This window comes from Microlunatus sp. YIM B11417 (assembly GCF_059617205.1).
In genome coordinates, this window is record NZ_JCAMPJ010000003.1 from 905,110 (window position 1) to 953,561 (window position 48,452).

General features: G+C 71.5%; 38 protein-coding genes (1 of these 38 running past the window's edge). 14 read left to right on the forward strand and 24 right to left on the reverse strand.

Annotation, left to right across the window (positions count from 1 at the left end; translation table 11 throughout):
• On the reverse strand, window positions 1-296 hold the start of the coding sequence (gene lpdA, locus AC6CCG_RS19390) for a dihydrolipoyl dehydrogenase (protein ID WP_496656231.1). 1,105 nt of this gene lie to the left of the window's left edge; only the first 296 of its 1,401 coding nucleotides appear in the window; its start codon is at window positions 294-296; its stop codon lies beyond the left edge, outside the window.
• 122 nt (window positions 297-418) lie between these two features.
• Here lpdA and AC6CCG_RS19395 point away from each other — a divergent pair, with 122 nt between their 5' ends.
• Window positions 419-1,948, forward strand: a complete 1,530-nt coding sequence (locus tag AC6CCG_RS19395) for a helix-turn-helix domain-containing protein (RefSeq protein ID WP_496656232.1) — start codon at window positions 419-421, stop codon at window positions 1,946-1,948.
• Window positions 1,949-2,038: 90 nt separating this feature from the next.
• Here the strand turns inward: AC6CCG_RS19395 and AC6CCG_RS19400 are convergent, their stop codons facing one another.
• From AC6CCG_RS19400 to pdxY, 3 genes are read right to left on the reverse strand one after another with little or no spacing between them, the layout of a single operon-like run.
• Window positions 2,039-2,632 (reverse strand): gamma carbonic anhydrase family protein, encoded by a 594-nt coding sequence (locus AC6CCG_RS19400; RefSeq protein WP_496656233.1) that lies wholly within the window; start codon window positions 2,630-2,632, stop codon window positions 2,039-2,041.
• Between the two features lie 2 nt (window positions 2,633-2,634).
• Window positions 2,635-3,111, reverse strand: coding sequence for a VOC family protein (locus tag AC6CCG_RS19405; protein WP_496656234.1), 477 nt, complete (start codon window positions 3,109-3,111; stop codon window positions 2,635-2,637).
• Between the two features lie 31 nt (window positions 3,112-3,142).
• Window positions 3,143-3,994 (reverse strand): pyridoxal kinase PdxY, encoded by an 852-nt coding sequence (gene pdxY / locus AC6CCG_RS19410; RefSeq protein WP_496656235.1) that lies wholly within the window; start codon window positions 3,992-3,994, stop codon window positions 3,143-3,145.
• Window positions 3,995-4,036: 42 nt separating this feature from the next.
• On the opposite strand from pdxY, the gene AC6CCG_RS19415 reads away from it, so the two are divergent.
• From AC6CCG_RS19415 to AC6CCG_RS19425, 3 genes are all read left to right on the forward strand, one after another.
• Window positions 4,037-4,879 carry a serine hydrolase gene (locus AC6CCG_RS19415; protein WP_496656236.1) on the forward strand — a complete coding sequence of 281 codons (843 nt, stop codon included), beginning with the start codon at window positions 4,037-4,039 and terminating at the stop codon, window positions 4,877-4,879.
• A 187-nt stretch (window positions 4,880-5,066) separates the two neighbouring features.
• On the forward strand, window positions 5,067-6,518 hold the full coding sequence (locus AC6CCG_RS19420) for an FAD-dependent monooxygenase (protein ID WP_496656237.1): 1,452 nt from the start codon (window positions 5,067-5,069) through the stop codon (window positions 6,516-6,518).
• 207 nt (window positions 6,519-6,725) lie between these two features.
• On the forward strand, window positions 6,726-9,287 hold the full coding sequence (locus AC6CCG_RS19425; protein ID WP_496656238.1) for an NHL repeat-containing protein: 2,562 nt from the start codon (window positions 6,726-6,728) through the stop codon (window positions 9,285-9,287).
• A gap of 75 nt (window positions 9,288-9,362) precedes the next feature.
• Here the strand turns inward: AC6CCG_RS19425 and AC6CCG_RS19430 are convergent, their stop codons facing one another.
• A complete protein-coding gene (locus AC6CCG_RS19430) occupies window positions 9,363-10,001 on the reverse strand; it encodes a carbonic anhydrase (RefSeq protein ID WP_496656239.1) in 639 nt (212 codons plus the stop codon).
• Between the two features lie 104 nt (window positions 10,002-10,105).
• Window positions 10,106-10,516 carry a fasciclin domain-containing protein gene (locus tag AC6CCG_RS19435; RefSeq protein ID WP_496656240.1) on the reverse strand — a complete coding sequence of 137 codons (411 nt, stop codon included), beginning with the start codon at window positions 10,514-10,516 and terminating at the stop codon, window positions 10,106-10,108.
• Here AC6CCG_RS19435 and AC6CCG_RS19440 point away from each other — a divergent pair.
• Window positions 10,509-10,766, forward strand: a complete 258-nt coding sequence (locus AC6CCG_RS19440; RefSeq protein WP_496656241.1) for a hypothetical protein — start codon at window positions 10,509-10,511, stop codon at window positions 10,764-10,766. The two genes, AC6CCG_RS19435 and AC6CCG_RS19440, sit on opposite strands and share 8 nt — an antisense overlap.
• A 130-nt stretch (window positions 10,767-10,896) precedes the next feature.
• Here the strand turns inward: AC6CCG_RS19440 and AC6CCG_RS19445 are convergent, their stop codons facing one another.
• Entirely contained in the window at window positions 10,897-12,444 is a 1,548-nt protein-coding gene (locus AC6CCG_RS19445; protein ID WP_496656242.1) for a molybdopterin-dependent oxidoreductase, read from the reverse strand.
• A gap of 123 nt (window positions 12,445-12,567) precedes the next feature.
• Between AC6CCG_RS19445 and AC6CCG_RS19450 the strand changes: the two genes are divergently transcribed.
• The 4 genes from AC6CCG_RS19450 (at window position 12,568) to AC6CCG_RS19465 (ending at window position 15,655) form a co-directional block, all read left to right on the forward strand.
• Window positions 12,568-13,071: a PGPGW domain-containing protein gene (locus tag AC6CCG_RS19450; RefSeq protein WP_496656243.1), complete on the forward strand. Its 504-nt coding sequence runs from the start codon at window positions 12,568-12,570 to the stop codon at window positions 13,069-13,071.
• Window positions 13,072-13,078: 7 nt separating this feature from the next.
• Window positions 13,079-13,861 carry a glycerophosphodiester phosphodiesterase family protein gene (locus tag AC6CCG_RS19455; protein ID WP_496656244.1) on the forward strand — a complete coding sequence of 261 codons (783 nt, stop codon included), beginning with the start codon at window positions 13,079-13,081 and terminating at the stop codon, window positions 13,859-13,861.
• 10 nt (window positions 13,862-13,871) lie between these two features.
• Window positions 13,872-15,188, forward strand: a complete 1,317-nt coding sequence (locus AC6CCG_RS19460) for an MFS transporter (RefSeq protein ID WP_496656245.1) — start codon at window positions 13,872-13,874, stop codon at window positions 15,186-15,188.
• A 92-nt stretch (window positions 15,189-15,280) separates the two neighbouring features.
• Window positions 15,281-15,655: an RNA polymerase-binding protein RbpA gene (locus AC6CCG_RS19465; RefSeq protein WP_179758106.1), complete on the forward strand. Its 375-nt coding sequence runs from the start codon at window positions 15,281-15,283 to the stop codon at window positions 15,653-15,655.
• A 106-nt stretch (window positions 15,656-15,761) separates the two neighbouring features.
• Here AC6CCG_RS19465 and AC6CCG_RS19470 read toward each other — a convergent pair whose 3' ends face one another.
• Window positions 15,762-16,538 (reverse strand): phytanoyl-CoA dioxygenase family protein, encoded by a 777-nt coding sequence (locus AC6CCG_RS19470; RefSeq protein WP_496656246.1) that lies wholly within the window; start codon window positions 16,536-16,538, stop codon window positions 15,762-15,764.
• 102 nt (window positions 16,539-16,640) lie between these two features.
• On the opposite strand from AC6CCG_RS19470, the gene AC6CCG_RS19475 reads away from it, so the two are divergent.
• Window positions 16,641-17,531: a helix-turn-helix domain-containing protein gene (locus AC6CCG_RS19475; protein WP_496656247.1), complete on the forward strand. Its 891-nt coding sequence runs from the start codon at window positions 16,641-16,643 to the stop codon at window positions 17,529-17,531.
• A gap of 3 nt (window positions 17,532-17,534) precedes the next feature.
• Here AC6CCG_RS19475 and AC6CCG_RS19480 read toward each other — a convergent pair whose 3' ends face one another.
• Window positions 17,535-17,918: a hypothetical protein gene (locus AC6CCG_RS19480; RefSeq protein WP_496656248.1), complete on the reverse strand. Its 384-nt coding sequence runs from the start codon at window positions 17,916-17,918 to the stop codon at window positions 17,535-17,537.
• 496 nt (window positions 17,919-18,414) lie between these two features.
• On the opposite strand from AC6CCG_RS19480, the gene AC6CCG_RS19485 reads away from it, so the two are divergent.
• Window positions 18,415-19,323 (forward strand): GNAT family N-acetyltransferase, encoded by a 909-nt coding sequence (locus AC6CCG_RS19485; RefSeq protein WP_496656249.1) that lies wholly within the window; start codon window positions 18,415-18,417, stop codon window positions 19,321-19,323.
• Window positions 19,324-19,330: 7 nt separating this feature from the next.
• Here AC6CCG_RS19485 and AC6CCG_RS19490 read toward each other — a convergent pair whose 3' ends face one another.
• From AC6CCG_RS19490 to AC6CCG_RS19510, 5 genes are read right to left on the reverse strand one after another with little or no spacing between them, the layout of a single operon-like run.
• Complete coding sequence (locus tag AC6CCG_RS19490; protein ID WP_496656250.1) at window positions 19,331-20,095, reverse strand: aminoglycoside phosphotransferase family protein; 765 nt, start codon at window positions 20,093-20,095, stop codon at window positions 19,331-19,333.
• Between the two features lie 3 nt (window positions 20,096-20,098).
• Entirely contained in the window at window positions 20,099-20,614 is a 516-nt protein-coding gene (locus tag AC6CCG_RS19495) for an FxsA family protein (protein ID WP_496656251.1), read from the reverse strand.
• A 2-nt stretch (window positions 20,615-20,616) separates the two neighbouring features.
• Entirely contained in the window at window positions 20,617-21,396 is a 780-nt protein-coding gene (locus AC6CCG_RS19500) for a polyprenol monophosphomannose synthase (RefSeq protein ID WP_496656252.1), read from the reverse strand.
• A 40-nt stretch (window positions 21,397-21,436) separates the two neighbouring features.
• On the reverse strand, window positions 21,437-23,062 hold the full coding sequence (gene lnt / locus AC6CCG_RS19505; RefSeq protein ID WP_496656253.1) for an apolipoprotein N-acyltransferase: 1,626 nt from the start codon (window positions 23,060-23,062) through the stop codon (window positions 21,437-21,439).
• Window positions 23,059-23,496 (reverse strand): Lrp/AsnC family transcriptional regulator, encoded by a 438-nt coding sequence (locus AC6CCG_RS19510; protein WP_179758095.1) that lies wholly within the window; start codon window positions 23,494-23,496, stop codon window positions 23,059-23,061. The genes lnt and AC6CCG_RS19510 overlap by 4 nt, the downstream gene beginning before the upstream one ends.
• A 26-nt stretch (window positions 23,497-23,522) precedes the next feature.
• Between AC6CCG_RS19510 and AC6CCG_RS19515 the strand changes: the two genes are divergently transcribed.
• Entirely contained in the window at window positions 23,523-24,482 is a 960-nt protein-coding gene (locus AC6CCG_RS19515; protein WP_496656254.1) for a 5'-3' exonuclease, read from the forward strand.
• Here AC6CCG_RS19515 and AC6CCG_RS19520 read toward each other — a convergent pair.
• The 7 genes from AC6CCG_RS19520 to AC6CCG_RS19550 all read right to left on the reverse strand — a co-directional run bounded on the left by AC6CCG_RS19520 (window position 24,457) and on the right by AC6CCG_RS19550 (window position 39,941).
• Window positions 24,457-25,206 (reverse strand): DUF6223 family protein, encoded by a 750-nt coding sequence (locus AC6CCG_RS19520; RefSeq protein WP_496656255.1) that lies wholly within the window; start codon window positions 25,204-25,206, stop codon window positions 24,457-24,459. The genes AC6CCG_RS19515 and AC6CCG_RS19520 overlap by 26 nt on opposite strands.
• A gap of 29 nt (window positions 25,207-25,235) precedes the next feature.
• Window positions 25,236-26,438, reverse strand: a complete 1,203-nt coding sequence (locus tag AC6CCG_RS19525) for an ATP-grasp domain-containing protein (RefSeq protein WP_496656256.1) — start codon at window positions 26,436-26,438, stop codon at window positions 25,236-25,238.
• A 191-nt stretch (window positions 26,439-26,629) separates the two neighbouring features.
• A complete protein-coding gene (locus AC6CCG_RS19530) occupies window positions 26,630-28,138 on the reverse strand; it encodes a CDP-glycerol glycerophosphotransferase family protein (protein WP_496656257.1) in 1,509 nt (502 codons plus the stop codon).
• Window positions 28,131-31,727 (reverse strand): CDP-glycerol glycerophosphotransferase family protein, encoded by a 3,597-nt coding sequence (locus AC6CCG_RS19535; protein WP_496656258.1) that lies wholly within the window; start codon window positions 31,725-31,727, stop codon window positions 28,131-28,133. The genes AC6CCG_RS19530 and AC6CCG_RS19535 overlap by 8 nt, the downstream gene beginning before the upstream one ends.
• A 29-nt stretch (window positions 31,728-31,756) precedes the next feature.
• Window positions 31,757-35,362, reverse strand: coding sequence for a bifunctional glycosyltransferase/CDP-glycerol:glycerophosphate glycerophosphotransferase (locus AC6CCG_RS19540; RefSeq protein ID WP_496656259.1), 3,606 nt, complete (start codon window positions 35,360-35,362; stop codon window positions 31,757-31,759).
• Between the two features lie 87 nt (window positions 35,363-35,449).
• Entirely contained in the window at window positions 35,450-38,104 is a 2,655-nt protein-coding gene (locus AC6CCG_RS19545; RefSeq protein WP_496656260.1) for a glycosyltransferase family 2 protein, read from the reverse strand.
• Between the two features lie 4 nt (window positions 38,105-38,108).
• A complete protein-coding gene (locus AC6CCG_RS19550; RefSeq protein WP_496656261.1) occupies window positions 38,109-39,941 on the reverse strand; it encodes a glycosyltransferase family 61 protein in 1,833 nt (610 codons plus the stop codon).
• A 134-nt stretch (window positions 39,942-40,075) separates the two neighbouring features.
• Between AC6CCG_RS19550 and AC6CCG_RS19555 the strand changes: the two genes are divergently transcribed.
• Complete coding sequence (locus tag AC6CCG_RS19555; RefSeq protein WP_496656262.1) at window positions 40,076-41,605, forward strand: glycosyltransferase family 2 protein; 1,530 nt, start codon at window positions 40,076-40,078, stop codon at window positions 41,603-41,605.
• Here the strand turns inward: AC6CCG_RS19555 and AC6CCG_RS19560 are convergent, their stop codons facing one another.
• From AC6CCG_RS19560 to AC6CCG_RS19570, 3 genes are all read right to left on the reverse strand, one after another.
• Complete coding sequence (locus AC6CCG_RS19560) at window positions 41,606-43,462, reverse strand: glycosyltransferase family 2 protein (RefSeq protein WP_496656263.1); 1,857 nt, start codon at window positions 43,460-43,462, stop codon at window positions 41,606-41,608.
• Window positions 43,463-43,610: 148 nt separating this feature from the next.
• Window positions 43,611-44,357 (reverse strand): class I SAM-dependent methyltransferase, encoded by a 747-nt coding sequence (locus tag AC6CCG_RS19565; RefSeq protein WP_496656264.1) that lies wholly within the window; start codon window positions 44,355-44,357, stop codon window positions 43,611-43,613.
• Window positions 44,358-44,442: 85 nt separating this feature from the next.
• Window positions 44,443-46,677 (reverse strand): CDP-glycerol glycerophosphotransferase family protein, encoded by a 2,235-nt coding sequence (locus tag AC6CCG_RS19570; RefSeq protein WP_496656265.1) that lies wholly within the window; start codon window positions 46,675-46,677, stop codon window positions 44,443-44,445.
• Window positions 46,678-46,779: 102 nt separating this feature from the next.
• On the opposite strand from AC6CCG_RS19570, the gene AC6CCG_RS19575 reads away from it, so the two are divergent.
• Window positions 46,780-48,312: a glycosyltransferase family 2 protein gene (locus AC6CCG_RS19575; RefSeq protein WP_496656266.1), complete on the forward strand. Its 1,533-nt coding sequence runs from the start codon at window positions 46,780-46,782 to the stop codon at window positions 48,310-48,312.
• The last annotated feature ends 140 nt before the right edge of the window (window positions 48,313-48,452 follow it).

Below are 48,452 nucleotides of genomic sequence, written 5' to 3' on the forward strand. Positions count from 1 at the left end.
TGGACGCCCTTGCTCATCCGGTCCGCGACGGCCCGGCTGCGCTTGAAGGCGGCCCCGAAGTCCATGCTGACCTCGCCGTTGATGCCGTACGTCGACGCTTCCTTGGTCAGGATGTGCGACAGCTCGGCGTTCCGCAGCAGCGCCTTGCTCGGGATGCAGCCGACGTTGAGACAGACCCCGCCCCAGTACTTCTTCTCGACGATGGCGGTGTTCAGTCCGAGCTGCGCCGCGCGGATCGCGGCCACGTATCCTCCGGGCCCCGCGCCGAGGACAACGACATCAAAGTGTGCGGTCATGAGGCAACTCTAGAAGGACGGCCGCGGGCCCGGCGCCGGGGTCAGGCGGTGTGCGACACGCGACACGACGTGCCGACACGCCGTAACTCGACTTAACTCACATATGAGATATGGTGCTCGACGTGACTGATACCTCTCTGGACCGAATCGGCACCCTGATCCGTGACGCGCGCAAGCACCGCGGGCTGACGCAGACCCAGCTGGCCACTGTGCTGGGCACCAGTCAGAGCGCGATCCACCGGATCGAAGCCGGCAACCAGAACCTGAGTCTGGACATGGTGAGCCGGATTGCGGACGCGCTCGATTCTCCCCTCATCTCCGTCGGCGCCGGCCCGATGCACCTGCGGGTGACCGGCGGCGCGACGCTCAGCGGCAGCATCGACGTGCGCTCGTCCAAGAACGCCGCCGTCGCCCTGCTCTGCGCCAGCCTGCTGAACCAGGGCAAGACCACGATCCGCGGGATCGCCAAGATCGAGGAGGTCAACCGGATCCTCGAGGTCCTGACCAGCATCGGCGTCGAGGCCACCTGGTCGCCGGACCGGCAGGACCTGACCCTGGTCCGGCCGGCCGAGCTCGACCTCGAGTCGATGGACGTGGAGGCGGCCCGGCGCACCCGGAGCGTGCTGATGTTCCTCGGCCCGCTGCTGCACCTGATGACCGAGTTCAGGCTGCCGTACGCCGGCGGCTGCGACCTCGGCGCCCGGACCATCGAGCCGCACCTGCAGGTCTTCCGCCGGTTCGGCCTTTCGGTGGTGCCGACCGACGGCTACTACCACTGCACGGTCGACCCGGACGTCGAGCCGAACCGGCCGATCATCCTGACCGAGCGCAGCGACACCGGCACCGAGAACGCGCTGCTGGCGGCGGCACTGTTCCCGGGCGAGACCGTCCTGCGCAACGCCAGCCCGAACTACATGGTGCAGGACCTGTGCGTCTTCCTGACCCACCTCGGCGTCGAGATCGACGGCATCGGCACGACGACGCTGCGGATCCGTGGTGTGGAGAGCATCAACCGCGACGTCGAGTACGCGCCGTCGGAGGACCCGATCGAGGCGATGAGCCTGCTCACCGCGGCGATCGTCACCGAGTCCGAGCTGACCATCCGGCGCACCCCGATCGAGTTCCTCGAGATCGAGCTGTCGATCCTGACCGAGATGGGCCTCAAGTACGACCTCTCGCACGAGTACGTCGCCGAGAACGGGCACACCCGGCTGGTCGACCTGACCGTTCACCCGTCCGAGCTGAAGGCGCCGATCGACAGCATCCACCCGATGCCGTTCCCGGGCCTCAACATCGACAACCTGCCGTTCTTCGCCGTGATCGCGGCGACGGCGCAGGGTTCGACGATCATCCACGACTGGGTGTACGACAACCGCGCGATCTACCTGACCGACCTGAACAAGCTCGGTGCCCAGGTGAAGCTGCTCGACCCGCACCGGGTCGAGGTGACCGGTCCGACCCGCTGGCGCGGCGCCGAGGTGATCTGCCCGCCCGCCCTCCGGCCGGCCATGTGCGTGCTGCTGACCATGCTCGCGGCGCGCGGCGAGTCCCTGCTGCGCAACGTGTACGTGATCAACCGCGGCTACGAGGATCTGGCCAACCGGCTCAATGCGGTCGGCGCGAACATCCAGATCTACTACGACACGCACTGATCGACTTCTCCCCGGAGCCTGTCGAAGGGCAGCCAAGATCAACGCGCTCGGACCTTCGACAGGCTCAGGGACCGATGCTGCGACGAGCTCTCAGGGAAGGATGTCGTCGTCGCGGTGGGCGGCGTAGAAGTCCGCCTGCCGGCGCATGATCTCGCGCATCGAGGTGCCACGGTCGACGCCGTACACGGTGCGCGGGAAATCGAGACCCTCCTGCACGGCCCAGAGTTCGTCGTGCCGGTCGGGTGAGAACAGTTCGGCCGGGTCGCCCGCGGCGATCCAGCCGATCGGCACCGTGGCCCCCGGCACCAGTCGCGAGTTGACGTGCAGCACGCTGTTGATCCGTAGCTCGGATCCCTGCTCTGCCAGCGATCCCGGGAACAGTGACGCCCCGGTCGCGACGAACACCTCGTCCTCGATCACTGCGCCGTTCACGTGTGCGTGCGGCCCGATCAACACCGCGTCGCCGATCCGTACGTCATGATCACGACGGCCGCGGACCAGTGCGTTCTCCATGATCACCACGTCGTCGCCGGTCGTGATCATGCCGTCCTCGGCGGTCAGCACCGCGCCGTGCAGCACCCGCACCCGCTCCCCCAGGATCACGTTCCCGCAGACCACGGCGGTCGGCGCGACGTAGGCCGACGCCGGGATCGCTGGACAGTGTCCTCGATGTTCCAGCAGCATGATCAGCTTTCCAGCCGCGGGCCGGGATGGAGCGCGATCGTGCCGTCGCTGTGGAAGTCGAAGCCGTGGAACGTGCCCGGCTCCAGCACGTTGCCGGCGAGGAAGCGCAGCACGGTGTCGTCCGGGTCGGTGACGTCGAGATTGGCACCCCACTCCCCACGGTCCTGTACGCCGCCGTGCCCGACCCCGAGCTCGTCGCAGCGCGCCGCCAGTGCGTGCAGCGTCGCGAGCGATTCGACCTCGAGGGCGAACGGGTCGAAGCCGGCCAGGTCCGGCCGGCTCGCACTGTGCGCACGCTCGCGCAGGGCGATGCCGAAGGCCCCGTCCGGGTCGACCAGCTGGACACCGCGCAGCTCACCGTCCTCGGCGAACTCCGCGACCAGTTCGAGTTCGAGCAGTGATCGGTACCAGGCGACACTGCGCGCGAGGTCGGTCACCGGCAGCTTGACGTGGCGGATCCTCCGCAATCCCAGGCCCATGGATCGATCCTGCCACTCCCGGGCCGCAAGGTCAGCGGATCCGGGTCGCCTCGAAATGCTGCGACGGGTTGGCGATCTCGTCCTGCGCGGCGACCAGCTGCAGTTCGGACTGGCCGGACTCGACGGTCTTGCTGAGCACGCCGTGCACGATCGCCGCGGTCTGGCTCAGCGCCGTGGGCAGGTCGGTGGTCAGCACGTGGGCCAGGAACGTCGCCGCGGTCAGGTCGCCGCTGCCGGTGAAGGTCTGGTTCAGCAGCGGCAGGGTGACCGACCAGGCCTCGCCCTCGGTGACCGTGATCATCTGCAGCCGGTCCTCGGCCACCAGGTCGTGCACGACGCTGGTCACCAGCACCGTGTCCGGACCCATCGCGCGGACCTCGTCGGCGGCGGTGATCACGTCGTCCAGCGTCTTCGCCGGCCGGCCGGTGAGGAACTCCAGCTCGAAATGGTTGGGCGTCAGGATCTGCGCGGCCGGCACCACCCGGTCCCGCATGAACTCCGGAATCCCTTCCCTGACGTACATTCCGCGGTCCACGTCGCCCATCACCGGGTCGCAGCAGTAGATGGCGTCGGGGTTGCGTTCCTTGACCAGCGCGACCGCGTCCAAGATCACCGCGCCGACGTCGGCCCCGCCCTGATAGCCGGACAGGACGGCGTCGCAGCGGGCCAGCACACCGCGTTCGTCCAGGCCCTTGATCACGTCGGCGACATCGGATGCGGCGAGCAGCGGGCCGCGCCAGCTCTCGTACCCGGTGTGGTTGGAGAAGTGCACGGTGAGCACCGGCCAGACCTCGACGCCGAGCCGCATCAGCGGGAAGGTCGCGGCACTGTTGCCGACGTGTCCGTACGCGACGGAGGACTGGATGGAGAGAATCGCGGTCACGGCACGATTCTGACACCCGCCACGATCCGGTTAGATATCCAGGTGAACACCGCATCCCCCGTCGCGGCGGAGCTCGACCGGCTGGTCGCCGAACGCCCCGAGCCCGGACCGGCCACCGTCTCGGTCACCCTGCTCAATGATCATGGCGATACGGTCGCCGAGGTGAACCCGGACGCCCAGCATTACGCGGCCTCGACGATGAAGCTGCCGCTGGTGCTGGCCGCCTATCGGCTCGCCGCGGCCGGCCGGCTCGACCTGGATGCCGAGCTTCCGGTGCACAACGAGTTCACCTCCCAGGTCGGCGGCACGTTCGGCGTCGTCCAGGAGGACGACTCCGATCCGGAACCGTGGGCCCGGGTCGGCGGTACGGCGACGCTGCGCTGGCTGTGCCGGCGCGCTGTCGTACGGTCCTCGAACTTGGCCACCAACCTCGTCCTGGACCAGGTCGGCCTGGCCGCGGTCGGCGAGGCGATCGCCGCCTGCGGCGCGACCGGGATCAGCGTCGCGCGCGGTATCAACGACTACGCGGCCCGGGACAAGCTGGGTGACGGCAACCTGATCACCACGCGCGGGTTGGCCGCGATCCTGTTCGCTCTGCACCGCGGCACGGCGGCCGACCGCGCCTCCTGCGAGGCCGTCCTCGAGGTGCTGGCGGCGAACGAGATGGGGATGGACCTGCGGGCCGGCCTGCCGGCGGGCACCTGGGTCGCGCACAAGAACGGCTGGGTCACCGACATCACCCACGACGCCGGCCTGGTCCGCCCACCCGACGCCCGCCCGTTCGTGCTCGCCGTCGCCACCACCGCCCCGTGGCCGAGCGAGGTGGCGCACGGCTTCATCGCGTCTCTCACGGCCGCCGTCTGGGAGCACCGGTCGACGCTCTGACGCCCGAAATGCAGTTGGTCGGTGACCGGCACGGGCGGTAGGTTGCTCTGGCCCGTGACACCGCCCGAGGAGGTGAGACCCATGAACGCTGTACCGATGTGGGTGCTCCCCCTTCGCGTCACGGTCGGGCGACCGAGCTAGGGGTCGCCGGGAGTGCCACAGTCCAGGCACTTCCGAAAGGCACCTCATGAACCCTTCCGCCACCCCCGATGCGCCGAACGCCTTCGACGTGATCATCGCCGGCTGCGGGCCGACCGGCGCCATGCTCGCGGCCGAACTCCGGCTGCACGACGTCCGGGTCCTCCTGCTGGAGCAGGAGACCGAGCCCGCCTCGTACGTCCGCATCGTCGCCCTGCACAGCCGCAGCCTGGAGCTGATGGCGATGCGCGGCCTGCTGGACCGGCTCCTCGCACAGGGCCGCCGGCGACCGACCGGCGCCTACGTCGCCGGCATCGACCGGCCCGCCCCGACAGACCTCGACACCGCCCATGCGTACCTGCTCGGCATCCCGCAGCCGATCATCGTCCGACAGCTCGAAGATCACGCGATCGCCCTCGGGGCCGAGGTCCGCCACGGTGCCGCAGTGGCCGGCTTCGAGCAGGACGACGAGGGCGTGACCGTCGAGCTCGCCGACGGCGCCAGCCTGCGATCGCGCTACCTGGTCGGCTGTGACGGCGCCCGCAGCACGGTCCGGCAGCAACTCGGCGTCGGCTTCCCGGGCGAACCGTCGCGGGCCGAGACCCTGATGGGCGAACTGCGGGCTGAGGCGGCGCCGGAGGAGATCGCCGCCAGAGTGGCCGAGGTCGGCGCGGACCACCAGCCGTTCTGGGTGCGACCGTCCGGCGGTGGCGGCTACAGCGTCGTCGTGCCGGCCGGCGAGGTGACCGACCGTACGGTGCCGCCCACGCTGGACGACTTCAAGCTCCGGCTGCGGGCCGTCGCCGGCGCCGACTTCGGCGTGCACTCGCCGCGTTGGCTGTCCCGTTTCGGCGACGCCACCCGGCTGGCCGAGCACTACCGGATCGGGCGGGTGCTGCTGGCCGGCGACGCGGCCCACATCCATCCGCCGGTCGGCGGGCAGGGCCTCAACCTCGGGATCCAGGACGCGGTCAACCTCGGCTGGAAGCTGGCCGCGCAGGTCCACGGCTGGGCCCCGGCGGGCCTTCTCGACACGTACCAGTCGGAACGGCGGCCGGTCGCCGCGGACGTCCTGGCCAATACCCGCGCCCAGCGGGAACTGCAGTCACCCGAACCGGGGCCGCGGGCCGTGCGCGACCTGATCACCGAGCTGATGCAGTTCGATGCGGTGAACCGCTACCTGGTCGAGAAGATCACCGCCATCGGCATCCGGTACGACCTCGGCGACGGACCCGACCTGCTCGGCCGCCGGCTGCCCGATCTCGACCTGACCCGGGGCCACCTCTACGAGCGAATGCGCAGCGGCCGCGGCCTGCTGCTCGACCGCACCGGACACCTGACCGTCGGCGCCTGGTCGGACCGGGTCGACGAGCTCCAGGATTCCGCAGCCGCCCTGGACGTGCCGGCGGTCCTGGTCCGCCCGGACGGCCATGTCGCCTGGATCGGCGAGGACCAGCCCGGCCTCGACGCACAGCTACGGCGCTGGTTCGGTCGCGGCTGAGCCGTTCCCCTGAGCTTGTCGAAGGGTCATGGCTCGATCCGGCCTGGCACTTCGACAAGCTCAGTGCGCGTCACCCGTCGGATCCGGCCCGGCACTTCGACAAGCTCAGTGCGCGTTCCACCTCTCGTCCCATTTCGGACGGCAACTATTCCGGTTGATGGCACCACTAAATAGGCTGACCGGGTTCCCGATCCCAAGGTGGTGACCATGCGGAACCGGCCGACAGCCTGGCTCGCGGTGGCTTGCGCGACGCTCTGTCTGACCCTTTCCCTTCCGACGGCGGCGGTCGCCGAGACCGCCCCTCCCCCGATCCGCACCGGCGATCTGCTGGTGCCGAACCACAGCTTCGAGGACGGCCTCGACGGCTGGACCCCGACCGACGGGCGCGGCGGCGCAGCGCCCTGCCCGGACGGACTCGAACTCGATCGCGACGGTGCCACCGACGGCACGCAGGCGCTGGCCCTGGGCGGTCGCGGCTGCGCGTCGATCGGTGCCCGCAGCGACGCGGTCCCGGTGACGGCCGGCGCGGTCCTGCAGGCCCGCGCGCACGCGACCGGCACCGACACGGCGTCCATCGGCCTGGTCTGGCTCGACGCCGCCGGCGCGGCCCTCGACGCCGTCTACGCCACGCACCCGCGAGGCACCGAGATCGTCACGGTCGCCGGCACCGCTCCGGCCGGTGCCGCCGCGGTCGCCGTGGAGCTCGGCGTGCGCCGCTCCGGTACCTACGACGAGGTGCTGATCACCGCCCCCGCCACCAGCGTCGGGCCGCAGATCACCAAGCCCGCAACGTATCTGGCGATGGGCGCGGGCGAGGACGAGACCGGCCGCAAGGTCGCCTTCTCGGTCGCGACCGGCTCGACCGGCAGCCCGGCCAAGCTGGTGATCAGCGACATCCTGAAGACCGAAGTGATCAAGACCGTCGACCTGCCCGGTGCGACCGGCTCCTGGACGGTCAGGCAGAACCCGGTGAACAAGATCGTCTACATCGGCACCTACGGCGCCGCAGCCCTCTGGTCCTGGACCCCCGGCGCCGCCGAAGCGGTCCGGATCGGCGCCCCGCCGATTGATCATTTCGGCTTCACCTACGGGCTCAGCTTCGGCACCGACGGCACCGTGTACGGCGGCGCCTGGGGCGAGCCGACCCAGGGCTACGCCGGCGCGGCGATCTGGAAGTACGACGAGCAGGACGGCTTCGCCGTCGTCGGGCCGAACCAGCTCACCACGGACGCCAACTACACCCGCTGGACCGCGTACGACGACGTGACCGACGCGGTGTTCACCGGCACCGGCACCAAGCCGCACCTCTACGGCTGCCCGGTCGACGCCGACGCGACCGGCGAGTGCAGCGACCTGACCTCGCTGCTCAGCCCGGAACAGCTGGCGCTGCCCTGGCTCTACGGCGGTTCGGCCGGCGACGGCTATGTCACCGTCTGGGGCGGCGACAGCAACAGCCGCGGCAACGACTACCTGACCGTGATCAAGGTCGGCAGGGACGCCGCCGGCAAGATCACCGGCGAGGTGATCACCGAGATCAAGGGCGTCGTCTACAACGGCGCCACCCGGCCGGTCGACGGCAAGATCTACTTCAACAAGGCCGGCGAGACGAACCTCCCGCTGCACTCCTACGACCTGGCCACCGGCCAGGAGACCGTGCTGAACGCGCCGGTCAACATCTACTCCCGGGCCTGGGAACTGATCGACCTCGGCGACCCCGCCTGGCCGGGCCTGTCGATCGTCGGCTGGAACTCGGGCGGCATCCTCACCGCGTACAACCTGCAGACCGGCAACTTCCAGCGCGGCCAGGTGCCGAACAACCCCGCGATGCCGATCGCAGCCAACTCGGTCGCGCTCGGCGCCGACGGCCGGCTCTGGACCGCCGGCTACCTGACCGGCGGCCTCGGCGCGTACACGCCGCTGCGGGACGACCGGCAGCGCACGTACCTGTTCGGCGGCCAGGCCGAACAGATGATCAGCTACCGGGGCCGGATCTATCAGGGCATCTATCCGTACGGACGGATCGACTCCTTCACGCCGGCCGAGATCGAGGCCGGCACCGCCCCGCGGCAGGAATGCACGATCGGTGATCATCAGAACCGGCCGTACGGACTGACCGGGCACGGCGACCGGATCTACTTCGGCAGCCAGGCCGACTACGGTCATGATCAAGGAGGCTTCGGCTACCTCGACCTGACCACCGGGACCTGCACCACCTTCCCCGGCGCCATCGGCCACCAGTCGATCAACGCCCTGGCCGCGAGCGGATCCAAGATCTTCGCCGGTGGCAACATCTTCTACAGCTACGACGGCGAACCGGTCGACGACCAGGCGAAGTTGTTGATCTTCGACGAGAGCACCGGCCAGGCCCGGACCGTCCCGTGGCCGATCGCCGGCACCCGCTCCGTGGACGCCGCCGTCACCGACACGACCGGCGTGGTCTGGTTCTACGCCAACGGCTGGCTGGCCGCGCTCGACCCCGCCACCGAGAAGTTGATCTTCTCCCAGGAGATCTTCCCGGACTGGAAGCCGGGTGAGCGGATCGCCGGCAACTACGCCCGGCTGGTCCAGCACCCGAACGGGTCGATCTACGGCGTCGCCGGCGGCCGCCTGTTCGGGTTCGACCCGGGCCGGACGCTCCGGGCGGGCAGCGCGACCGGGACTCTCGAAGTGCTCCGGCCGAGCGGCGCCGGCACCCATCTGGTGGTCGACGCCTACGGCGACCTCTATTCGGTCGCCGGGCCGCGGCTGCTCCGCACCGTGCCTCGGTGATCCCGCCGGCACGGGGAGCGGGAACTCCTCGTGCCGCCGAGGGTCCTGGACCGCCGCCGACCGGTCGGCGGGGGTTCAGGACCCGAGGTCGGAGAGGTCCATCCCGTGGGCCGTGACGAGGTTCGCCGTGCCGTCGGCGAGCCGGTAGGTGAGGCCGATGACGGCGGCCCGGCCGGACGCGGTGGCGGCGGCGAGCGCGCGTGAGCGGTCCAGCAGCAGATCGGCGGTGTACCGCGTGTGGGCGGCGATGAAGTCGGCGTCCTCGGCGCCGCCCTCAGCTCGGACCGCGAGCACGCTCGGCGTCACGCGTTCGACGACATCGCGGACATAGCCCGGAGTCGGCCGGCCGTTCTCCACGGCATCACGGGTCGCGGCGACGGCGCCGCAGGCGTCGTGGCCGAGCACCACGACGAGCGGGCACTCCAGCACCGAGACCCCGTACTCGATGCTGCCCAGGATCTCCGGCCCCAGGACATGGCCGGCCGTGCGCACCACGAACAGATCGCCGAGACCCCGATCGAAGATGATCTCCGCGGCCAGCCGGGAATCGGAGCAGCCGAACACCACGGCGAACGGCCGCTGCTGCGCCACCACCTGGGAGCGCCGGGCGGCATCCTGGTTCGGATGCTCGGGAACGCCGGCCACGAAACGGCTGTTCCCGGCGAGCAGGATGTCGAAGGCCTCACGGGGCGACAACACGGGAGCGGCAGTCACACCAGCACCTTACGCAACAGCCCGGACGGCGCCGGGATCGGACCGGTGGTCGGCTTCGGGTCGCTCACCGGCCGGCGAGCGACCCGAAGCCACGAAGGTGATGATCACGAAGCCGGCAGCAGCACCTGATCGATGATGTAGACCGTGGCGTTGGCGGTCTGCACGTTGCCGCACAGCACCTTGGCCTTCGGGCCCACGGTGAACTCCTCGCCGGAACCCGCCACCTCGATCGTTCCGCCCTGCAGCGTCTTGTGCGAGCCGGCCACCTCGTCGGGCGCGAGCCGACCCGGCACGACGTGGTACGTGAGCACCGTGGTCAGCAGCTTCTTGTCCTTCATCGCCTTGGCCAGGGTGTCCTGATCCATCGCCTTGAACGCGTCATCGGTCGGCGCGAACACCGTGATGTCGTCGGCGGAGTTCAGGGTGTCGCCCAGCCCGGCCTCACCGACCGCCTTGACCAGCGTGGTCAGCAGCGGGTTGGCGCTGGCAGCGGTGGCGACCGGTTCCTTGGACATCCCGTCGAAGGAACCCTTGCCCGATGTCGGAACCTTCGAGCAGGCCGCGCCGAACGGGGTGTCGGAGGCCTCCGACACCGACGGGCTCGGGCTCGAGGCCGGCGGAGCGGACGAGGATGGCGCCGCCGAACCGGCGGACGGGTTCGCGCCGGACGGGTTCGGGCTGCTGCACGCCGCCGCAGTGAGCGGGACGACGATCAGCGCCACCGCAGCGGCTGTCTTACGGAACGCGAACATGAGCTTCTCCTGATCTTGGTGTGGCACTGAATTGATCTTGTGGAGGATTCGGTCCCGGTGGCGGATCGGATTGGTCTCCCCCGCCCGGAAAGGGTCACAACCTGATCACGCGGCCGGTCCCGGATGATCATCGAGACATGCCGCTACTCCGTGCTGAAGATGATCTTGTGCCAGCCCCTGGCCCCGTCCGGGAACACCGGGGTGCGCTGCTCCGGCTGGACCTCACCGGTGCCGTCGGTGGCCCGCACCTCGGCGGTGTGCCGGCCGGGCGGGCCGTCGTGGCGGAAGCTCCACTGCCGCCACAGATCGACTCCGGCGTCGGTGGCGAGGGACGCCTGCTGCCACCGGCCGCCGTCGATGCGGACCTCCACCTGGGCAATGCCTCGGTGCTGCGCCCAGGCGATACCGGCGAGGACCGCCCGGTCGCGCGGGATCGTCGCCAGCGACTTCGGAACGTCGATCCGGCTCTGGGTCAGGATCGGCGCCTCGGTGGCCCAGTCACGATCCGTCCAGTACGCCGAGCGCGCTGCGTAGGTGGTGAACTCGATCCGGCGCAGCCACTTGGTCGCCGAGACGAACCCGAACAGTCCTGGCACGATCATCCGGGCCGGGAACCCGTTCTGGTCCGGCAGCACCTCTCCGTTCATGCCGACCGCGATCATCGCGTCCCTGCCGTCCAGCAGGGCCGCGAGCGGGGTGCTGCAGGTGTAGCCCGAGTCGAGGGAATAGCTGAAGGCCTGATCGGCACCCGGCCGGATCCCGAGCCGGTCGGCCAGTTCGGTGAAGGGCACGCCCAGCCAGCGGGCGGTGCTGACGTACCCGCCGCCGACCTCGTTCGAGACACAGGTCAGCGTGATCGTCCGCTCGATCAGCGGCAGCGCGAGCAGGTCGGCGTAGGAGAGGCTCAGCGGCCGGTCGACCATCCCGTCGAGGACCAGGGTCCAGCCCTCGACCGCGACTCGGGGCGTGGTCAGGCTGATGTCGACCCGGTAGAAGTCGGCGATGTCGGTGACGAACGGCGTCGCGCCGGGAAGCTCCGCGCCGGCCGGGATGGGTGGCGCCGGCGACACCGGGGCCGGCAGCCGAGCCGTGGCCGAGCCGGCACCACCGGCGCGCAACCGGGCCAGGCCCTCTCCGCCCGCTCCGCCGAGCAGCGCCCCGGCTCCCGCCCCGCCCAGCCCCAGCAGCAGGACGCGCCGGTTCCGGCGGAGTTCGGCGTCGGCCGGCAGCCCACCTTCCGCACTTCTCGGGCGGGCGGTCCGGGCCAGCAGCCGGAGCGTCACCGCACCGGCGACCGCCGCGGCCACGGAAGGAACCACATCGGCAGCGGCGGCGCCCGGCCGGAGGGCCGCCAGCACCGCGCCGACCAGGCCGAGCGCCGCGATGGCCGCCGTGGCCAGGATCGGCCGACGCCAGGCGAACTGGCCGATTCCGCCGGCCAGGAGGATCAGCACCGTCGCGATCAGACCGATCAGCAAGGGTTTGTCGTAACCGCCGAAGGTCCGCACCGCGAACTCCTTGGCGGGAGTCGGCGCAAGATCGATCATGGTCGATCCGACCACCAGCAGCGGTGACGTCGCCGGCCCGGCCACCACGGCCACCAGGTGCCCGGTCGCCAGCGCCACCAGGGCCGACACGATGCCGGCGAGGCCCCGCAGGCCTCGGCCGAAGGTCGGACTGGAGCGGCTCATGCCATGGGTTCGGCGCCGAAGCCCGGTCGGATGGGTCGGTCGCGGCTGTGCCGTTGTCGTGCGGGTGCCCGAGATTTACCGTCCGGGCCACCGAGTGTGGGTGGGGCCAATTAGAGTTGTGACATGTCGGCGGACCAGTCTTCCCGTACGGCGCGGAGACACCGCGCCCACTGGAAGCGCGGCGGTGCGTTCGACGAGTACGAGCCCGAGCACAACACCCACGTCCTGATCGAGCCCAACGAGGACCGCTGGGAGTGGCGGCGCAGGATCCGGCAGGACCCACGGAAGCTGGCGATCTACCGGGTCGGGGTCGCCGTCGCCGGGCTGTTCTTCATCATCCTCGGCGCCGTCACCGGTCCGCTGCCCGGCCCGGGAGGCATCCCGCTGGTGCTGCTCGGCCTGGCCGTCTGGTCCTCGGAGTTCCGCTGGGCGCACCGGTTGATGCGGCTGTTCCGGCTGATCCTGCGCCGGCTCGGCCGGTGGCCGTTGCGGCAGAAGGTCCTGCTCACCGTGCTGGCGATCTGCGTCGGGCTGACCGCCGCGTACCTCGGGTTCATGGTGTTCGGGGTGCCGCCCTGGATGCCCGGACCGATCGCCGACGTGCTCCGCCGGCTGCCGGGCGTCTAGCGGGATCGTGCGAGCCGCCGACTTCGCGTACTTCGACGCGCCGTTCCTCGCGTTCGCCCATCGCGGCGGCGCCACCTATCCGCCGAACCTGGGCCGGGAGAACACGCTGCACGCGTTCGCCGAGGCGGCCGAGCTCGGCTACCGCTACTTCGAGACCGACGTGCACGCGACCGCCGACGGGGTCCTGATCGCCTTCCACGACGACCGGCTGGACCGGGTCACCGACCGGACCGGGTTGGTCGCCGAACTGCCGTACGCGGAGCTGAAGGAGGCCCGGATCGGCGGCGTCGACCCGATCCCCCTGTTCGACGAGCTCCTCGACGCCCACCCCGGGGTCAGGTTCAACGTCGATGCGAAGTCCGACGCCGCGGTGCCGCTGCTGGCCGAGGCGATCCGGCGGCACGGCGCGATCGATCGGGTCTGCGTCTCCTCGTTCGGAGTCCGCCGGCTGCACCGGATCCGACGACTGCTCGGCCCGCGGGTGCCGACCGCGGCGAGCCAGGCCGGGATCGCCTGGAACCGGTACGCGCCCCGGCTGACCGCCATGATCAACTCGGCCGGCGCGGCGCTGCAGCTGCCGGTCCGGAACACGGTCGCCGGCCGGACCGTGACCGTGCTGACCCCGGCGTTGATCAAGGCCGTGCACCGGGCCGGCAAGCAGGTGCACGTGTGGACGATCGACGACGCCGCGGAGATGGAACGGCTGATCGATCTCGGTGTCGACGGCATCTTCACCGACCGGATCGATATCTTGTCCGATGTGCTGAACCGACGCGGGCTCTGGACCTGAGCCGCCGCCCATGGACCCGACTCTCCCCGCAGCGAGACCCCGCACCTCCAAACCCGGCCAGGTGCTGGCCTGGGCGCTCTGGGACTGGGGCTCGAGCGCGTACAACACGATCGTCGTCACCTTCGTCATCGCGCCGTACCTGACCGAGGACGTCGCGGCCGGCGCCCCGGCCGGTTCACTGTCCGGCGCGACCTGGCTGAGCATCGCGCTCGCCGCCGCCGGCCTGCTGATCGCCCTGCTGGCGCCGGTGGTCGGGCAGCGGGCCGACGCGGGCGGCCGGCGCAAGCTCAACCTCGCGCTCTGGAGCGCGCTGACCATCCTGTCGTCGGCCGGCCTGTTCTTCGTCGCCGACGAGTACTCCTACCTCTGGCTCGGGCTGGTCCTGATGGCCGCCGGCAGCGTGTTCTCCGAGCTCGCCGCCGTCTCGTACAACGCGATGCTGCGGCAGATCTCCACCCCGGCCACGATCGGCCGGGTCTCCGGCATCGGCTGGGCGGCCGGCTACGTCGGCGGCATCGGGGTGTTGCTCGGCGCCTACCTGCTGTTCATCCAGCCCGACGTCGGCCTGTTCGGCGTGACGGCCGACGGCGGCCTGAAGTACCGGGTGCTGGCGGTCGTCGCCGCCGTCTGGTTCGCGGTCTGGTCGATCCCGGTGCTCGTCGCGGTGCCGGAGATCCCGCCCACCGACCGCGCGGCGAGGGTCGGCTTCTTCGCCTCGTACCGGGTGCTGCTCCGGCAACTGCGCGATCTCTACGCCACGTCGAGGCACACCGTCTGGTTCCTGCTGGCCAGCGCGATCTTCCGGGACGGCCTGGCCGCCGTGTTCGCCTTCGGCGCCGTGCTGGCCCGCAGCGTGTACGGGCTCTCGGCCGGCGACGTGATCATCTTCGGCGTCGCGGCGAACGTGGTCGCGGCCGCGGGGGCCTTCGCGGCCGGGGTCGTCGAGGACCGGGTCGGCCCGAAGCTGATCATCCTGGTCTCGCTCGGCGGGCTGATCGCGGCGGCGATCGTCCTGCTCTTCTCGCACGGCTCGACCTTGTTCTGGGTCTTCGGGCTGATCCTCTGCCTGTGGGTCGGGCCGGCCCAGTCCAGCTCCCGGACCTTCCTGGCCCGGCTCGCCCCGGCCGGGCACGAGGGACAGCTGTTCGGCCTGTACGCGACCACCGGCCGGGCCGTGTCGTTCCTGGCGCCGAGCCTGTTCGGGCTGTTCGCCGGCATCTTCGCCAGTGACCGGATGGGCATCATCGGGATAGCCTTGGTGCTGCTCGCCGGGGCCGTCGCGCTGCTCCCGGTCCGCAGCCCGGTGCGCGAAACCGCACCTTTGTGACGATATGTTCACCCGTTCGGAACATTTCCGCAGACTCGGGAGTTGTGTTCTCCAGGGGACCATCCAAGTCAGGATCGAGTCGGGAGGACACGATGGCAGATCGCTCGTTACGGGGTTCCGGCCTCGGAGCCAAGAGCTTCGAAGATGAGACCGGAGTCGAATTCGCTCCTCGCCAGGAGATCGGATACGACTGCCCGAACCAGCACCACTTCGCGTTGACCTTCGCCGAAGAGGCTGAGATCCCCGCCCTGTGGGAGTGCCCGCGGTGCGGTGCGGAGTCGTTGCGCTCCGACGGCGAGCGTCCGGAGGCCAAGGACGAGAAGCCGGCCCGGACGCACTGGGACATGCTGCGCGAACGCCGGTCGATCGCCGAGCTGGAGGATCTGCTCAAGGAGCGGCTGGACCTGTTGCGGTCCGGTGCCCTCGGGCCGAACTATCTCTCCTCGCACTCGGCGAAGTCGGCCTAAACTCGGGTTCCACGCCAGCCTGGCCGTCTCCCGGCACCCGCATCGCACTGGTCGGCGATGCGTCAGTGCCGGGAGGCGGTCATTTCTGTTCAAACCACACGGTGAGTCAGTTCGCGCCCCGGAACGGGAAGTGGCGGGCGGGGTCGAACGTCGGCCGCGGCTGGTAGGTGTTGACGCCCGGGTCGCCGCGGAGCAGGAAGGCGCTCGGGTACGGCTGCTCGTCCGCGGTGATCCTCGTCGAGGTCGGGATGTAGCGGATGGTCAGGCCACAGCGCCGGTTCGGCGACGTGTTGGCGTTGCTGCCGTGCACGATCTTCGGGTGGTGCACCTCGACGTCGCCCGGTGCCAGCACCATGTCGACCGCCTGGCTCTCGTCAACCTCGACCGCGATCTCGGCACCGAGCACGTTCTCGACGTCCTTCCGTTCCCGCAGTGCCGCCGTGTCCAGCGTGTGGCTACCGGGAATCAGCCGGACGCAGCCGTTCTCCGGCGTCGAGTGGTCGACCGCCAGCCAGAGTGTCACCACCTCCATCGGCTCCAGCGGCCAGAACGCGCTGTCCTGATGCCAGAGCACCTGCTGCCCGGTGAACGGCGGCTTGCTGATGTAGTGCGACGCGAACAGCGCGACGTCGTCGCCGACGAACTGCGAGGCGATGTCGACCAGCCGGTCGTCGGAGATCAGCCGGACCCAGAACGGGTCGTCGCGCAGGTAGATGTGGCCGAGGTGTTCCGGCCGGACGTCCGGGTGCTGCTGCTCGAGCCAGGCCACGTGGTCGCCGGCCTCGGCGATCAGGTCGGCGTCGATCACGTTGCGGAAGATCACGTACCCGTCGCGGTCGAAGTCGCTCAGCGTCTCGCTGCGGGTGTCGGGGGTGCTGGTCATCGGTACGGCTCCTCGGTGGCGAGTTGACGATTTCCCTCATCATCCGCCGCGCGTTCCGCGTACGACAGCCACGGGACGCTCGAATACTTGTACTTTCTTGATGTGGTGATCTCACCGAGCCAGCCCGGACTGGAACGCTTCGAGACCCATGCCCTCGGCCGGCCGTACCACGCGGCGCTGGTCGACCTGCGCGGTCGGTCGGAGCCGCACGGGCACCGCGACTACTGCGAGGTCATGGTGGTGCTGGACGGCAGCGGCAGCCAGGATCTCGGGCCCGGCGTCACCGACCGGATCCAGCCGCTGCGGGCCGGCGACGTGATCCTGCTCCGCTCCTACGATCGGCTGACCGGCCGGGACCAGCACGCGATCTCGGGCCCGGTCCGCTTCTACAACATCGCCTTCCCGGCCAGCCGGTGGCGGTCCTTCGCCGACCTCGCCGGGGTCCGGACCGACTGGCACACCGCCGAGCGCCCGCCGCACCGGCGGCTCTCCCCCTCGTCCGGGTCGGAGTCCGCCGAGGCCGCCTGCGCGCTGGCGCTGCAGCGCTTCCGGGCCGGGCCGCGGCCGCTCGACCTGATCGAGTTCTGGACCGAACTCGTACCGCTGCTGGATCCGGAGCCGGCGCCCGGGATCGAGCCGCCGCCGACCGGGGCGCCGGACTGGCTGGTCGCCGCCTGTGCCGACCTGCAGCGCGACGACAACCTGCGCGGCGGCGTGCCCCGGCTGCTCGAGCTGGCCCGGGTCAGCCCGGCCCACCTGGCCCGCTCGATGCGCCGCTACTACGACACCACCGCAACGGGGTACGTCACCGAGCTGAGGCTGCGGCGCGCGGCCACGCTGCTCACCACGACCATGCGCCCGGTCGCCGAGATCGCCGACGCCTGTGGCTTCGCCAGCCCGGCCTACTTCACCCGCCGGTTCCAGGCCGCGCACGGGATGGCGCCGCGCGAGTTCCGGAAGGCGGCCCAGCACGCCTTCGTCCCGCGCGGGTAGCGGTCAGGCCAGGATCGGTCGCAGCACGGCGCCAGTGGCCGGGCAGCTCCAGACCGCGGCCCCGTCGACCGTCGCCGCGTCCGCCGGGTGCCGGTGCCCGGGACATTCCGGCACCGCCGCGCCCCAGTTCAGCGTCGACTCCACCACGTAGTCCTGCAGCCGGGATGCGAGCAGCTCGACCGTCTCCGGCCACGGCTCGTCGGGCAGCACGCAGACCGTGAACGGCTCCCACCGGTCGCCCTGGCCGTCGCGACCTCGCACCTCGACCTGGACAAGATCATCTTCTGGCCCGGCACCGAGCACGGTCCAGCGCCGCAGCGGATCGAGTTGATCAAGAATCTGCTGCGCCGCCGCCCCGAGTTCGTCCCAGCGCGCCTGCTCGTCCACCCGGCGAACCTAGTCGCTGCGCACGGCCTTTGCCGGGATGTCAGCCTTCCTCCACACACGTGCGCTGCCGCGTGGCGAGCTTCGCCGTGGAGGAAGAGGGACCTCGCTCCGAGGTCGGGGGTCGCGGTCTTCGCCATGCCTCAGACTCCACCACGTGGACGCTGCAGGCCGTCCCGCCTCGTCCGGCCACGGATCGCCCGGGCGGTACGTACCTGCGGGCTGCCCTGGGACCTCGACGCGGACAAGATCAGCTTCGGACCCGGCGCCGAGCACGGACCTGCGCCCCGAGCCAGTCGAGGTGGGGCTGGTGAACCTGGGCTGCCGGACTCCCGACTCGACCCATGTCACGATTCCTCTGCGGATCGGCCCTTCCGGGCGACTGCCACGCGGCAACGCCTGACCCGCAGAGAAATCGCGACACGGGTTGTGGCGTCCCGTTGCCATCCGCTCGTTCGCGGCCGATGCTCACCCGGGCTCCGCTGTCTATCCTTCCGGGATGGGTGCGACCACGGTTCTCACGACGGCGCGGCTGGAGCTGGTGCCGCTCGATCCGGACCGGGACGCCGAGAGCCTGCACGCGATGCTCGGCGATCCGGAGATGGATCCGTACGGGTGGGCAGCGCCGAGCCGGGACGTGGCCGAGACCCGGCAGCGGCTCCAGGATGACCTGGCCGGGAACGGCGGGTGGACCTGGGCGGTTCGGGTCCGCCCGGACCGGGAGGCGGTGGGCGCGATCGGGATCTTCTCCGATCAGGGTCGGCCGATCCGCGGGCTGAGCTGGCATCTGCGGCGATCGCTCTGGGGCCGGGGCATCATGGGCGAGGCCGCGCCGGTGGTCGTCGAGCATCTGCTCGCGGAGCCGGGGATCACCGGGGTCGAGGCCTGGATCGACACCCGGAACCTGCGGTCGATCGGCGTTGCGCGCCGGGCCGGGTTGCAGGAGGCGAGCCGGATGGCCCGGGTCTACAGCGATCACGTCGCGCAGCAGGTGGTGATGGTGCGAGCGGCCGAGCCGCGGGACAGCGACGTGGTGGCCGTCTTCCCCGACCTGCCGGTACGCGACGTGCGGGTGAGCGCCCAGCAGCTCGCGCAGGTGCTCGGCCTGCACCTGGCCTTCCTCCACCCGGACCCGCCCACCATGGCGCGGCTGACGATCACGCCCTGGGCCGGCAGCCAGGAACTCAATCTGGTCCGGGCGGGCGGCGATGTGGCGCCGGTCAGCCTGACGATCGACCTCGGCATCCCGCCCGACCTCGTCCACGAGCGCGCGCTGGCGGCCGGGCTCGCCGTGGACGGCCCGCCGCAGGATCAGCCCTGGTACCGGCGCACGTTCGCGATCCTGCTGCCCGACGGCCAGCAGCTGCGGGTGCAGGGACCGGTGCGACCGGAACGCGACGCCGGCTGAGTCCGGCTCAGGCGCGGCGCAGCAGGTCGCGCAGCCAGGCGGATTCCGCGTCGATCTCCTCGAGGAACCCGCGTTCCAGGAACGAGTCGTACGGATGGATCCCGGCCCGGCCCCAGCGGAGGGTACGGTCCCGGTCGCAGTCCTGGACGTCGAAGATCAACTCCCCCAACTCCGGCACGCTCACCCCGGCGTGTTCGGCGATGATCGCCAACCGGCGGAGATGGTCCGGCTCCTCCGGAAAGCCGCAGGCCTGCCAGCCCTTCGGCTCCGGCCGCAGCGGCACCGCGAACCAGGCGAGTTGCGCGAAGTCCCAGAGTTCCGGTGCCGGCTCCAGGAAGTCCCAGTCGATCAGGCCGATCAGGCGACCGTCCTGCCAGAGCGTGTTCCAGGGACCGAGGTCACCGTGCCGCAGCGGCCGCGGACCCTCACCGGGGACGCCGCCCGCTCGCCACACCGCGTCCGGACCGGGCTCGAACCCGGCCAGCGCGCCGCCCAGTTCGGCGGTCAGCTCGGCCAGCTGACGCAGGCCGTCATCGGAGCGGACGACCGCGGGCCAGGGCCGGTTGGCCGGCTCACCGGGCAGGAAAGTCAGGATCTCCCGACCTTGATCATCGAGGCCGAGCGCGCGCGGCGCCCGGTCGAACCCGACCCGGTGAAGATGATCAATGACGGCGTGCACGGCGGGCGTCCACGGGCCGGCGCTGCGCCGGACGGTGTCGCCGACGCGGACGACCGAGTTGACCATGCCGCCCGACAGCGGCTCCTCGGTCACCGGTCAGCGCGGCGGATCGAGAGTGCCGCGCACGGTACGCGGCTCGGACTTCGGCTCGGTGACCGTACCGTCGACCACGCTGCCGTCGACCACGGTGCCCGGGTCGACGTCGAGCACGGTCGAGACACCGGCCCGGTCCAGCCGGCGGGCGATCGCGGCGCCGAGCAGGCGGCGGGCCAGCGGGCGGGTGAACGGGAGCAGGAAGAACAGGCCGATCACGTCGGTGGCGAACCCGGGCAGCATGACGAAGGTGCCGCCGACCAGCACCAGGGCGGCGTCGGCGAGTTCACCGGACGGCATCCTCCCCTGCTGGAACGATTCCGTCAGCGACCGCCAGGCCCGGTTGCCCTCGCGCCGCATCAGCCAGCCGCCGAGGACGGCCTCAGCGACCAAGATCAACAAGGTCGGCAGCAGGCCGATCTGCTGGCCGACCTGGATCAGCAGCCAGACCTCGAGGATCGGCACCGCCACCAGCAGGACCAGCAGCAGCGGCATCAACCAGGGGTGTCGGCGGCCCATGATCAGCTCCCGACGGCCTTGGACCGGCGGCGGGCGGCGCCGGACAGCTGCCCGGCCCGGTACGCGATCCCCCACAGGGTCACCCGGATCAGCGCCTCGATGACGATCGCCTGGCTCATCTTGGAGTCGCCGTGCTCGCGGTCGACGAACGTGATCGGCACCTCGACCACCCGCAGCCCCGCCTTGACGGTGCGCCAGGCCAGGTCGATCTGGAAGCAGTAGCCGGCCGACGCGACGTCGTCCAGCCCGATCTTGCGCAGCGTGTCGGCCCGCCACGCGTTGTAGCCACCGGTGACGTCCTTGATCGGCAGGCCGAGGCAGATCCGCGACCAGAGGCTGCCGACCCGGGAGATCAGCTGCCGCGCCGGCGACCAGTTGACGGTCCGGCCGCCGACCACCCAGCGCGAGCCCTTGACCATGTCGGCCGTCCGCAGCGCCTGCAGCATCGCCGGCAGCCGCTCCGCCGGGTGCGACCCGTCGGCGTCATGCTGGACCAGCACCCCGTAGCCGCGGTCCAGGCCCCAGCCGAAGCCCGCGAGGTAGGCCGCGCCGAGGCCCTCCTTGCCGCGCCGGTGCAGCACGTGCACGTGGTCGTCGGAGGCGGCCAGGTGATCGGCGACGTCTCCCGTACCGTCCGGCGAGTTGTCGTCGGCGATCAGGATGTCGGCCTCCGGTACGGCCTCGCGGAGCCGGCCGGTGGTCTTCTCGATGTTCGCCGCCTCGTTGTAGGTCGGCACGATCACCAAGATCCGGCCCAGTTCGGTGGCTGGCCGTTCGGTCACACTGGGTCCTCTCGTTCCTGGTTCACCGAGGGGACGACCCTCAGGAGTGCGCGGGTTCCCGCGCCGGAGACTCCCCAGTCTTCCGCAGACGTCCAAAGCGGGCCACTCCGACACCGCCGGCGACCGCGGCGAGCAGGCCGATCAGGGCCATCGCCCGGTCCAGCCAGGGCGCGATCAGCACCGCCGGCGTGACAGCCGACCGGACCGGCAGTTCGACGACGAACGAGTCCGCGGTGAACTCCCGCGTCTTGTGCACCACGTTGCCGTCGCGGTCGATGAAGCCGGACACGCTGTTCGTCGTGGCGACCGCGATCTCGCGCCGGGTCTCCATCGCCCGGGCCCGGGTGATCGCGAACTGCTGCTCGATCTGGCCGGTGCCGCCGTAGGTGGCGTTGTTGCTCTGCACCAGCGACACCTGGGCGCCGTTGGTGATGGTGTCGTAGATGGTCTGGTCGTACGCCAGCTCGAAGCAGATCGCGTCGCCGACGGTGATGTTCCGGTCCCCGACCGGCACGGTCATGACACCGGGCCGGGTGCCCGGGATGGCCTGCGGCCCGACCTCCTTGAGGATCGGCACCAGCGGCAGCAGCTGGGCCCGGAACGGGATCCACTCGCCGAACGGCACCAGGTTGCGCTTGTCGTACCGGCCGAGGATGCCCTGCTGCGGGTCCCACCAGAGGCCGGTGGTCTGCCGCTCGTCCGGCCCCGGTCCCTCCATCACCGCGCCGACCAGGATCGGCTTGCCGGACACCTTGGCGGCCGAGTCGACGACCTGCCGGGTGGTGGCGTCGAGCACCGGATCGATGTCGGTCGAGTTCTCCGGCCACAGGATGAAGTCGGGCTCCGGCGCCTGGCCGAGCCGCCAGCGCGTGGTGAGCTCGATGGTCTGGCTGAGGTGATTGTTGGTGACCGAGCGTGCCTCGCCCATCGCGTCCATGCCGCGGCCCGGGACGTTGCCCTGCACCACGCCGACGGTGAGCGGTTCTCCGGTTCCGGCGGCCGACTCGAACTGGAGGCCGCGGAACATCGCCCCGGTGGCGCCGACGACGAGGAACCCGATCAGCACGGCGACCGCCGGCTGGCGAAGCGCCAGCAGGAACGGACGCCACTCCGCCCGCGGCCGGTTCTCCTGCAGCGCGCGCAGCACCAGCCAGCCGAACACCGACGCGGCCAGGGCGACGAGCAGGCTCACCCCCGGTACGCCGATCAGCGGGAGGAAGCCGGCCAGCGGCGTGTCGACCGCCGCGTAGGCCAGCCGGACCCAGCCGAAGCCGCCGAACGGGACGCGGGAGTAGGCGAACTCGAGTGCGGTCCAGGCGAACGCCGACCACAGCGGCCACAGCCGCAGCTTCGAGATCAGCACCAGCGCGAGCCCGAGCAGGCCGAAGAAGAGCGCCTCGAACAAGATCAACAACGCGGCGATCCAGGTGCCGAGGACCTGGATCCAGCCGATCGTCACGGTGAGCAGGGCCAGCCCGAAGGCGTACCCGAGACCGAAGCCGCGACGGGCCCGCTGCCCGTGCACGGCGATCAGCAGCAGCGGGATACCGATCAGGACGGCGCCCCAGAACGCGTACGGCTGCCAGGCCAGGCCGAGCACCAGCCCGCCGGCCACGGCGCAGACCAGCCGCCAGAGCAGTCGGCGGTCGTCCAGCAGCGCGGTCACAGTTGCGGGCGATCCTCGTACGGCGTGGACAGCACGGTCGTCGTATGGGTGGACACCTTCGCCGAGGCCCGGATCTTGGCCAGCACGGCCTCCAGATCGGCCATCGTCGGCACCTGCACCTTGAGCAGATAGCTCGGGTCACCGGCCACCGAGTAGCAGGAGATGATCTCCGGCAGGTGCTGCAGCCGGTCCGGCGCGTCGTCCGGCTGGCTCGGGTCGAACGGCTTGATCGCCACGAAGGCCGTGACCAGCAGGCCCAGCTCGTTGGAGTCGAGCGTCGCCCGGTACCCCTTGATCACGCCACGCTGTTCCAGCCGCCGGACCCGCTGCTGGGCGGCCGAGGTCGAGAGACCGGTCTCCTTGCCGATGTCGGTGTAGGACATCCGGCCGTCTCTCGCCAGCAGCTCGAGAATCCGCCGGTCAAGCTTCTCCATCCCCGACGCCGTGCCAGGATTCGACTGTGCGCACACCTCGATTACTCCTCCTCGACACTGCTTCCCTGTACTTCCGCGCCTTCTTCGGCGTACCGGATTCCCTGCGTGCACCGGATGGTACCCCGGTCAACGCGGTCCGTGGACTGCTGGACTTCATCGCAAGACTCGTCGACACCTACCGGCCGACCCACCTGGTCTGCTGCTGGGACAACGACTGGCGTCCGGCCTGGCGGGTGGAGTTGATTCCCAGCTACAAGGCGCACCGGGTCGCCGACGCCGGGGAAACGGTGGTCAGCGAGATGTCGACCTCCACCGAAACGGCCGGTGAACAGGCTCCGGACGACCTCGCGGTGCAGGTGCCGCTGATCGTCGAGGTGCTGACCGCGCTCGGGCTGCCGATCGTCGGCCAGGACGGGTACGAGGCCGACGACGTCATCGGGACCCTGGCCACGACCGCGGAGATGCCGGTCGACGTGGTGACCGGCGACCGCGACCTGTTCCAGTTGGTGGACGACACGCGCGAGGTGCGGGTGCTCTACATCGCCCGCGGCGTCGGCAAGCACGAGCAGGTAACCGATTCCTGGGTGCAGGGCAAGTACGGCATCCCGGCCGCCGCCTACGTCGACTTCGCCACCCTGCGCGGTGACACGTCGGACGGGCTGCCCGGGGTGGCCGGGATCGGCGAGAAGACGGCGGCGTCGCTGCTGACCACGTACGGGACGCTGGAGCAGGTGCTGGCCGCCGCCAGCGAGCCCGGGACCAAGATCAGCAGCTCGATCCGGTCCAAACTGGGCGCCGCGATCGACTACCTGGCCGTCGCGCCGACCGTGGTCGCCGTGGCTCGCGACCTCGACCTGGGCGTCAAGCCGGACGACCTCGCCCTGCCCGCCGCCCCGGTCGACCCGGCCGCCTTCGCCGAGCTCACCGAGCGGCTCGGCCTCGGCACCAGCGCCGACCGGATCACCGCCGCCCTGGCCCTCGACTGAGCTCGGACCCGGCCGAGCGCCGGGCCCGGACCAACGCGACGGCACCGAGCGTGAGCGCCGCGGCCCCGGCGAGCAGCCCGAGCAAGGCTCCGGCGCGCCCGTTCCCGGTCCCGATGCCGGCGTCCGAGGTCAGCACGACCAGTCCGGCCACCAGCACGCCGATCAGCCCGGCTCCCAGCGCCGACAGTGCGCCGAGCGACCCGGTCCGGATGCCGAGCCGGCTGCCGGGACGGGACAGGGCCAGGCCTGCCACGACCGCTCCCGCCGCCCCGAGCCACACCGCCACGAGGGCGCCGAGCCGCCCGGCGCTGAGGTAGGTGGCGCCGACGTGCGCGGTGAAGACGTTCGGGTCCGGCTCTGGTCCGAACCGTCCCCAGGCCACGAAGCCGGCCGCCGCCAGGTAGACCACCGGCCCGGCCAGCAGCAGCGGTTCGCGTCGGCGTACGTGCAGGACGATCGCGCCGATCATGAGCAGCGCGACGCCGATCGCGGTGACCGGGATCAGGATCGGCGCGACGCCGACGCCGGCCGGCAGCACCAGGCCCAGGGCCGCCAGGATCTCCAGGACGCCGATGATCCTGACCCCGGTGCCGCCGACGTCGCGGACCCAGGCTCCGGCCCGGGTCGCCGCCAGCGTCTCGGCGGGCACGACGAGCTTGATCGCACCGCCGATCAGGAGGCCGGCGGCGAGCAGACCGCCGGTGATGAAGAGGGTGAGGTTCATGGCCGCCTCCACCGGCCGGGCGCGGGGCCTCAGCCGCTGAACCGCGCGGTCAGCCCGCAGCGGCGCCGAGTCACCTCGTCGGGATCGTCGCCGTACACCAGCAGCTGCAGCGTGCTCCGCCGGACCGGGTGATCCGTGCGGGCGGTGTCGTGGCCGGCGACCACGATGAGGCCAGCGGCGGAGAGGTCAGGGCCGAGCGCGGCCAGCAGGTCCGGCAGCGGCGCGGCCACCGCGAGGCTCACCGACTCGGCCGGTCGGTCCAGCGCGTCGGGGCGGACGGTCTGCAGCGCCAGCAGCGGGATCGAACCCCCGGTGATCCGGAAGTTCAGGTCGAGCATGATCAGCCGGCCGTCCCGTGTCTCGGCGCAGTCCAGGCTGCACATCCCGCGATAGCCGAGTTCCGCCGCACGCTGGGTGATCGACTGACATTCCGCCAGCAGTTCCGGCGGCGGCGCGCTGACCAGGCCGAACAGTCCGCCGTCGTAGATGCCGACAGAGTCGACCCGCTGTTCGGTGACGGCCAGCAGGCGTGCCGTGCCGCTCGATCCGACATAGAACTGGATGCCCCAGTTGCGGGCCAGATCCAGGTATTCCTCGACGACGAACTCGGTCAGGACGCGGGTGAAGGCCGGCCAGGTGATCGGGTCACCGGCCCGATGCAGGTAGACGTCGAGGTTGCCGCGGTGCGCGTCGTCGGTCGCCGCCTTGAGCACCCAGGAATCCGCCACCGGCGTCGCCGCGAGGAGGTCGGCGCCGGTCACGATGCTGCGCCGGGCCTGGAAGTCCGGATCGACGAAGGTGCTGATGCTGGCCTTGTTGTTGAGGAAGCCGACGAGCCCACCCGACTTGACCGCGTACGGGTCGGGGCACAGTCCGGCCGGCTGCGGATACTCCATCGAGATCAGCAGCCCGTCGGCCATCGCCTCCCTCACCCGGAACTCGAACTCGACTTCGGTACGGAACTCGCGAAGCTCGGAGCCGACCGGCAGCCCGCTCTCGCGCAACCGCGCCAGCAGCCCGGGTTCGGTGCCGCCGGCGCTGCAGATCAGCGGCGTGTCCGCGGCCACCGCGATCGGCCGGGCGGAGACCACGTCGCGCGTGTGCCGATGCGTGCCGACCGGTACCGCGTCCGCCAGCGGCGGCCGGGCGCAGACGGCGACGCCCGGACCGTAGACGTCGCTGAGCGTCCGGGGAGCGCCGACCGACGGCGAGAAGGGAAGGGCGAGTGTCATGGGACCTCCCGAAGGTGCGTAGCGGGCCGTGACGGGAGGCATCGACTGCGGGGTCCGTTCGGTGGTCGCGACCGGACACGATGAAAGCCGTGGGCAGACGGCCCGGATGCGGGCCCTCTGCCCTGATGGTCTCATGCTTTCGACCGCTCCCCGGCCAGCGCGCACCCGGCGGCACCGTCCGGAGACTTGGGTCAGCTACGGGGTGTCAGGTCGAGCTGGGTCCGCAGCGCCGTGAGAAAAGGCTGCGCGGAGGGCGGCAGCGGGCCCAGGTAGTGCTCGGCGACGGCCGGGCGACGGTCGGCACTGGGGTCCCGGCGGAGGAGTTCGTCGAGGGCCTGGTCCAGGTCGCCGGCCCGGAGTTGATCATGAGTGATCCGGTACGCGGCCGCGGCCGTGGCGGGCGGCTCGGCGGTGGCCGGGCCCAGCACGACGGCGTACGGCTTCAGGGTGGCGAAGTAGTCGACCAGCAGGCCGCTGACGTCGGCGACCAGCGCGTCGGAGGCGTTGAACGCCTCGGCCAGCGGGTCCCGGCGGTGTTCCCGGGCCAGCCGGTGCGGTCGCCCGGAGGTCGTCCGGTCCCGGGCCAGCAGCGCGTCGACGGCGTCGATCAGGGACCGCTCGGCGGCGTTGTCCCAGCTCAGCGGGTGCGGCCGGAAGGCGACCGTCACCCCGCGGGCGATCAGCGCCTCGGCCAGCACCGAGCAGTACGGCAGCGAGCTCAGTTCGGTCCTGGCGTTGTAGCCGCGCCAGGTCGGGGCCAGCAGCACGGTCGGGTCGGCCACCGCGCCGATCCGGGTGGCCGGGGTCGCGGCGTCGGCCAGCTGGGGCCGGCCGATCTCGACGAGCCGGTCGTCGGGGATCTCCAGACCGGCCTGCAGATAGCGTTCCCGGGCCGCGGGGCCGGCGATGAAGATCCGGTCGAACATCCGGTGCGTCGGGTGCACCGATGCCTCCTTGTCGGAGTCGCCGTGGCCCAGGTAGACGTGCGTCATGGACCGGAACCCGACCAGGTTGGCGTTGCCGCCGACGACGTTGACGTAGAGCGCGACCTTCGTGGACTGGGTCACCACCGCGTCCAGGTCCGTCGCCAGCGGCGCACAGACCACCGGGGCCTGCGTCAGGGGGGCGGCCCAGGCCAGCGCGGCCGGCTGGCGGACCACGACCAGGTAGCGCTCCCCCAGCAGGTCCAGCAGCGGCAGCCACATCGCCAGCTGGTAGGCGCCGCCGCTCTCCCGGCTGGTGTAGATGATCACCCGCGGTGCGTACGTCTCGATCGCGGCGCGGGTCCGGGCCGGGTTGCCGACGGTCCGCATCCGGCGCCGGGTGAAGATCACCAGCCGCGCTGCCACCGCCAGCCCGACCACGCCGGTCAAGATCATCACCAGGGTCAGGCCGGTCGCCGCGGCCAGCCCGGACAGCAGCAGCACCAGGCCCGCGACGAGCCGGGTCTCAGTGGCGGTGATCGGCCGGGCCGGGTCCGGCTGGCCCGGCAGTCGGACAGCACTCAGCTGCGGGCGTGAGCCGGCCCGGGCCAGCGGCCGGCTCAGCGCGATCATCCCGGCGCAGAGCAGGCCGAGCCCGATCCCGCAGGCCAGGGCCGGCGACGGCCCGGACCGCAGGGCCGCGACCATGATCACCAGCAGGCCCGCGGCGATGGCCAGCGGAACGTCGGGGATCCCGCGGCGGAGCAGGCTAACCATGATCAACCGGATGCTGGGCCGGGCTCGACCCTTCGACAAGCTCACGGTGCTGGCTCGCCAACGTGCCCTGAACTTGTCGAAGGGCCAGGCCGGATTCGGCCGCAGGCCGGCCGATCACGGCTCGGGCCTGGTCGAGGAAGCCGTCGGCGTACGTCTCGGCCGGGAAGTCGCCCAGGTAGTAGATCCGGGTGCTGTCGCGCTCCGCGACCTTCGGATCGTTGATCAACAGGTCGTCCAGCGCGGCCGCCAGGTTGGTCAGGTCGTCCTCGATCAGGTAGCCGGCCAGCGCGGCGGGCGCGTCCCGGACCAGGTCGTCCGGGGTGCGGCCGACCGAGACGATCGCGAACGGCTTGGCGCTGTGCAGGTAGTCCGACACCACCGCGGACACGTCGGAGATCATCGCGTCGGAGGCGTTGAAGCAGTCCTCGACGGTCATCGTCTGCTCGGCCGCGTCGCCCCAGACGTGCCCGCCCGCCGGGTCCGCGGCCAGCCGGGCCTGGATCTTCTTGATCAACTCCACCGCCGCCGGGAACCGGTAGTTGAACGGATGGGCGCGGAAGATCACCCGGACCCCGCGCTCGAGCAGGGCGCCGACGATCCGCTCCCCGACCGGCAGCGAATAGACCTTGGTGTCGGCGAAGGTGCCCTGCCAGGTCGGCGCGTAGAGCACGGTCGGCCGTTGCTGCTCGGCGACCGGCCGCTCGGCCCGGGTGATCAACTCGACCTGGGGCCGGCCGACGATCCGGAACTTCTCGGCCGGGATCTCGACGCCGTGCCGGGCGTACCGGTCGATGCCGGCCTGGCCGGCCGCGAAGATCAGGTCGTAGATCGCGTGCACCGGGTTGTAGCAGGCCGGCTTCTCCGAGTCGCCGTGGTTGAGCCAGACATGGGTCAGCTCCCGCCGCTCGATGAAGTGGGTGTTCTTCACCGCGTTGTTGACGTAGAAGCAGGTGGTCAGCGACGGCACGATGACCTCTTCCAGGCTGCCCAGGCTGGGCCGGTAGATCACCGGCACCGAGGTGATCGCGGCGATCTCCCGGTGCATCTTGAGGTCCCGCGTGATGATCACGTAGGGCTCGCCGATCCGGTCGAAGTACGGCAGCCACATGCCGAGCTGGTAGCGCGCGCCGACCGGCGAGGCGAAGTAGGCGGCGAACCGCGGCGCCAGGTCCCGCACCGTCTGCGGCAGCCGTTCCTCGGCCGCGACGACCTGGTGCACCCGGACCGCCGCCAGCACCAGGGCGCCGGCCGTCAGGGCGAGCAGCAGCACGGCCAGGCCGAGAGCGAGCCAGCCGAGGACCGGCAGCCCCCAGCCGAGCCAGCCGACGGCCAGGACGACCAGGGTGCCCGGCCAGGTCAGCCGCAGCACGGCCGGCTGGCGCAGCTCGGCGCGCAGGCTGGGCAGGTTCGCCACCTCGACGCCGTGCCGGCCCCAGCCGCGCTTGATCGCCGTCTCGGCGGCGACGCAGAGCACCACCACGACCGTCGTGGTCAGCACGACCGGGCCGGTCGTCGCACTCAGTCCGAAGCCGACCGCGAGCAGCAGCCGGGCCGGTCCGGCGAAGGTCAGCAGGCTCTCCCAGCCGGCGAGTCTGCCCAACTGGGTCCGCTTCAGCCAGCCGATCAGCAGCACCCCGGCGAGCGCCAGCACCACCGACACCGGTTCCGGTGCGCCGATCAGGACCGTGGCCAGGGCCAGCGCGGCCAGGGCCCCGGCCACCGCGCCGCCGGCCAGCGCGGACAGCTGCCGGCGCAGGTTGGCCCGGCGGCTGGGCCGGCTCGGCTCGTCCGGCTCGGACAGCCCGTGCAGGTCGCCCGGATCGGTCCCGGTGGCGGCGTCGCGGACCGCGTCGACGAACGCGTCGGCGTAGTGCTCGGTCGGGAAGTCGCCCAGGTAGTCGGCCCGGATCTCGGCCCGCACGCCGGCGTGCGGGTCGGCGCCGAGCAGATCGTCCAGGACCGGGTCCAGGTCGGTCAGGTCGCGGTCGAGGACGTACGCGCCGCGGGCGATCGGGTACTGCGCGACGAAGTCGCCCTCCGGCACCGCCACCATCGCGAACGGCTTCCGCGAGTACAGGTAGTCCGAGACGATCGCGGACACGTCGGCGATCATCGCCGCGGACTCGTTGGTGCAGTCGAGCACGGTCCGTTCGGTCTCGGCCGCGGGCCCCCAGACGTGCTGCCGGCCGGTCGCCGCCGCGTCGTCGGCCAGCCGCCGCTGGATCTGCTCGACCAGCACGGTGTCCTCGGCGAAGTGGTACGAGAACGGGTGCGGCCGGAAGATCACCGTCCGGCCGCGGGCCAGCAGCGCGTCGACGATCCGCAGGCCCTGCGGCAGCGAGGACAGCTGGGTCTCGGTGACGTGGCCGCGCCAGGTGGGTGCGTAGAGGACCGGTTGCCCTTCGACAGGCTCAGGGCGCGTGGGGTGGTTGGGCTCAGGGCGCGTGGGGTGGTTGGGCTCAGGGCGCGTGGGGTCGATGACCTCGATGCCCTCGACCTGGGGCCGCCCGACGACGCGGAACTTGTCCGGCGGGATCCGGACGCCGTGGTCGGCGTAGCGGCGGGTGGCGGCCGGGCCGGCGGCGAAGATCCGGTCGTACATCGCGTGGGTCGGGTTGTACGACGGCGGCTTGTCGGAGTCGCCGTGGCCGAGATAGACGTGGGTCAGGTGGCCGTACCGGATGAAGGCACCGTTGCCCGACGACGCGTTGACGTAGAACGCGGCCCGGAGGGTCGGCGCCACCACATCGTCCAGCCCGCCGATGGTGCGGCGGACCACGACCGGGACGTCGGTCAGGCCGGCCAGCACCCGGGCCGGCAGCTCGTCCCGCGCGACGATGAGGAACGGCAGCCCGGCCCGTTTCAGGTACGGCAGCCACATGGCCACCTGGTAGGAGGCGTCGTCCGGCCGGGCCGTGTAGACGACGAACCGCGGCCCGTAGGCGGCGACCGCGCCGGACAGTTGCCGCTCGATCTCGCGGTGCCGCCGGATCCGGCCGGCGGTCTCGGCAAGGAACGCGACCGTCACCAGCGCCGCCAGCACTGCGGCCGCCGCCCAGAGCCAGGACCCGGCCGTCTCGAAGCCCGACTGTGCCCAGCCGATCCAGCCGAGGCAGGCGCCGGCCACGGTCGCGCCGAGGCCGGCCCACAGCACGGCCGGCGGCAGCCAGCCGCGCGGTTCGCGCAGCGGCGCGACGCCGGGCAGCCCGTGCACGTACACCAGCTTGGAGGCGGCGCCGCGGGCGATCGCCGGCTCAACGATCAGCCCGGCGACGATGATCAACATCGCCAGCGCCCGGCCGGCCCCGGCCACCGGATCGTTGGCCGGCTCGAACACGGTCACCGCGGCGGCGAGCGCCACCCGGGGCAGCTGCCGGCTGCCCACCGGCGACTCACCGTCGCGCCGGTACGCGAGCTGCTGCTCGATCCCGATGATCACCGCGGCCGCGATCGCCACGATCACGAACAGCGCGATCCCGACGTCCGAGGTCACCGCCCCGGACCAGACCAGCCAGGCCAGCACCAGCGGCACGGCCGCCAGCAACGGGTCCTCGAGGCTCCACCGCACCTGCTCCGCAGTCCGGTTCACGGGCGACTCCGGTTCACAGAAGCAGCCTCTCAGCCGTCGACGCGGCTGCCGCGATCGGCCTCGTCGAAGAATGCCTCCACCACCCGCTGGGTGGCGGCGCCGTCGTGCAGGCCGTTGTACTCGGCGTTGAACCGCGCGATCTCGGCGGCGTACTCCTTCTCCACCACGTCGAGCCGGAGCAGGCAGTCGAGCAGCTCCGGCAGATCCTTGACCTGCGGGCCGGGCGCCGTCGGCTCCCAGTCGAACAGCGACGACCGGGTGCCCAGGTAGTCGTCCAGGTCCGGCACGAAGAAGATCATCGGCTTGCCGGTCAGCGCCCAGTCGAAGCGCAACGACGAGTAGTCCAGGATCGCGACGTCGGCGGCCAGGGTGAGGTCGTTGATCTCCGGGTACCGGGTCACGTCGACGACCGTCGCCGCCTTGTGCTCCAGGTCGCCCTGGCGCAGGTTGTAGTTGTGGCCGCGGAGCAGGATCACGTAGTCCTCGCCCAGCTGGGCCGCCAGCTTGTCGATGTCCAGCGCGTCGTAGAACCGCGCCGACCAGGCGCCGGTCGCGCTGGTGTCCCGCCAGGTCGGCGCGTACAGCAGCACCTTCTTGCCCGGATCGACGCCGAGCCGGCCGAGCACCCGGGCCCGCTCCCCCGGGTCCGGGTCGACCAGGGCGTCGTCGCGCGGGTAGCCGGTGACCAGGATCTCGCCCTGGTAGCGGTACTCCTGCCGGTACAGATCGGCGCAGAATTCGGACGGGACCAGGATCGAGGTCCAGGCGTCGTTGCGGCGCCGGCACTCGACGTCGATCAGATCGTCCGGGAAGTCCTTGGCCCGCCAGAACGAGATACCCATCGACTTGAACGGGTAGCCGTGGAAGGTCTGCAGGAACTTCTGGTACGGCCGCCGGGTGAAGAACCGGTCGAAGTCGATGTTGTTGCAGAGGTAGCGCGAGGTGGCGATCGCCTCGTACCAGGCCGCGCTGCCGATGATCACCGGCTTGGCGCCCTCGGGCAGCTCGACCGACAGGTCGGAGACGCCCCAGAGCAGGTCCAGCGGCGCCTTCCGGCGGTGCAGCTCACGGTGGATCGCGAGCTGGCTGTCGGTGGCGAACTCGCCCCGGTAGCACTGGAAGAACACCTGGTCGGCGGGCTGCTGCGGCCAGTCGGTCGCGGCCAGCCGGCGCTGCGCGACCCGGCCCAGTTCGGCCTCGGCGAGCGGGGCCCGGAGGCCGATCGTCAGCACCGGCGAACCGGTCCGGCGGCCGACCGTGATCCGGTGCCAGTCGGTGACCAGGTCGAACGGCAGCTCGGGCAGCCACTCGGTGTGGTAGAGCAGGTTGACCGACTCCTCCTCCCCCGACTCGGTCGTGGACCAGGGCAGCCGGACGCCGTAGGTGCCGGTCGGCAGCGGGTAGGACTGCTCGCTGCGCCAGTTCGGCACCGCCGGGTCGAACGCCAGCCGGTGCCGGCCGGCCGGCAGTTCCTCGACCGAGGCGGCGAACACCTTGCCGCGCGGCGAGTGGAGGTAGGCACCGGCCAGGGTGGCCGGGTCCGCTCCCTCGAGCGAGACGTCGACCAGGATCCGGGTGCCCTCGGTGGAGACGCCGTGGGCGCGCAGCACGACCGGTGCCGTGGTCAGCGAGACGTACCCGCGCGGGGTGCGGACCCAGCGCGACGAACCGCGCCCGTAGCTGCCGATCTCCGCACCGACCTCGGCCTCGGCGGGCCAGGAGATCCGCCGGTCGGACCGGCCGCTGTCGCGCAGCCGGACCTCCCAGTTGCTGCTCGGCCGCAGGTTCTCCGGCAGCTGCAGCGAGAAGGTGAAGTCGCCGTCCGCGAGCGGCTCGACCTTGGCCCGGTACACCTGCTGGGCGTTCCGGGTCAGCACCACCTCGCGCGGCGGCCGGGCCGGCCGCAGCAGCCGCAGCTGCCCGGTCAGTTCCCGCCCGTGCGCGGCCAGCCGGACGGCCCGCCACTGGTCGGGCCGGATCTGGATCGCGAAGCCGATCTTGTCGTCGTTGACCGGCACGATCCGGTACGAGACGTCGCCGTTGGCCAGGTCCCGGGCCGGGTTCATCTTGCCCTGGCCGGTCCGGATGATGCCGTGCACGCCGCCCTCCCGCTCGACCCCGCGGCAGGAGGTCCGGATCCGCAACTGCCACTGCGAGTCGGTGACCGGCTCCTCGACCAGCGCGTCGACGTCGACGACGGCGGTGAAGCCGGCGGAGTCGTACCGCTGATTGGGGTGGTTGGCCCAGCGGGTGATGTAGTCGCGGCGGAACCGGCCCACCTCCAGCTCGACCCGGCGGCCGGTGGTCACCTCCTTGAGGTAGGCGGTGATCTCCTCGTCGTGCTCGGTCAGGTCCACGCCGCGGGCGAACGCCCAGCCCTCCAGCCGCAGCTTGCCGTCCGGCAGCCAGTCGGTCCGGGCGACACAGGCGGACAGCGCGCTCTGATGATCACTGAGCCGGTACATCTCCTCCGGCAGGTCCAGCTCCTCGGCGATCGGCAGGTCGGCGACCACGACGCCGTCGATCACCGTCGTCTGCGGCAGCGCACCGTTCAGCCGGAAGTACTCGATCACCCGGCCGGCCTCGACCCAGCGGCCCTGTGCGGCCAGCGCGACCCGCAGCTTGCGTTCGACCCGGACGTGCGACCAGGCCGCCGCGTCGGCGCGGGCGATGAAGCGCTGGCAGGCCCGCTGCAGGACGGAGCGGTACTCCTCGTCGGCGGTCACTGCGAACTCGACGAACAGGGACAGGTCGATGTCGAGCACCCGGCCCAGCCAGGCGGCCGACACCCGCGGCGACGACTCGGCCGAGACGACCTCCCAGGCCAGGTCCTTCACCGAGACCCGGTCCCGCAGGTTGGAGACCTCGTGCTTCTGCTGGCCGATCGAGGACTGATCCTCCCGGATCCGCCAGTTGTACGTGCTGATCGACAGCATGTCGAAGGAGCGGGCGCGCAGGTACGCGGTGACCATCGGCACGTGGTCCTCGTACGCGATGCCCTCGGGGAACGGACCGATCTTGGTGTTCCAGAACTCGCGGCGGAACATCCGGTTGCAGGCGATCACGTCCTGCATCGCGTCCGGGAACTCGTCGATGGTGATCCCGAGCCGTTCCTCGCGGTGCGCGTTGTCCACCCAGGCCGGCTTGGACGACTTGCCGTGGCTGAACCGGCGGACCGAGCCGACGACGAAGTCGGAGCCGGTCTTGTGCAGGGTGTCCACCATCCGCTGGTACGCCCGCTGCGGAATCGTGTCGTCGGAGTCGAGGAACGTGATCAACGGCGCGGTCGCGGCGGCGATGCCCACGTTGCGCGCGGCACCCAGACCGGCGTTGGCCTGCCGGATCACCTTGATCCGCCGGTCCTTCTTGACGTACTGCGCGATCACCGCGGGCGACCCGTCGGTCGAGCCGTCGTCGACGATGATGATCTCGAGCCGCTTCAGGGACTGACGCAGCAGGCTGTCCAGGCAGGCGCCGAGGTACTCCTCGACGTTGTAGACCGGGACGATGACGCTCAGTTCGGGCCCGGGCAGCCGCCGCCACAGCAACGGTCCGACCGGGCTCTCTTTCACGGTCCGGACCAAGCCGTTCGGGAGCCGCCGGGCGATCCGGCGCAGAAGCTTGCGTGCCTGCACAGTTCTCCTGTTCGTGTGCCACGTGGGCGAATGCACATGTTGCGAAATAGTCACGGGGCCGCGGCGAGTTTAAGTGAAGTCGACCGGTCAGGACGAGTCGTCCACGCCGCGGCGGCGCTTCCAGACCTTCTGCAGGCCGCGCCGGAACCGGCCGCCGCCGCGCTCCCGGGCGGGCTCGGGCTCCGGTGCCGGCGGGGCCAGCGGCACGGTCGCGGCGGTCTCGCCGGCGATCGCGACGGTCGCCGTCCCGTCGCCGAACTCGACCGTCATCCGGCGCGAGCTGCGGTGGCCGGTGAAGGCGAACATCAGGTCGCGGCGGCCGGCCCGTACCGGGCCGTCGACGACCAGTTCGGCGCCGGCCCCGGTCGCGACCAGCCGGGCCGGCAGCTGGCTCTCGGTGACCGCCCGCCCGGTCAGCCGGCCGGCACCGGCGATCTGCACCCTGGTCAGGGCGAGCACCACCTGGTCGGCGTCGGTGCTCGCGTCCTCGGCAGCGGGCCGGGCGGCACCGACGACGGTCCGCGCCGTCTCGGTGAGGTCCAGCGCCAGCCCGCCGTCCTTCGTCGCGTACGCCACCGCGGCACGGCCGTCGACCAGGGCCGGCAGCTCGGTCAGGCTGCCGATCCGGACCGGGTCCCGGTGCTTGCCGGAGGCGCCGTGCCCGTCCACCCGGACGTCCCAGATGTCCTGCTCCAGTCCGGCCACGTCGATCCGCCCGGTGATCTCGAAGCCGGCGGCCGGGTCCTGAGCCTGGCGGAGGACCGGCACCTCGATCCCCGAGGCACGTCCACGGACCGAGATCCCGACCGAGTCCAGCGGCTCGCTCCCGGTGCCGGTGACGGTGACGACGAAGGCCTGGCCGGCCCAGGTGACCCGGACTCCGTCGGTCTGCAGGGTTCCGGTGGGCTTGGCCGCCGGGACCGCGCGGTCCTTGGCCGGAGCCGGTTCCGGCAGCGGCCGGACCGCGGGCGGTGTGGCGGCCAGGTCGAGCTCGGCGCGCAGCGGGGTCTGTCGGTCCTGGAACCGGGCGTGGACCGCGAACGTGTCGCCGGGCTCCGGCCGGAACCGCAGCTCGGCGGGTCGGTCGGACTCGGCGACCAGTTCGGCCGGGGCCGAGCTCTCGTACGCGACGGTGCCGGTGAGCTCCGTGTCGCCGTACGTGTGCAGGCCGGTCAGGCCGAGCCGGACCCGGTCCGGCCCGACCCGGCTCGCGGCCGGGTCGACCTGGATCAACGGCAGGATCCGGCGGGCCTCGCCGAGCCTGGTCAGGTCGAGCGCGAGCCGGCCGTCGTTGGTCCGGTACGGCACCGCGGGCAGTCCGGCGATCAGCGCCGGCCGCTCGGCCAGCCCCTCGGCGCGGACCGGGTCGATCCGCTCGTAGCCGAGCCCGGTCAGGTGCAGCCGGGCGTCGAAGATCTCGTCCCCTTCGCCGCCGTCCAGCCAGGCCCGCAGCGGGCCGGCCCCGGGGGCGAGGTCGATCCGGGCGTCGACGGTGAAGGTGAGCCGGCGTTCGGCGTCCAGCCGCAACGGCACGCCGCCCGGCATCGGCCATTCCACGCCGGAGCCGCGGCCGCGCAGCCCGAGATCGACCACGGTCGCGGCGAGCTCGCCGAGCCGCGTCGCCGACTCGGGCGGCAGGTCGGGCAGGCCGGCGCCGGTCAGGTCGAGCACCGGTCCGTCGGCGCCCTCGGCGACCGGGTACGGGTCGTCGCCCGCCTGCAGCCGCCCCGTGATCACGACCCGCAGCGCACCCCGGTCCCAGGTCACCTCGCGGACCGGGTCGAGGCCGAGCTTCACCGTCCGGTCGCGTTCCCGCAACGCGTCCAGCCCGGCCCGGTCGCCGCGCCGGTAGAGCCAGGAACGGACCCGGTCGATCGGCTCCAGGTCGGCGTCCAACGCGTCCGGGAAGTGCCGCAGCAGCCGGTCGGCGTCGGACAGGTAGCGGTCCCGGATCGGGTGGTCGCCGGGACCGAGCCAGCGCAGGATGACGCGGACGTACCAGCGCTTCAGCAGGGCCCGCCGCTTCGGACCGTCGGCCAGCGCCTCGATCGGCTCCAGCGACCGTTCGAACGAGTCCAGGAAGACGTCGAAGTCGAAGCCGGCCCGGTGCAGGTTCTGATCATGGATCAGCCACTGGTAGCAGGGATAGTCGGCCAGGATCGCGGTCTTGTCGGTGGCGGCGTAGACGGCGGCGTTGAAGTACTGGTCCTCCAGCCGGATCGGTCCCTCCGGGAACCTGATCCCGGCCTCGACGAGCAGGGACCGGCGGTACAGCTTGTGCGGCGTCACGCAGTGCAGCACTCGCTGGTCGATGCCGGCGTCGGCGACGTTGCCCTGCCAGGTCGGCCAGCCGGGCGTCAGCGGGTCGCCCTTCATGACCTCCTTGCCGAGCACCACGTCGGCGCCGGTCTCGACCGCGTAGTCGTACATCCGCCGCAGCGCGTCCGGGAACAGCTGGTCGTCATGATCGAGATAGAGGACGTATTCCCCGGTGGCTCGGTCGGTGCCGAGATTCCGCGGCCGGCCGGACCAGCCGGAGTTCTCGATCCGGTGCAGTTGCAGCTGCTGCCGGCCCTCGATCAGTTGCTCGACCCGGCGGTCCGTGCCGTCGGTGGAGCCGTCATCGACGAAGATCCCCTCGTACTCGTTCGCCGGCAGGGTCTGGGCGAGCAGGCTCTGCACGGTCTGCTCGATCCGGTTCCCCGAGTTGTACGTCGCGACGACGACGCTGACTTTCGGCATCGGGTCACCAGTCTGTGGTTGCCGCGTCGGTGAGGAAGTCACCGTCACGTTCGAAATCGACGCTGAACCCGGACGCGAACGCCTTGCCGTCCCAGCCCTTCTCCGGCTGGGCGATGTCCGGGTCGCACCAGACCAGGCTGACCCGGTGCCCCATGGCGAAGGCCATCATGTATTCGTTGCGGGCCGTGTACGACTCGGACGAGATGAGGATGACCCGTTTGGGCTCGGCGCAGAAGATCAGGCTGAACATGGCGCTGCCGGCGAAGCCGGCGATCAACTCCGCGGAGTCGAAGATCGTCGCCTGCTCGGCGACGTCGTAGTCCTCCGGGTAGACGATCGTGAACCCGTGCCGGGTGAAGAACTCCTCCACCTCGGCCAGGTTGTGGCAGGCCCGCTTGTAGTTGGACCGGCGGGAGACGAAGATCTTCGCCGGCCGGTCCTCGGCGCTGCGGGAACGGCCCTCGGCGACCAGCTTCGCGCCGGCCCGGCGCCAGACGTCCGGCAGCTCCGGGTGGACGTAGCTCGGGTTGACCAGCATCGGCGTCGCCGACAGCAGCTTCTCCACCCGCAGCACGCCCTTCGGTGACACGAAGTCGTCCGGCCCGGCGCCGGCGGCGGCCAGCACGTCCCGCTCGAACGGGGCCAGCTCGTTGTGGCCGCCGGGCAGCGGCAGCAGCACCTTGAGATCCGGGTGCCGCTCCTTGGCGATCGACCAGGCCCACATCCGGGACAGCTGCTCGGTCATCATGTGGCCGAAGTGCCGCGGCCACTCCGAGGACAGATAGAAGTAGCTGCCGGAGAGTTCCTTGGGCTCCGCCACGTTCCGCGGGTAGCGCGCGAACAGCGGGTTCAGGTCGTCCAGGAACCTGTTCTTCAGTCGCGGGTGGGTCAGGTGCCGGAACGTGTCCGGCAGGATCACGTCGTGCGACAGCACCACCTGGTGCGGGCAGGCCAGGACGTCGTCGTACTCGCGCAGCTGCAGTTCGGGCACCGTGTACTCGGTGGCGAACCGGGGGTCGTGCCGGTCGTGGTTGTAGCGCAGGTCGCCGACCCGGGAGAACGTGGTGGCCGGCAGCTTGGTCAGGATCCGCCCGATCTCCGGCTTGGCCCGGAGCACCCGCTCCACTTCCCACTCGCGCAGCTTCGGCAGGGCCGGGCCGGCGCTCGTGATGATCAACAACCCGTCGTCGTAGGCGATCCCGCGGACCGCTTCGGCGATCCCCTTCTCGTCCTTGCGCGGGGACGGCTTCTTGTCCTCGACGTCGGCGAACCGGCCACGGTCCCGGTCGTCCACGACCCGGCTGACGAGTTCCCAGATCGACGGCGTCTTCTTGGCGTCGGCGGTCAGCCCGGTGGTGGCGCTGCGGACGCAGTACCGGCCGCCGGCCTTGAGGTGGAGGAAGGTCCGGCGGAACCGGCGCAGCCGTTCGGCCGGACCGGCCAGGGTGGCGTCGATGATCACATCCACCGGGCCCTGCGCGGCGAGCTCGGCGTGCTGGTCGGAGTCCGTACCGTCGGGGACCGCGAACACCGCACTCTTCGGCAGCACCTGCACCAGCAGCCCGGTCAACTCGGCCGAGGTGTCGTCGGTGAACAGCGCGATCCGGGTGGTCGTCCCCTGCCGCAGGGTGTCCTCGAGCCGGGTCAGGAACCTGCGGGTCGGCTTGTCCGGCTTCCAGCCGCGCTCCTTGGCGACGTCCACCCAACGCTCGGGTACGGTCTCGGCCTTCGCCTGCGTCCCGTTGCCGGAGGATCCTGCATCACCGCGCGCCGACCGGTAGGCGCTCTTCAGCCAGTCCGGGGCATAGCGGCGCCCCAGCTTCTTGAGCCGCGCCACCCGGCGTGGCTGATCCGATTGGCGTGACGTTTCCACCAGACTCCCGCTGTGCACTCTCGTATGACCACCGAAGAACCCGACGGTAGTGTGCAGGTTACGACGAACTGACAACTCTCGAACAACAGGACACCCGGATGCCCGTAGAAGTTTCGGTACTGATCACCGCCGACCGCGAGCCACGGCGGCTCGCGAAGCTGATCTCCTCGCTGGACACGCAGACGCTGAGCCCGTCCGAACTGGAGATCATCCTGGTCAGTACCGGTGACGGGCAGGCCGAACGGTGGGAGGACCTGGCCGCCCGGCGCCCCAACGTCACGGTGCGTCAGTCCGCCGGTCCGGCCGAGGCGGCCCTGACCCAGGCGGTCGGTGCGGCCACCGGCACCTGGACCCTGATCTTCGGTACCGAGACCGCGACGCGGGACGCCGAGCTGCTGCCCGAATCGCTGCGGAAGCTGGTCGACCACGCCGAGAAGCACCAGCTCGACTGGCTCGCGGCACAGGTCGCGTACCGGAACGCGAAGGGGCGGCTGACCGGCCTGTTCCGGCTGTCCGAGCAGCGGGCCGGCGGCCCGGTGCCGCCGTCGCCGTGCATCCTGCACCGAACCGAGCGGCTCCGGGACGCCGCCGACGATCCGGGTTCGGGCGGCGTCTTCGCCGACTACGCCTGCCTGGTGCTCGGCGAGCAGGACGGCGCCGAGGGTCCGGCCGCCTCCTTCGAGGTGAGCGACGCGGCCGCCTCCTGGCAGGGCACCGTGCTGACCGTGACGGCCACCGCCTCGTCCTCCGCCGAGCTGGCGTACACGTTGCAGCACCGGGCCACCGGCCTGGAGCACTGGCTGCCGACGACGACCGAGCCGGCCGCCGACGGCGGAACCGTGGTGCGGGCGACGATCGACCTGGCCGCCGAGGCCGAGGTGCCGCAGCTGGCCGGCGGCGCCTGGGGCCTCTGGCTGACCGCGATCGACGGCGACGGCACCGGCGAGCGGGTCCGGGTGCCACCGATCACCGCGCCGTCGGCCCTCGTCGACGGCACCCTCGTCGCGCTCGGCGTGACCGGGAACGGCTTCTCGCTCGACCTCGGCGCCACCATGCTGGCCGGGCTGGGCGAACTGCCGGCCGAGCGGGCCACGATCGAGGAGGCCGCCGGCGGCACCCTCGCCACGCTGCCCGCGCCGGGCCTGCACGTGCACGGCGACGCCCGGATCGAGGGCTTCCTGCAGCAGGGCGGCTTCCCGCTGCCGGCCGAGCTGATCGCGACCGACGGCGAGGCCCGGGTCGAGTGCCTGATGTCCGGGATGGCCGGCAGCAGCCCGCTGCTGACCAAGTTCGGCACCAGCCACGCCGCCGAGACCGGCCTGACCCTGACCATCGATCCGGTCGGCGCCATGACGATCGCCCCGACCCCGCCCAAGCCGGCCCCGAAGCCGGCCGCCCCGAAGCCAGCCCCGAAGCCCGCTCCGAAGCCGGTCGCGGCGACTCCGGCGCCGAAGCCGGCGGCCGCGAAGAAGCCGGCCAAGAAGAAGGCGAAGAAGAAGCCCCCGCCGACGGCGCTGACCAAGCTGCGCCGCCGCGTCCCCGGCTTCCTCGAGCCCGCCGTGAAGGGCCTGTCCCGCAATTCCGCGGCCCGTTCGATCTACGGCCGGATCAACCGCGCCCTGCGCTGATCAGTTGTCCCGGCGGCGCCGGATCAGCCCGCGCAGCCGGGCGCCGAGGGTGGACGGCACGGTCACCGTGTGCTCGGTCCTCGTGGTGCGGCCGCTGAACCGGACCTCGATCGTGTACGTGCCCGAGGGAAGCGCCGCGGCCGCGGTCCGGATCCGGGCCCGGCCGTCGGAGCCGAGCAGGGTCGCGCTGAGCTCGATCGGCTCCCGGTCGTCGTCCGGGACCAGCCGGACCGTGCCGGACAGAGCCGTACAGCCGTGCACGTGGACGCCCGGCACCCCGAGCTCCAGGACGGCTCGGCCGTCGGACGGGAGCAGTTGAACGGTCGCGTCGGCCGAGGCCGCCCCCGCCGCGACGGTACGGAAGCGCTCCCCCACGTCGAGCGTCAGCCCGCCGCTCCGGTTCGTGTAGGCGATCACCGCGGTCCCGTCGATCAGGGCGGGCAGCAGCAAACCCTCCGGACCGGGCGCGGCGTGGTGGAACCGGCGATCCAGCGCGGTCGTGCTCAGGCTGACGTCGTACGGCTGCTGCCCCAGCGGCCGGCCGAACGCCGCGGTGCCGACCTCGATGGCGACGGTGTGCCGGCCCTTGATCACGAAGCCGTCCCCGGTCGGCTCCAGGACCGGAGCGCCGGGGTCGCCGACGTGCCAGTCCTCCCGGGTGTCGCGCGCCTTCAGCCCGAACTGGAGCAGCCCGGTGTCCACCGAGCCGGCGAAGTCGAGCTGGTCCTGACCCAGTGCCGCTCGGACGGGGGCGTCCGGGTCGCGCTGCAGCCGCCCGTCGGCGGTCCGGGTCAGGGTCAGCGGCGAGCCCTCGTACCGGAGCTGGATCTCGACCGTCAGTTCGAGGCGCGGACCCTGCCAGGAGACGTCGACCGCGGTCGCCGGCGGGCTGATCCCGCGCTCGATCAGGGCGAGCCGGCGTGCGGTGTCCAGGTCACCGGTGCGCAGGCACCGCGACCGGGCCCGGGCCACGGGCCCCAGGCCGGCGTCCAGTCGCTCCGGGATCAGCTCCTCGGCCAGCGCCCGGGCCCGCTCCGCCTCGTACTCCAGCCGCTGCGGCCGGGCGGTCAGCATCCATGCCCCGAACCGGTCCAGGAACCGGCCCCGGTACAGGTGCAGCAGCACCTCGTCGCGGCGCGGGCCGGGCGGCAGCAGGGCGGCGCTCGAGCGCACCAGGTCGGTCAGGTTGCGCCACTTCTCCTCCACGTCGACGCCGAACGTGGTCGAACTGCCGGCCTCGCGCTTCACCCAGTGGTAACAGGCTCGGCTGCCGAAGACCGCGACCCTCGCACCGCGGGCTAAGGCGAGCACGTTGAACCGGACGTCCTCCCAGAGCAGCCGCCGCCGCTCGTCGAACCGGACCTCCTGCTCCCGCAGGAAGTCGCGGCGGTACAGCTTGTGCGGCGTCAGCGGCAGCAGGTCGGCCAGCCGGGACTCGGGCTCCGGGGCTCGGTCCTGCTCGTAGCTGTCCCAGCCCCAGCCCCACCCCTTGGTCCGGGCCTCCTTGAGGTTGACCACGTCGGCCCGGTGCCGGTGCCCGAAGGCGTACGCGTGCTCCAGACCGTCCGGGAACAGCAGGTCGTCATGGTCCAGGAACAGGACGTACTCGCCGGAGGCCAGGTCGGCGCCGACGTTGCGCGGCCGGCCGGGCCAGCCCGAGTTGGGGATCTGCCGGGCGATGGTGTGCTGGCGCTCGGCGGCGAGGGCCTGCAGCCGGCCGTACGTGTCGTCCGGGGACCCGTCGTCGACGAAGATCAACTCGAGCGCCTCGGCGGGCAGCGTGAGCCGGTCCACCGACTCGACCAGCGCCCCGAGATGGTCCGGACTCGTCCGGTACGTCGGCACGACAAGGCTCACCCAGGTCCGCATCCCCAGCCCCGTTTTCCTTCGCTCGCAGTGCGCCAAGTATCACCGCAGTCGCGGCGGAACGCTGGGATTTGCGCAGAAAATCGGGAGCGGGACGCGGGGATGGCTCAGAGTTCGCCCGGGGCCGGGCTCGCTCGGGTCAGGCGTACGCGGCGCCGAGCGAGGCACCGAGCCGCTCGGACAGCAGGGCCTGCACCTCGTGGGCCGGGGTGCCGGCCCGGACACCGTTGAGGGTGTCCCAGAGTTCCGACTGCATGACCCGCTCCGGGGCCTGGGCTCCGAGCCGATCGATCAGCTGGATCGGCACCGGCTGCGGGTCCGGCCTGCGGAACTCGGCCAGGATCTCGGTGAAGTTGTCGGCCAGCACCGTGTTCTCCGGGTCCAGGCCGGTGACCAGCAACAGCCCGGTCGGCCGGACGTCGGTCATGATCACGGTCAGGTCCGGGCGGTAACGCCGCAGCACCTCGACCATCGAGTACACGTCGCCGGTCCAGAGCCGGGTGTGCTTGACCCGGGCGGCCTCCTCGACCGTGTTCGGCATCATGTCGTCGAAGAAGATGACGCCCTTGGTCGAGCTGTACCGCTCGGCGTTGATGAAGTCGCGGAGGGCGTACTCGAAGAGGTGCATGCCGTCGATGAAGGCCAGTTCGAACGGCCGGCCGCCGGTTGCGGCGAGCGGGTCCGGCTGGCTGAAGTAGGCATCGCTGGTGGTCCGGAACAGGGACACGTCGCAGTGCAACTCGGTCTTGATCGTGAACGCCGGGTCGATCCCGATCGCGCGGCAGCGGGCCAGCGCGAGACTGGTCCCGGTCCGTACACCGATCTCAAGATAGGTGGCCGGGTTCAGCTTCCGGTGCGCGTACTCCAGGACCGTGAGATACCTCATCGGCACAACTTATCCCTTCTCTGTTGCAAAAGGGGGCGACCCCCTTTGGATCCCCCGCAGCGCTCCGCGCAAGGACCTGACTGTTCTATTCGGTGAAGACTGCGTCGACGACGCGCGCGGCGGCCTGGCCGTCGTCGCGCGGGTTGAACTTGGCCACCCAGGCCGCATAGGCGTCCGCGTGCTCGGCGTGCTGCGCCTCCGCGTTCTTGACGTTCTCGACCAGCTCCTCCGGCGTGTACGACAGCGGACCCGGCGCGCTCTCGGCCAGGTCGAAGTAGAGCCCGCGGCGGCGGTCCCGGTAGTCGTCGTAGTCCGGCACGAAGAACTGGATCGGCTTCCCGGTCACCGTGTAGTCGAACATGATCGACGAGTAGTCGGTGATCACCAGGTCGGCCGCCAGCAACAGATCGTTGAGCAGCGGGTACGAGGTGGCGTCGATGATGTTGCTGCCGAATACACGGGCGCCCGGGCGCAGCGAATTGGTGTGGCCGCGGAGCAGGAAGACGTAGTCGGGCCCGAGCTGACGGCCCAGCCACTCCAGGTCGAGGTAGCCGACCACGTGGCCCTCGCCGTCCCGCCAGGTCGGCGCGTACAGGATCGCCTTCTGGTCCGGCCGCAGGCCCAGCCCCTCCCGGAGGGCGGCGACCTGCTCGGGCGGCGTGGTGACCAGCGTGTCGTTGCGCGGGTAGCCGAGTTCGAGCAGCGGGCCGTCGTAGAAGTAGGCCTCCCGGAAGATGTCGGCCGCGTACGTGTTCTGCGCGAGCAGGAAGTCCCAGTCCGACGACAGGCCCTTCTGCAGCTTCTCGTAGTTGGCCCGGTCCCGGTTCACGGGCCGATCGTTGCCGAGCAGCTTCAGCGGCGTCCCGTGCCAGGTCTGGACGACGGTCTGGCCGGGCCGCTTGTGCTTGCGCAACGGGATCGGCGCACCGCAGTTGTGGAAGAAGTACGAGGCCTTGCCGAGCACCTCGAACCACTCCCGGCTCTTCCAGAGCAGCGGCGTCGCGCCCTCCGGCAGCGGCACCGAGTAGTCGGCGACGGTCCAGTAGAGGGTGCGGTCGGTGCCGCGGCGGACCAGTTCCTCGTGGATGGCGCGCGGGCTGTCGGTCGCGCTGCGGGCGTAGAAGCTCTCGAAGTAGACCGAACCGTCCCGCTCCGACGGAGTGGACCAGTAGCGGTCCCGTTGCACCCGGAACGCGTACAGCCCGGCCTCGTCGACCCGCAGCGGCGGCGCCACATGCACCGACGGCACGTCCTTGGCGGCCCGGCCCAGCGTCGCGTTCAGCCGGCTCGACTCGAACTCGACCGGTAGGTCCGCGATCGCCTCCGGCGCCAGCTTGACGTCGATCGGCTCGCCGTCGTTGAGGGCCCAGAGCCGGTAGTGGCCGATCGACAGCGGCGCGACCGGGCCGTTCCAGAAGCTGGCCTCGAGGTCGAGGGTCAGGGTGAAGCCGCGCCGCTGCCAGGTCAGGTCCGCCGGCACCGAGCCGAGCGGGCCGCGCAGCTCGAGGCTGATCGTCTCCGGCTCCACGTCCTCGGCGACCCAGCCGGCCGCCCGGATCCGCGGCGAGCCGGGATCGTAGGCGGTCCACTCGGTGATCATGACCGGCGCCGGTGCCGGCCGCGGCGGTCGGCCGTCCCGCCGGGCGACGGACAGGCCGTCCTCCTTCGACCAGACCGGCTGCAGGTACCGCGGGGTGTCGTCCGGTCCGGTGCCGCCGCCGGAGGGGACCAGGCTGCCGGCCGAGCCCTGGTCCTGCCGGCCGGTGGCCGTGCCCTCGATTCTCGAGCCCTGCTGAGTCAGCGCGCAGCGCAGGGTAAGCCGGTCGGTGTCGGCGCTGGTCAGCAGCGACTTCAGGTCGACCACCGCCCGGAAGCCGGCGCCGCTGCGGTCATGCTTGTCGTCGCTCGCGTACAGGTTCGCGCGCAGGTCGGCCCGCTGCTCGACGGTCGCCTCGATCGACGTGTCGCCGCCGGCAAGCCAGATCCGCAGCTTGGGCGGGTTGACCGTGGCGGCCAGCTTGCTGCCGTACGCCCAGCCGGTGAGTTCGTACGTCGCCGGGCCGAGCCAGCGCACGCCGGCGACCACGAACACCAGGTCACCGAAGTTGATCTTGGTCGCGGGCGCCTTCTTGGCCGGCGCCTTCTTGGCGGGAGCCTTCTTGGCCGGGGCCTTCTTCGCGGCAGGCGGCGGGGCGGCGGCCTTGCGGGCGCTGTCGTACCGGCGGAGCAGGCCGTTCAGCACCGGGGTCCGTTTGACCACGCGGCGGATCCGCCGTTTCAGCCGGGTCACCGAGCTCCGACGTTCGCCTGTCCTCACCATGGCGGGGAAGTTTACGGGCGAAACCACGCGAGCGTGCCAACGGTGTCCACGGCGCGCCGGGAATCGGCGACGGTGCGGGTTTTCGACAGTAAGGTTGACGAGATGTCCCACTCCGTCTCGGTCGTGGTGTATGCGGACCGCCCCGCCCAGGAGTTGTCCGCCACCCTGGCCTCACTCGATGCCCAGTCGCTGCCTGCCCCGCGGCTGCAGGTCATCCTGGCCACCGGCAGCGGCGAACTGGCGCGGCGCCTCGATCGGTATGCGCAGCACCGGCCGAACGTGCTGGTGCACCACAACCCCGGGCCGGCCGAGGCGTCGAAGCACGGCGCGGCGGCGCTGGCCAGCGGCGACTGGACACTGATCCTCGGCCCGAGCGTGATGGACCGCCGGGCTCGCGTGCTGCCGGAGGCCCTGGAACGGCTGACCCGGTACGCGGCGGAGCAGGACCTGGACCGGCTGACCGGCCGGGTCGCCTATCGCAGCGCGGCCGGGATCCTGGACGGCCTGTTCGGCGAGAACTCGGTCTGGTCCGGTGACGTACCGGATCGTCCGGAGCCGTTCGTGCTCTACCGGACGGCGGTGCTGACCGACCCGCGCCGGCACACCCGCCGCGGCGGCGTGCTGGCCGACTACCCCGCCCTCTACCTCGATCCGCGGCCGAGCAACACGCCACCGATCACCCGGTCCGGCGTCGCCGCCCGCTGGGTCGACGGCCGGCTGCGGATCGAGGTGACGCTGCGTTCCGAGGCGGCCGCGCTCGCCGTCGCGGACCGCCGACTCCATGATCAACAACTCCGGTTCGCCGTCCACCACCCGGCCTCCGGCCTGGACTTCTGGCTGCCGACCGACGCGCCGCGCCCGGACGACCCCGACTCCGACAAGCGGGTCGCGCGGGCCGAGCTCGATCCGCGCCGGGCCGCCCTCGGCGAACCCCTGGCGCCGGGCGTCTGGGAACTCTGGGTCTCGGTGATCGGCCCGGACCACACCGGCTGCCGGCTCCGGATCCCGGCCGCCGACGTACCCTCCGCGGTGCTGGACGGACTGCTGGTCGCGACCGCCCGGCACGGCGACGGCCTCGCCGTCGACATCGGCGCCACCCGTTACCCGGCCGTCGGCGCGCTGCCGGCCGACGGCGCCGAGGTCTCCGAGAGCGTTCGTGGCACCCTGGCCCGGTTGATGGTGCCGTCCCTGCACGTCACCGGTACGGCCGCGATCCGCGGTCAGCTGGTCCAGCGCGGCGACGCCGCCCCGGCCACCCTGATCTGCGCCGACGGCCAGGCCCGGGTGGAGAGCTACCTGTCCGGGCTGGCCGGCACCAACTCGCTGGCCGTCGCCTTCGGCGGTGCCAAGCCCGCCGAGACCGGCCTCAGCCTGCGCATCGACCCGTCCGGCAGCATGGCGGTGATCGCGACCCCGAAGCCGCCCCGGCCGCGGGTCATTCCCGCCCCGGTCGCCCCCGAACCGCCCTCGGACCGCCCCCGCCGAACCACGCCGAAGCCCCCGCCCACGGTGCTGACCCGGCTCCGCCACCGCATCCCCGCCTTCCTCGAGCCCGCTGCCCAGCGCCTCTCCCACAACCCCGCCGCCCGAGCCTTCTACCGCCGAGTCAACCGCTCCCTCCGCCCCCGCCACTGAAATCCGCCGACCGGTCACCAAAGCAGGCGTTCTGGTGGGCCGACTCACGCGGTGAGTGCAACAGTTGGATCTGTCGGGTTGGACAGTAGCTCGTGCAGCTTCTCGGCGGGGGTTTTGAAGCCGAGTCGTTTCCGGGGTCT

Coding starts and splice junctions, on each gene's coding strand:
- AC6CCG_RS19520 (WP_496656255.1), bottom strand. CDS start 25,206: ATGAACCTCACCCTCTTCATCACCGGCGGTCTGCTCGCCGCCGGCCTC.
- AC6CCG_RS19555 (WP_496656262.1), top strand. CDS start 40,076: ATGCCCGTAGAAGTTTCGGTACTGATCACCGCCGACCGCGAGCCACGG.
- AC6CCG_RS19495 (WP_496656251.1), bottom strand. CDS start 20,614: ATGGGCCGCCGACACCCCTGGTTGATGCCGCTGCTGCTGGTCCTGCTG.
- AC6CCG_RS19530 (WP_496656257.1), bottom strand. CDS start 28,138: ATGGTTAGCCTGCTCCGCCGCGGGATCCCCGACGTTCCGCTGGCCATC.
- AC6CCG_RS19445 (WP_496656242.1), bottom strand. CDS start 12,444: ATGAGCCGCTCCAGTCCGACCTTCGGCCGAGGCCTGCGGGGCCTCGCC.
- AC6CCG_RS19435 (WP_496656240.1), bottom strand. CDS start 10,516: ATGTCCAAGGAACCGGTCGCCACCGCTGCCAGCGCCAACCCGCTGCTG.
- AC6CCG_RS19485 (WP_496656249.1), top strand. CDS start 18,415: ATGGGTGCGACCACGGTTCTCACGACGGCGCGGCTGGAGCTGGTGCCG.
- AC6CCG_RS19400 (WP_496656233.1), bottom strand. CDS start 2,632: ATGCTGCTGGAACATCGAGGACACTGTCCAGCGATCCCGGCGTCGGCC.
- AC6CCG_RS19465 (WP_179758106.1), top strand. CDS start 15,281: ATGGCAGATCGCTCGTTACGGGGTTCCGGCCTCGGAGCCAAGAGCTTC.
- AC6CCG_RS19545 (WP_496656260.1), bottom strand. CDS start 38,104: ATGCCGAAAGTCAGCGTCGTCGTCGCGACGTACAACTCGGGGAACCGG.
- AC6CCG_RS19525 (WP_496656256.1), bottom strand. CDS start 26,438: ATGACACTCGCCCTTCCCTTCTCGCCGTCGGTCGGCGCTCCCCGGACG.
- AC6CCG_RS19460 (WP_496656245.1), top strand. CDS start 13,872: ATGGACCCGACTCTCCCCGCAGCGAGACCCCGCACCTCCAAACCCGGC.
- AC6CCG_RS19570 (WP_496656265.1), bottom strand. CDS start 46,677: ATGGTGAGGACAGGCGAACGTCGGAGCTCGGTGACCCGGCTGAAACGG.
- AC6CCG_RS19425 (WP_496656238.1), top strand. CDS start 6,726: ATGCGGAACCGGCCGACAGCCTGGCTCGCGGTGGCTTGCGCGACGCTC.
- AC6CCG_RS19510 (WP_179758095.1), bottom strand. CDS start 23,496: ATGGAGAAGCTTGACCGGCGGATTCTCGAGCTGCTGGCGAGAGACGGC.
- AC6CCG_RS19420 (WP_496656237.1), top strand. CDS start 5,067: ATGAACCCTTCCGCCACCCCCGATGCGCCGAACGCCTTCGACGTGATC.
- AC6CCG_RS19575 (WP_496656266.1), top strand. CDS start 46,780: ATGTCCCACTCCGTCTCGGTCGTGGTGTATGCGGACCGCCCCGCCCAG.
- AC6CCG_RS19450 (WP_496656243.1), top strand. CDS start 12,568: ATGTCGGCGGACCAGTCTTCCCGTACGGCGCGGAGACACCGCGCCCAC.
- AC6CCG_RS19470 (WP_496656246.1), bottom strand. CDS start 16,538: ATGACCAGCACCCCCGACACCCGCAGCGAGACGCTGAGCGACTTCGAC.
- AC6CCG_RS19565 (WP_496656264.1), bottom strand. CDS start 44,357: ATGAGGTATCTCACGGTCCTGGAGTACGCGCACCGGAAGCTGAACCCG.
- AC6CCG_RS19405 (WP_496656234.1), bottom strand. CDS start 3,111: ATGGGCCTGGGATTGCGGAGGATCCGCCACGTCAAGCTGCCGGTGACC.